Annotated in this window: 56 protein-coding genes (2 of these 56 cut by a window edge); 23 read left to right on the forward strand and 33 right to left on the reverse strand. The window is 72.2% G+C overall.

Annotated features, from left to right (window positions below):
• Together ACZ6IM_RS03480 and ACZ6IM_RS03485 are read right to left on the reverse strand one after the other, a co-directional pair.
• Positions 1–159, reverse strand: the 5' end (the start) of a protein-coding gene (locus tag ACZ6IM_RS03480; protein WP_469554038.1) for a tetratricopeptide repeat protein. 825 nt of this gene lie to the left of the window's left edge; 159 of the gene's 984 nt are visible here — the first part of the coding sequence; the start codon lies at positions 157–159; its stop codon lies beyond the left edge, outside the window.
• Between the two features lie 99 nt (positions 160–258).
• Complete coding sequence (locus tag ACZ6IM_RS03485) at positions 259–900, reverse strand: ATP-binding protein (protein WP_469554040.1); 642 nt, start codon at positions 898–900, stop codon at positions 259–261.
• On the opposite strand from ACZ6IM_RS03485, the gene ACZ6IM_RS03490 reads away from it, so the two are divergent.
• Both ACZ6IM_RS03490 and ACZ6IM_RS03495 read left to right on the forward strand, forming a co-directional pair.
• The gene (locus ACZ6IM_RS03490) at positions 838–1,380 is read left to right on the forward strand and encodes a GntR family transcriptional regulator (RefSeq protein WP_052842868.1); all 543 of its coding nucleotides are present in this window, start codon (positions 838–840) and stop codon (positions 1,378–1,380) included. The two genes, ACZ6IM_RS03485 and ACZ6IM_RS03490, sit on opposite strands and share 63 nt — an antisense overlap.
• The gene (locus tag ACZ6IM_RS03495) at positions 1,377–2,138 is read left to right on the forward strand and encodes a GntR family transcriptional regulator (protein ID WP_469554041.1); all 762 of its coding nucleotides are present in this window, start codon (positions 1,377–1,379) and stop codon (positions 2,136–2,138) included. The genes ACZ6IM_RS03490 and ACZ6IM_RS03495 overlap by 4 nt, the downstream gene beginning before the upstream one ends.
• 5 nt (positions 2,139–2,143) lie before the next feature.
• Here the strand turns inward: ACZ6IM_RS03495 and ACZ6IM_RS03500 are convergent, their stop codons facing one another.
• On the reverse strand, positions 2,144–2,599 hold the full coding sequence (locus tag ACZ6IM_RS03500) for a MarR family winged helix-turn-helix transcriptional regulator (RefSeq protein ID WP_469554043.1): 456 nt from the start codon (positions 2,597–2,599) through the stop codon (positions 2,144–2,146).
• 124 nt (positions 2,600–2,723) lie between these two features.
• Between ACZ6IM_RS03500 and ACZ6IM_RS03505 the strand changes: the two genes are divergently transcribed.
• The 3 genes from ACZ6IM_RS03505 (at position 2,724) to ACZ6IM_RS03515 (ending at position 5,256) form a co-directional block, all read left to right on the forward strand.
• The gene (locus ACZ6IM_RS03505; protein WP_052842865.1) at positions 2,724–3,746 is read left to right on the forward strand and encodes an NADP-dependent oxidoreductase; all 1,023 of its coding nucleotides are present in this window, start codon (positions 2,724–2,726) and stop codon (positions 3,744–3,746) included.
• Positions 3,747–3,861: 115 nt separating this feature from the next.
• Positions 3,862–4,281: an organic hydroperoxide resistance protein gene (locus tag ACZ6IM_RS03510; RefSeq protein ID WP_469554045.1), complete on the forward strand. Its 420-nt coding sequence runs from the start codon at positions 3,862–3,864 to the stop codon at positions 4,279–4,281.
• Positions 4,282–4,401: 120 nt separating this feature from the next.
• Complete coding sequence (locus ACZ6IM_RS03515; RefSeq protein WP_469554047.1) at positions 4,402–5,256, forward strand: EI24 domain-containing protein; 855 nt, start codon at positions 4,402–4,404, stop codon at positions 5,254–5,256.
• Here ACZ6IM_RS03515 and ACZ6IM_RS03520 read toward each other — a convergent pair.
• The 3 genes from ACZ6IM_RS03520 to ACZ6IM_RS03530 form a co-directional block, all read right to left on the reverse strand.
• Positions 5,228–6,511 carry a pyroglutamyl-peptidase I gene (locus tag ACZ6IM_RS03520; RefSeq protein WP_469554249.1) on the reverse strand — a complete coding sequence of 428 codons (1,284 nt, stop codon included), beginning with the start codon at positions 6,509–6,511 and terminating at the stop codon, positions 5,228–5,230. The genes ACZ6IM_RS03515 and ACZ6IM_RS03520 overlap by 29 nt on opposite strands.
• A 280-nt stretch (positions 6,512–6,791) precedes the next feature.
• On the reverse strand, positions 6,792–7,766 hold the full coding sequence (locus ACZ6IM_RS03525; RefSeq protein ID WP_052842861.1) for an aldose epimerase family protein: 975 nt from the start codon (positions 7,764–7,766) through the stop codon (positions 6,792–6,794).
• 38 nt (positions 7,767–7,804) lie between these two features.
• On the reverse strand, positions 7,805–8,722 hold the full coding sequence (locus tag ACZ6IM_RS03530) for an SGNH/GDSL hydrolase family protein (RefSeq protein WP_052842860.1): 918 nt from the start codon (positions 8,720–8,722) through the stop codon (positions 7,805–7,807).
• A gap of 258 nt (positions 8,723–8,980) precedes the next feature.
• Between ACZ6IM_RS03530 and ACZ6IM_RS03535 the strand changes: the two genes are divergently transcribed.
• Positions 8,981–9,475 carry a DUF3145 domain-containing protein gene (locus ACZ6IM_RS03535; protein WP_030181266.1) on the forward strand — a complete coding sequence of 165 codons (495 nt, stop codon included), beginning with the start codon at positions 8,981–8,983 and terminating at the stop codon, positions 9,473–9,475.
• Positions 9,476–9,549: 74 nt separating this feature from the next.
• Here ACZ6IM_RS03535 and ACZ6IM_RS03540 read toward each other — a convergent pair whose 3' ends face one another.
• From ACZ6IM_RS03540 to fasR, 5 genes are all read right to left on the reverse strand, one after another.
• Positions 9,550–10,839 (reverse strand): beta-ketoacyl-[acyl-carrier-protein] synthase family protein, encoded by a 1,290-nt coding sequence (locus ACZ6IM_RS03540; RefSeq protein ID WP_052842859.1) that lies wholly within the window; start codon positions 10,837–10,839, stop codon positions 9,550–9,552.
• 109 nt (positions 10,840–10,948) lie between these two features.
• Positions 10,949–11,197: an acyl carrier protein gene (locus ACZ6IM_RS03545; protein WP_052842858.1), complete on the reverse strand. Its 249-nt coding sequence runs from the start codon at positions 11,195–11,197 to the stop codon at positions 10,949–10,951.
• A 104-nt stretch (positions 11,198–11,301) separates the two neighbouring features.
• Positions 11,302–12,333 (reverse strand): ketoacyl-ACP synthase III, encoded by a 1,032-nt coding sequence (locus ACZ6IM_RS03550; RefSeq protein ID WP_052842857.1) that lies wholly within the window; start codon positions 12,331–12,333, stop codon positions 11,302–11,304.
• 16 nt (positions 12,334–12,349) lie between these two features.
• Entirely contained in the window at positions 12,350–13,276 is a 927-nt protein-coding gene (locus tag ACZ6IM_RS03555; protein WP_052842856.1) for an ACP S-malonyltransferase, read from the reverse strand.
• Positions 13,277–13,365: 89 nt separating this feature from the next.
• Positions 13,366–14,571 (reverse strand): fatty acid biosynthesis transcriptional regulator FasR, encoded by a 1,206-nt coding sequence (gene fasR / locus ACZ6IM_RS03560; RefSeq protein WP_052842855.1) that lies wholly within the window; start codon positions 14,569–14,571, stop codon positions 13,366–13,368.
• Between the two features lie 62 nt (positions 14,572–14,633).
• On the opposite strand from fasR, the gene ACZ6IM_RS03565 reads away from it, so the two are divergent.
• A complete protein-coding gene (locus tag ACZ6IM_RS03565) occupies positions 14,634–15,305 on the forward strand; it encodes a pirin family protein (RefSeq protein ID WP_052842884.1) in 672 nt (223 codons plus the stop codon).
• On the opposite strand, the gene ACZ6IM_RS03570 is transcribed toward ACZ6IM_RS03565, so the two are convergent.
• Both ACZ6IM_RS03570 and ACZ6IM_RS03575 read right to left on the reverse strand, forming a co-directional pair.
• Positions 15,280–16,107, reverse strand: coding sequence for a serine hydrolase domain-containing protein (locus ACZ6IM_RS03570; protein WP_052842854.1), 828 nt, complete (start codon positions 16,105–16,107; stop codon positions 15,280–15,282). The two genes, ACZ6IM_RS03565 and ACZ6IM_RS03570, sit on opposite strands and share 26 nt — an antisense overlap.
• 19 nt (positions 16,108–16,126) lie before the next feature.
• Positions 16,127–16,597, reverse strand: a complete 471-nt coding sequence (locus ACZ6IM_RS03575; protein ID WP_052842853.1) for a GNAT family N-acetyltransferase — start codon at positions 16,595–16,597, stop codon at positions 16,127–16,129.
• A gap of 96 nt (positions 16,598–16,693) precedes the next feature.
• On the opposite strand from ACZ6IM_RS03575, the gene ACZ6IM_RS03580 reads away from it, so the two are divergent.
• The gene (locus tag ACZ6IM_RS03580) at positions 16,694–17,179 is read left to right on the forward strand and encodes a MerR family transcriptional regulator (protein WP_052842852.1); all 486 of its coding nucleotides are present in this window, start codon (positions 16,694–16,696) and stop codon (positions 17,177–17,179) included.
• Positions 17,176–18,192 carry an aldo/keto reductase gene (locus tag ACZ6IM_RS03585; RefSeq protein WP_052842851.1) on the forward strand — a complete coding sequence of 339 codons (1,017 nt, stop codon included), beginning with the start codon at positions 17,176–17,178 and terminating at the stop codon, positions 18,190–18,192. The genes ACZ6IM_RS03580 and ACZ6IM_RS03585 overlap by 4 nt, the downstream gene beginning before the upstream one ends.
• Positions 18,193–18,242: 50 nt before the next feature.
• Here the strand turns inward: ACZ6IM_RS03585 and ACZ6IM_RS03590 are convergent, their stop codons facing one another.
• The 3 genes from ACZ6IM_RS03590 to ACZ6IM_RS03600 form a co-directional block, all read right to left on the reverse strand.
• Entirely contained in the window at positions 18,243–19,115 is an 873-nt protein-coding gene (locus ACZ6IM_RS03590) for a DUF4429 domain-containing protein (protein WP_052842850.1), read from the reverse strand.
• Positions 19,116–19,181: 66 nt separating this feature from the next.
• Positions 19,182–20,402 carry an alpha/beta hydrolase family protein gene (locus ACZ6IM_RS03595; RefSeq protein WP_469554053.1) on the reverse strand — a complete coding sequence of 407 codons (1,221 nt, stop codon included), beginning with the start codon at positions 20,400–20,402 and terminating at the stop codon, positions 19,182–19,184.
• A gap of 54 nt (positions 20,403–20,456) precedes the next feature.
• Positions 20,457–21,140, reverse strand: a complete 684-nt coding sequence (locus ACZ6IM_RS03600; protein WP_052842848.1) for a TetR family transcriptional regulator — start codon at positions 21,138–21,140, stop codon at positions 20,457–20,459.
• Positions 21,141–21,255: 115 nt separating this feature from the next.
• Here ACZ6IM_RS03600 and ACZ6IM_RS03605 point away from each other — a divergent pair, with 115 nt between their 5' ends.
• Entirely contained in the window at positions 21,256–22,866 is a 1,611-nt protein-coding gene (locus ACZ6IM_RS03605; protein ID WP_052842847.1) for an MFS transporter, read from the forward strand.
• Between the two features lie 255 nt (positions 22,867–23,121).
• A complete protein-coding gene (locus ACZ6IM_RS03610; RefSeq protein WP_052842846.1) occupies positions 23,122–23,727 on the forward strand; it encodes a response regulator transcription factor in 606 nt (201 codons plus the stop codon).
• 42 nt (positions 23,728–23,769) lie between these two features.
• On the opposite strand, the gene ACZ6IM_RS03615 is transcribed toward ACZ6IM_RS03610, so the two are convergent.
• The 3 genes from ACZ6IM_RS03615 to ACZ6IM_RS03625 all read right to left on the reverse strand — a co-directional run bounded on the left by ACZ6IM_RS03615 (position 23,770) and on the right by ACZ6IM_RS03625 (position 27,667).
• Positions 23,770–25,005 (reverse strand): histidine kinase, encoded by a 1,236-nt coding sequence (locus tag ACZ6IM_RS03615; RefSeq protein WP_052842845.1) that lies wholly within the window; start codon positions 25,003–25,005, stop codon positions 23,770–23,772.
• Between the two features lie 221 nt (positions 25,006–25,226).
• A complete protein-coding gene (locus tag ACZ6IM_RS03620; protein WP_469554057.1) occupies positions 25,227–27,401 on the reverse strand; it encodes a TOMM precursor leader peptide-binding protein in 2,175 nt (724 codons plus the stop codon).
• Positions 27,402–27,490: 89 nt separating this feature from the next.
• Positions 27,491–27,667 (reverse strand): hypothetical protein, encoded by a 177-nt coding sequence (locus ACZ6IM_RS03625; protein ID WP_469554059.1) that lies wholly within the window; start codon positions 27,665–27,667, stop codon positions 27,491–27,493.
• A gap of 265 nt (positions 27,668–27,932) precedes the next feature.
• Between ACZ6IM_RS03625 and ACZ6IM_RS03630 the strand changes: the two genes are divergently transcribed.
• Positions 27,933–28,751 carry an AfsR/SARP family transcriptional regulator gene (locus tag ACZ6IM_RS03630; protein ID WP_052842844.1) on the forward strand — a complete coding sequence of 273 codons (819 nt, stop codon included), beginning with the start codon at positions 27,933–27,935 and terminating at the stop codon, positions 28,749–28,751.
• 15 nt (positions 28,752–28,766) lie between these two features.
• On the opposite strand, the gene rfbH is transcribed toward ACZ6IM_RS03630, so the two are convergent.
• Entirely contained in the window at positions 28,767–30,071 is a 1,305-nt protein-coding gene (gene rfbH / locus ACZ6IM_RS03635) for a lipopolysaccharide biosynthesis protein RfbH (RefSeq protein ID WP_052842843.1), read from the reverse strand.
• Positions 30,072–30,234: 163 nt separating this feature from the next.
• Between rfbH and ACZ6IM_RS03640 the strand changes: the two genes are divergently transcribed.
• Positions 30,235–31,224 carry a Gfo/Idh/MocA family protein gene (locus ACZ6IM_RS03640; protein WP_469554061.1) on the forward strand — a complete coding sequence of 330 codons (990 nt, stop codon included), beginning with the start codon at positions 30,235–30,237 and terminating at the stop codon, positions 31,222–31,224.
• Positions 31,225–31,294: 70 nt separating this feature from the next.
• Here the strand turns inward: ACZ6IM_RS03640 and rfbB are convergent, their stop codons facing one another.
• The 5 genes from rfbB to ACZ6IM_RS03665 are packed head-to-tail and all read right to left on the reverse strand — an operon-like array spanning position 31,295 to position 36,235.
• A complete protein-coding gene (gene rfbB, locus ACZ6IM_RS03645; protein ID WP_052842841.1) occupies positions 31,295–32,287 on the reverse strand; it encodes a dTDP-glucose 4,6-dehydratase in 993 nt (330 codons plus the stop codon).
• Positions 32,275–33,612 (reverse strand): activator-dependent family glycosyltransferase, encoded by a 1,338-nt coding sequence (locus ACZ6IM_RS03650; protein WP_469554063.1) that lies wholly within the window; start codon positions 33,610–33,612, stop codon positions 32,275–32,277. The genes rfbB and ACZ6IM_RS03650 overlap by 13 nt, the downstream gene beginning before the upstream one ends.
• Before the next feature lie 9 nt (positions 33,613–33,621).
• Positions 33,622–34,959, reverse strand: coding sequence for a cytochrome P450 family protein (locus tag ACZ6IM_RS03655; RefSeq protein ID WP_469554064.1), 1,338 nt, complete (start codon positions 34,957–34,959; stop codon positions 33,622–33,624).
• A 22-nt stretch (positions 34,960–34,981) separates the two neighbouring features.
• On the reverse strand, positions 34,982–35,752 hold the full coding sequence (locus tag ACZ6IM_RS03660; RefSeq protein WP_469554066.1) for an SDR family NAD(P)-dependent oxidoreductase: 771 nt from the start codon (positions 35,750–35,752) through the stop codon (positions 34,982–34,984).
• Between the two features lie 48 nt (positions 35,753–35,800).
• Positions 35,801–36,235 (reverse strand): nuclear transport factor 2 family protein, encoded by a 435-nt coding sequence (locus ACZ6IM_RS03665; protein WP_469554067.1) that lies wholly within the window; start codon positions 36,233–36,235, stop codon positions 35,801–35,803.
• Positions 36,236–36,432: 197 nt separating this feature from the next.
• Between ACZ6IM_RS03665 and ACZ6IM_RS03670 the strand changes: the two genes are divergently transcribed.
• Both ACZ6IM_RS03670 and ACZ6IM_RS03675 read left to right on the forward strand, forming a co-directional pair.
• Positions 36,433–37,212 carry a cyclase family protein gene (locus tag ACZ6IM_RS03670; protein ID WP_052842838.1) on the forward strand — a complete coding sequence of 260 codons (780 nt, stop codon included), beginning with the start codon at positions 36,433–36,435 and terminating at the stop codon, positions 37,210–37,212.
• 93 nt (positions 37,213–37,305) lie between these two features.
• Positions 37,306–38,022 carry a class I SAM-dependent methyltransferase gene (locus ACZ6IM_RS03675; protein ID WP_469554251.1) on the forward strand — a complete coding sequence of 239 codons (717 nt, stop codon included), beginning with the start codon at positions 37,306–37,308 and terminating at the stop codon, positions 38,020–38,022.
• An 80-nt stretch (positions 38,023–38,102) separates the two neighbouring features.
• Here ACZ6IM_RS03675 and rfbA read toward each other — a convergent pair whose 3' ends face one another.
• Entirely contained in the window at positions 38,103–38,978 is an 876-nt protein-coding gene (rfbA, locus tag ACZ6IM_RS03680; protein WP_052842836.1) for a glucose-1-phosphate thymidylyltransferase RfbA, read from the reverse strand.
• 199 nt (positions 38,979–39,177) lie between these two features.
• Between rfbA and ACZ6IM_RS03685 the strand changes: the two genes are divergently transcribed.
• Positions 39,178–40,287, forward strand: a complete 1,110-nt coding sequence (locus ACZ6IM_RS03685) for a DegT/DnrJ/EryC1/StrS family aminotransferase (protein WP_469554069.1) — start codon at positions 39,178–39,180, stop codon at positions 40,285–40,287.
• An 89-nt stretch (positions 40,288–40,376) separates the two neighbouring features.
• Here the strand turns inward: ACZ6IM_RS03685 and ACZ6IM_RS03690 are convergent, their stop codons facing one another.
• The 6 genes from ACZ6IM_RS03690 to fabG form a co-directional block, all read right to left on the reverse strand.
• Positions 40,377–41,729 (reverse strand): NDP-hexose 2,3-dehydratase family protein, encoded by a 1,353-nt coding sequence (locus ACZ6IM_RS03690; protein ID WP_052842834.1) that lies wholly within the window; start codon positions 41,727–41,729, stop codon positions 40,377–40,379.
• Between the two features lie 79 nt (positions 41,730–41,808).
• Positions 41,809–42,756 carry an NAD-dependent epimerase/dehydratase family protein gene (locus ACZ6IM_RS03695; protein WP_469554071.1) on the reverse strand — a complete coding sequence of 316 codons (948 nt, stop codon included), beginning with the start codon at positions 42,754–42,756 and terminating at the stop codon, positions 41,809–41,811.
• Positions 42,744–43,361, reverse strand: coding sequence for a dTDP-4-dehydrorhamnose 3,5-epimerase family protein (locus ACZ6IM_RS03700; RefSeq protein ID WP_052842833.1), 618 nt, complete (start codon positions 43,359–43,361; stop codon positions 42,744–42,746). The genes ACZ6IM_RS03695 and ACZ6IM_RS03700 overlap by 13 nt, the downstream gene beginning before the upstream one ends.
• A complete protein-coding gene (locus tag ACZ6IM_RS03705; protein ID WP_052842832.1) occupies positions 43,362–44,684 on the reverse strand; it encodes an activator-dependent family glycosyltransferase in 1,323 nt (440 codons plus the stop codon).
• A gap of 86 nt (positions 44,685–44,770) precedes the next feature.
• The gene (locus tag ACZ6IM_RS03710) at positions 44,771–46,123 is read right to left on the reverse strand and encodes an SRPBCC family protein (RefSeq protein ID WP_052842831.1); all 1,353 of its coding nucleotides are present in this window, start codon (positions 46,121–46,123) and stop codon (positions 44,771–44,773) included.
• A gap of 47 nt (positions 46,124–46,170) precedes the next feature.
• Positions 46,171–46,956 (reverse strand): 3-oxoacyl-ACP reductase FabG, encoded by a 786-nt coding sequence (fabG, locus tag ACZ6IM_RS03715; protein WP_469554074.1) that lies wholly within the window; start codon positions 46,954–46,956, stop codon positions 46,171–46,173.
• A 238-nt stretch (positions 46,957–47,194) separates the two neighbouring features.
• On the opposite strand from fabG, the gene ACZ6IM_RS03720 reads away from it, so the two are divergent.
• The 6 genes from ACZ6IM_RS03720 (at position 47,195) to ACZ6IM_RS03745 (ending at position 52,560) form a co-directional block, all read left to right on the forward strand.
• Entirely contained in the window at positions 47,195–47,551 is a 357-nt protein-coding gene (locus ACZ6IM_RS03720) for an antibiotic biosynthesis monooxygenase family protein (protein ID WP_052842829.1), read from the forward strand.
• On the forward strand, positions 47,548–48,822 hold the full coding sequence (locus tag ACZ6IM_RS03725) for a beta-ketoacyl-[acyl-carrier-protein] synthase family protein (protein ID WP_052842828.1): 1,275 nt from the start codon (positions 47,548–47,550) through the stop codon (positions 48,820–48,822). The genes ACZ6IM_RS03720 and ACZ6IM_RS03725 overlap by 4 nt, the downstream gene beginning before the upstream one ends.
• Positions 48,819–50,057: a ketosynthase chain-length factor gene (locus ACZ6IM_RS03730; RefSeq protein ID WP_052842827.1), complete on the forward strand. Its 1,239-nt coding sequence runs from the start codon at positions 48,819–48,821 to the stop codon at positions 50,055–50,057. Before ACZ6IM_RS03725 ends, ACZ6IM_RS03730 begins: the two co-directional genes overlap by 4 nt.
• Positions 50,058–50,162: 105 nt before the next feature.
• Positions 50,163–50,441 (forward strand): acyl carrier protein, encoded by a 279-nt coding sequence (locus ACZ6IM_RS03735; RefSeq protein ID WP_052842826.1) that lies wholly within the window; start codon positions 50,163–50,165, stop codon positions 50,439–50,441.
• Complete coding sequence (locus ACZ6IM_RS03740) at positions 50,438–51,511, forward strand: ketoacyl-ACP synthase III family protein (protein WP_469554077.1); 1,074 nt, start codon at positions 50,438–50,440, stop codon at positions 51,509–51,511. The genes ACZ6IM_RS03735 and ACZ6IM_RS03740 overlap by 4 nt, the downstream gene beginning before the upstream one ends.
• The gene (locus ACZ6IM_RS03745; protein ID WP_469554078.1) at positions 51,508–52,560 is read left to right on the forward strand and encodes an acyltransferase domain-containing protein; all 1,053 of its coding nucleotides are present in this window, start codon (positions 51,508–51,510) and stop codon (positions 52,558–52,560) included. Before ACZ6IM_RS03740 ends, ACZ6IM_RS03745 begins: the two co-directional genes overlap by 4 nt.
• 84 nt (positions 52,561–52,644) lie before the next feature.
• On the opposite strand, the gene ACZ6IM_RS03750 is transcribed toward ACZ6IM_RS03745, so the two are convergent.
• A complete protein-coding gene (locus ACZ6IM_RS03750; RefSeq protein ID WP_052842824.1) occupies positions 52,645–53,505 on the reverse strand; it encodes a class I SAM-dependent methyltransferase in 861 nt (286 codons plus the stop codon).
• Between the two features lie 206 nt (positions 53,506–53,711).
• On the opposite strand from ACZ6IM_RS03750, the gene ACZ6IM_RS03755 reads away from it, so the two are divergent.
• Positions 53,712–54,054 carry the 5' portion of an ester cyclase gene (locus ACZ6IM_RS03755; RefSeq protein ID WP_030181370.1) on the forward strand. The gene runs 92 nt beyond the window's last position, so 343 of the gene's 435 nt are visible here — the first part of the coding sequence; the start codon lies at positions 53,712–53,714; its stop codon lies off the right edge, out of view.

Below are 54,054 nucleotides of genomic sequence, written 5' to 3' on the forward strand. Positions count from 1 at the left end.
GTCCGTCCACAACTCGGCGAGGGCCGCATAGGGATCCGGAGCCGCCGGTGTCGAGGCTATGGCTCCCGCCAGAAGCCTCACGGCGCCCACCTGGCTTCCGCCACAGTGCGCCATCACACCAGCGAGACTGACTCCCGCCGCCACCGATCGATTCGACATTCGCCAGAGAGTACTCACCGAGGTCGCCGGCGCCAGCACCGAGCCGCCCCGGTGTACCTCCGCGCTGGCGGACGGACCACAGGGAAGCGGGTCGGAGCGTCAGTAGGCGATCTTCCCTGCACCCTCGCTCGGCGACACGGTCTTGAAAGCCACCCATACGCTCTTGCCGACGACCTCCTGGGTGACCCCCATGTCGTCGGCAACCTCACTGGCAAGTTGTAAGCCGCGCCCAGAACATGCCTCCGGGTCGGCCTCCCGGAGGTCGATGTCGAACTGCCGGTCGCCGCTGTCCCGCACCGCGAGGCGGATCACCGAGCCGTCGAGCGTGAGACTCACGCAGTACTCCCTGCCGGGCGGCGCTCCGTGGAGGAGCGCGTTGGTGGCCAACTCCGAGACGCAGAGCGTTATGTCGTCCAGCCGATCGGTGTGACCCCAGCCCGTCAAGACCTGACGAACGAAGGCACGGGCGTCGCGTACTGAGGCGCGCGAGCGTGGGAAACGACGGTGTCGCGATAGGGACACGAGGGGCCACCTCACGGAGTTGGGGCGTCCGACGATGAGCGACCTAGCCGCTTTTCGTGAAAAGTGGCTAGGTGGCAGGATGGTGAGAAACACACGGGCGAAGTCGCCTAACGTTGACCCCCGATGGGCGTAAGCGTCGGCCGCGAGGAGGGCCTCATGAGTGCGAGCAGTTGGGTCAGCACGTCTCTTCCGTATCTGACGCCGCAGGAGAAGGGGCACGGCGACGCCTGGGCCGCGGAGGCCGAGGCGCAGGGCCGCCGGGGAACCCAGCGCGTCCTGCATGCCGGCGAGGTGCCCGCGCCCGCCGAGGTGGCGAAACTGCTCGGCACCGCCGAAGGAGAACCGGTCGTCGTGCGTCGGCGCCTGATCCTGCTCGACGAGATGCCGAACGAGCTGACCGACACGTACTACCCGCTGGCCGTCGCCCAGGGAACCGCCCTGGCGCGTACGGCCAAGATCCGTGGTGGCGCCGTCTCGTTGCTCGCCGAACTCGGCCACATCGGCGTCCTGGTGCGCGAGGACGTGACGGCCGCGATGCCGGACGAGAGGGAGCGCCGGGCCCTGGAGACCGCACCCGACGAGCCGGTGCTGCGGCTCACGCGAGTGACGCTCGACCGCGAGGACCACCCGATCCAGGTGGATCGTATGGTGATGCCTGCCCTGCGGCAGAGGCTGCGCTACGAGATCGAGATCGGATGACCGTGCCCCAGTCGGAAACGGAAGGCGTTGACCGCCGCTCCCTCCATGAGCGCATCGCCGCCGACCTGCGCGACGACGTCATGAGTGGCGAACTGACGCCAGGCGCGAGCCTCCCGTCCACGGCACGGCTCAAGGAGCGCTTCGACGCGTCGAACGCCACGGTGCAGAAGGCGTTGCAGCTCCTCAAGGAGGAGGGTCTCGTCGTCGGCAGGGCGGGAGCCTCCGTCACCGTCCGCGAGCACCGGCAGCGTACGGTCTCACCGGCCGCACTCACGACAGCGGACCGCTGGCTCACGGAGGCCGCCAAGCACGGCGCCCGAGCCCGCAGCGTCCTCCGCGATGTCGCGGAGGTCCGCCCACCCGCCGACGTGCGTTTCGCCTTCGGCCTCCCCGCGGACGGCACGGCACTGCTGCGCAGTCAGATCCTCCTGATCGACGACGAGCCCGCCGAACTTGTCGACTGCTACTACCCGCTGGATATCGCCCGGGACACGGCACTCATGGAGCGACGTCGGGTCAAAGGAGGCGCATCCACGCTGCTGACGACACTGGGCCACCCCGCGCGCCGCAGCGTGGACCGGGTCTCCGCGCGGATTCCGACGCAGGAGCAGTACCAGGCACTCCACCTCACCAGCAGTACGCCGGTCCTGCGCACCCTCAGGGTCGTCCACGGCGAGGGGGACGGCCCGGTCGAGGTCACCGTCATGGTGAAGGCCGGGCACCTCTACGAGTTGCAGTACGAGTTCGACATGAGGTGAGGGGGTCACCCCTCCGGTGAGTCCTCTCCGACCATCAGGCGCAGCGCGTCCCGCAGGGCCAGCCGTTCCGGCTCCGACAGGCCCGCCAGCGGCTCCCGTGCGAATCGCAGGGACTCCCGCAGCCCCCGGGCCACCCGGCGGCCCTCCTCCGTCGCCGCCGCGACCTTCACCCGCCGGTCGCCGGGGTCGGGTCGGCGCTCGACCAGGCCCCGTGCCTCCAGTCGGTCCACGATCCCCGTGACGTTCGACGGCTCGCACTTCAGCTTCTGGGCCAGCTTCCGCATCGGCAGCGGCTCCAGCGAGAGCAGGCTCAGGAGCTTGGCCTGCGCCCCGGTCAGGGCGCGCTCCGCCGCCGCCTCCTCGTAGTCCGCGTGGAAGCGGGCGACGACCTCGCCGATCAGCTCGACGACTTCGAGGGTGAGAGCGTCGGGTCGGCGGGTCGTGTCGCGTGGTGTGGCCATGCGATCCAGGGTACCCAGTTGTTTGACAACCTGAAATGTTCAGCCGCATGGTTGTTTCAGAGCATGAAACATCCTCGGCAGCACATCCCGAGCAAGCCCGAGCAAGCCCCAGGAAAGATGCCCCATGACCGACTCCCCCGCCCTCCCCGCCGTCAACCGCGAATGGCACCTGGTCACCCGCCCGGTCGGCTGGCCCAAGCCCGAGGACTTCGCGCTCGTCGAGGCGGAGGTCCCCACCCCGGGTGACGGGCAGGTGCTGGTGCGCAACCTGTACGTCTCCGTAGACCCCTACATGCGCGGGCGCATGAGCGCCGCCAAGTCCTACGCCGCCCCCTACGAGCTGGGCAAGCCCATGCTGGGCGGCGCGGTCGGCGAGGTCGTCGCCTCGAACGCCGAGGGCGTCGCCGTCGGCGACCACGTCCTGCACTTCTTCGGCTGGCGCGAGTACGCCGCCGTGGACGCGAAGAGCGCCGTCAAGGTGGACCCGGACGCGGCGCCGCTGTCGACGTACCTGGGCGTGCTCGGCATGACGGGGCTCACCGCCTACGCCGGGCTGCTGCGCACGGCCGCCTTCAAGGAGGGCGACTCCGTCTTCGTCTCGGGCGCCGCGGGTGCCGTCGGCAGCCAGGTGGGGCAGATCGCCAAGCTCAAGGGCGCCTCGCGCGTCATCGGCTCGGCCGGCACGGACGAGAAGGTCAAGCTGCTCCTCGACGAGTACGGCTTCGACGCCGCCTTCAACTACAAGAACGGCCCGGTGAGCGAGCAGCTGCGCGCCGCCGCCCCGGACGGCGTCGACGTCTACTTCGACAACGTCGGCGGCGACCACCTGGAGGCCGCCATCGGCTCCCTCAACCTGAACGGCCGCATCGCCATCTGCGGCGCGATCTCCGTCTACAACAACACCGAGCCCGCGCCCGGCCCCAAGAACCTCGCCCGTCTCATCCAGACCCGGGGCCGCATCGAGGGCTTCCTGGTCGGCGACCACTACGACCTCCAGCCGAAGTTCGTCGAGGAGGTCGGCCCCTGGGTCCGCAACGGCGAGCTGAAGTACCGCGAGACGGTCGTCGAGGGCATCGAGAACAACCTGGAGGCGTTCCTCGGGGTCCTGCGCGGCGACAACACCGGAAAGATGATCGTCAAGCTCTGACCTCCGGCGGAGGAGGCGCGGACTTCACTGGACTTCCGGCATGCGGTAGCGTCATTCCGAAATCCGTCGTGATCGTGGGCGCGAGTCACGGCGGACCGAGGAGGAAGACACCCGTATGCCCATCCAGCAGTCCGAAGTCCTCTACACCGCCGTCGCCACCGCCGAGAACGGCCGCGACGGACGGGTGGCCACCGATGACGGCAAGCTCGACGTCGTCGTGAACCCGCCCAAGGAGATGGGCGGCAACGGCGCCGGCACCAACCCGGAGCAGCTGTTCGCCGCCGGGTACAGCGCCTGCTTCCAGGGCGCGCTCGGCGTCGTGGCCCGCCAGGAGGGCGCCGACATCTCCGGGTCCACCGTCACCGCGAAGGTCGGGATCGGCAAGAACGACGACGGCTTCGGGATCATCGTCGAGATCTCCGCCGAGATCCCGTCGGTCGACGCCGCCACCGCGCGGTCGCTGGTGGAGAAGGCCCACCAGGTCTGCCCGTACTCGAAGGTGACCCGCGGCAACATCACCGTCACGCTCGTCTGACCGGACACGGGACCCGGACCCGGACACGGGACCCGGACACGGGACCCGGACCCGGGCACGGACCGGGACCCGGATCAGGACCGGGAACGGGCCGGCGCGCCGACCGGTAGAGTGCCGCCCATGCGTGATCTTGGGGCGGGGTTCGGCCATCTGCTGAAGGGCCAGCGCTGGGTGGCCCGGCACGGCAGGAGCTACGGCTTCGGGCTCGTACCGGGCCTGATCACCCTGGTCCTGTACGTGGGCGTGCTGGTCGCGCTCGCGCTGTGGGGCGGGGACTTCGTCGGCTGGGCGACCCCCTTCGCCGACGACTGGTCGAGCCCCTGGCTCGGACTCTTCCGCGGCTTCCTCACCGCCGTGCTGTTCGCCCTCGCCCTGCTCCTGGCCGTACTCACCTTCACCGCGGTCACCCTGCTGGTGGGCCAGCCCTTCTACGAGGCCCTCTCCGAGCGGGTCGACCGGGACGTCTCCCCGGACGGCACCGCTCCCGAGTCCGGCCTGCCGCTCTGGCGCGAGCTGTGGATCTCCGGCCGCGACAGCCTGCGGATCCTTCTCCGCGCCGCCGTCTGGGGCGTGCTCCTCTTCGCGCTCGGCTTCATCCCGGTCGTCGGCCAGACCGTGGTCCCGGTGATCGGCTTCTTCGTCACCGGCTTCTTCCTCACCGAGGAACTGGCCGCCGTCGCCCTCCAGCGGCGCGGGGTCGAGCTGCGCGAACGCCTCGCCCTGCTGCGCTCCCGCAGGATGCTCGTCTGGGGCTTCGGCACCCCGCTGGGCGTGTCCTTCCTGGTGCCGTTCGTCGCCGTGTTCCTGATGCCGGGCGCGGTCGCGGGCGCCACGCTCCTCGCCCGGGAACTGCTGGGCGAGGAGACCCGCGACGGCGCCGACGGCCAGTCCCAAGGCGGCCAGTCGGACGACGGCCGGCCCGAAGACGGCCCGGCCGACCCGGCGGTCAGCCCCGGCCAGGCCCCGAGGCACTGACCGCCACGCCCACGATCGCCCGCGTCTGCGCCACGATGTCCAGCCGGTTGCGCACGAACCCCGCGTCGGTGACCGCCCCCGTCGCCGGATCGGTGTTCTGGGCCCCGAACTGCAGCACCGGCGTGTGCACGTGCCCGCCCGGCAGCGTGCCGTGCAGCCCGAGCCGGTCACGCAGCAGCGTCGCGCGGTAGGCGATCTCGTTGGAGAGGTAGTTCCCGCCGCCACCCTCCCGGGCCGTCGACCCGGGCGTGGGCCCGTGCGGCCGTACGACCGCCTCGGTGCCCCCGGCGGGGATCTCCGTCACGCTCGTGTTGTCGTACACGGGGAAGCGGCCGGTGTCCGCGGCCGTGATCGCCGCGTACGGCAGGGTGGTCGTCGTCCACTGCGGCTGCGAGGCCGGGTCGGTCACGGGGACCGTCTCCGTGCGGGAGACGTTGTCGTTGTCCGGGAAGCCGCCCCGCCAGGCCCCGTTGGTCCGCTCCACGTCGAACCGCCCGACCCGGCCCTGGCTCACGGTGGTGAACAGGTCCACCCGCGGCAGATACGGCCGCAGCGCCCGCTCCACCGCCCCCTCGGCGAAGTCCCGCCAGCGCACCGGGAACACGGCCGTCTCCACCCGCGCGGGGCCGTCCGGGGTGTCGATCACCGTGCCGTCCAGGGCGAGCGCGACGGCGCCGGACGGGTTGGAGATCCGGATGTCCCGGTCCAGCGTGAAGGGGTCGAAGCCGGTGAGCAGCACCCGCTTCACCCCCTTGCCGTGCCCGCCACGAGGCAGCCGGAGGTCGGCCTGCCCGCGCGAGGTGCGCTCCAGCTCCGTCAGCAGCGCGGCCCGCTGCCGCTCGCCCAGCCCGAACCCGGGCTCCCAGGTGCGCAGCTCCCGCGTCATCGCGAGCCGCGCCCAGTACAGCGGCCGGTCGTCGTCGCGGCTGAGGTCCCCGCGGGCCGGCCCGCGCCCCTGCACCCGGTCCACCGCCCGCCGCCACAGCGCCGCGCCCTCGCGCGCCACGACGGCACGCGTCTGGCGGTAGGAGTCCGCCCGCGCGAGTCCCCGGGCGAACGCCGGTGCCACCGAGGCGAATCCGGAGCGCCGCAGGATCTCCCGGGGCACGTCCCCGTCGAGCCGCCGCTCCTCCACGGTCGGTGCGGGGGCCGCGCTGCCCGCGCGGGGTGCCGCCGTCGCCGTCGTGGGGGCGGCGAGCGGGGTGGCGAGTCCCGCCACCAGGGCCAGTCCGAGTACGCCGATCCGAACACGTATGGGTCTCAAGGGAGTCCAGGTCCTTCCGTCGCCGTGGGGTGCTGCCGGAACGGCGGCAGTATCGCGTGACGGAAGGGGTGCGCGCCATGGCGCCTGGCCGACCGACTCGTGGCCGTTTGTGAAGGGTTCGTACGAACTCCTGATCGGGCACCCGATCACGGACCGCCGGATCACCGCGGCGATTACCGTCTGATCCGGGACGCCCGCGAGCGCGTCCCCCGTGAACAGCCCCGGTCCGGGACCTGACGGCCGGGCCGGGGCTCAGTCCCTCGGACGGGGCCTACCGGCGTACCGAGAAGCCGTACACCGTCTCCGAGCGGAACACCTCGCCCGGCCGCAGCACCGTGCTCGGGAATCCGGGCCGGTTCGGGGAGTCGGGGAAGTGCTGGGTCTCCAGCGCGATCCCGTCCCCGGGGGCGAAGGGCTCGCCCAGGTGGTCGGCGGTGTACAGCTGAAGGCCCGGCTCGGTCGTCGCCACCGTGAGCACCCGCCCCGACGCCGGGTCGTACAGCTCGGCGACCTCCTCGGCGGTGGCGGTCACGCCCTTGTCCAGGACGAAGTTGTGGTCGTAGCCCGAGCCGACCTTGCGCGCCCGCCGGAAGTCGAAGCGCGTGTCCGCCACGTCGTCGAGGCCGCCCGTCGGGATCAGGTCGGCGTCGACCGGGGTGATCCGGGAGGCGGCCAGCCGCAGTTCGTGCCCGCCCGCGTGCCCGGAGCCGCTCAGGTTGAAGTAGCTGTGGTTCGTCGGGTTCAGCACCGTCGGCGCGTCCGTGACCGCCTCGTACGCGATCCGCAGCGCGCCCGACCCGTCCAGCGTGTACGTCGCCGACATCTCCAGGCGCCCCGGGAAGCCCTCCTCGCCGTGCGGGGAGACCCGGCTCAGCCGGACGCCGTCCGCGACCGGCTGAGCCTCCCACACGCGCTTGTCGAAGCCGCGCCCGCCGCCGTGCAGCACGTTCGGTCCCTCATTGGGCGCCAGCGCGTACGTCCGCCCGTCCAGCGGGAAGCGCCCGCCCGCGATCCGGTTGGCGTACCGCCCGACCAGCGCGCCGAAGTACGGCTCCGGGTGCGCCACATAGCCGTCCAGGTCCGCGAACCCCAGGACGACGTCGGCGGTGTTCCCGTCCCGGTCCGGAACCTCGGCCGACTGCACGATCCCGCCGTACGACAGGACCCGTACCCGTACGCCGGCCCGCTCCAGCGTCCAGCGGTGTACCGGGGTGCCGTCGGAAAGTGTGCCGAAGAGTTCGCTCATGTGCGGAACTCTAGGACACGCCCAGGTCAGCGGCCGGGTCAGGGACTCTTCGCGGTGACCGCGCGGTAGGCGATCTCCGCCAGCCGCGCCTGGCCGTCCACACTCGGGTGGAACCAGTCCCAGTGGCTCAACTGGTCCGTGCCGAACCGGAACGCGTGCACCGCGCCGTCGTCGGTTCGGCACCGCCGGTCCTTCGCGCAGACCTCGCGCAGCACCTCGTTGTAGTCCGCCACGCGGTCCCGCACCGTGTTGCGTCGCAGGGTCGCCGCCGAGTCCAGGGAGTCCGCGTCGCCCAGCATCGACGGGCACAGGCCCAGCTTCCACACCTGCTTGCCCAGCGCGTTGGTACGCCCCTGGGACCACAGCCGCTTGAGGTCCGGGATGCTCGACACGTACACCTGCGCCTTGGGAAGCTTCTTGCGCAGGGTGGCCATCGCCTCCTCGAACTGCGCCCGGAAGTCCGCCACCGGCGTCATCGCCGAGGTCGTGGACCGGCACGCGTCGTTCGCCCCGGCCATCACCGCCACCAGCTCCGGCTCGCGTCGCGCCGCCCGCGTCACCTGGGCGGTCAGATCCGCCATCCGGGCCCCGGTGACCGCGTAGTTCCAGCTGTGCTCGGCCGCGTCCGCCTTCCCCAGCAGCCGTACGGCGAGCGAGTCGACCTTCGCGCTGCTGCCGGTGGCCCACGACACCTCCGGGCAGTCCGACAGCACCGCGCAGGCGTCGAAGCCCCGCGTGATGGAGTCGCCCACGGCGGCGACCGACGCCGGGCTGGTGTCCCAGGCAGGGGCCGTCTTCGTCCGCTTCGACGCGCTGGCGGACGGAGCGGGGGAGTCGCCGCCCACGGCGTCGCAGCCCGCCGCGCCCGCGCCCAGGACGGCGGCGGTCAGGACGGCGAGCGCGGCACGCGCCCGGCGACGGCCGTACCGCGTCCGCTGGTCCGTCCCTCGACCCATACCGGTCCCACCCCTCGCCTCGTGCCTCCACCGTGCTCAACCCATGACACCGCGCGAGGGTTCCCGAAGGCGGCGATGCAACGGCTCACACCCGTACAAGCGTCCTGCCGGGTGAATGGCGGAGGTTTGTCGGCGGCGGGACCGACGGTACGTCACACTCCTTGCCCCGCCGCACGGTAGCCTCGCCATGAACGTGGCCCAACCGGTCACGGCCGTTCCGCCCCGTTCCGAGATGTCCCGCTCAGCCCGGAGGTTCCGGTGACGACACGTGGAGTCCTGTACGTGCACTCCGCGCCGCGCGCGCTCTGCCCGCACGTCGAGTGGGCCATCGCCGGGGTGCTCGGCACGCGCGTCGGCCTGGACTGGATCCGGCAGCCCGCCGCACCCGGCACCTGGCGCTCGGAGTTCTCCTGGCAGGGCCAGGCCGGCATCGCCTCCAAGCTCGCCTCCGCACTGCGCGGCTGGCAGCTGCTGCGCTTCGAGGTCACCGCGGAACCCTCCGCGAACGCCGAGGGGGAGCGCTACAGCTGCACCCCCGACCTCGGCATCTTCCACGCCGTCACCGGCATCCACGGCGACATCATGATCCCCGAGGACCGGCTGCGCGCCGCCCTCGTCCGCTCCCAGCGCGGCGAGACGGACCTGGAGTCGGACCTCGCCAAGCTCCTCGGCAAGCCCTGGGACGACGAGCTGGAGCCCTTCCGCCACGCAGGCGAGGGCGCCCCGGTCCGCTGGCTGCACCAGGTGGTGTGACGCCGCCCGTCCCGCGCACGCGTGAAGGGCCCCCACCGACCGGTGGGGGCCCTTCACGTACGTACGGCGGTCGCTCAGACCGACCGGAACGCGAGCACCACGTTGTGGCCGCCGAAGCCGAACGAGTCGTTCAGCGCGGCGATCCGGCCCTCGACGGGCAGCTTCCGGGCCTCGCCGCGGACGATGTCCGCGTTGGCCTCGGCCTCCGGGTCGAGGTTCTCGACGTTGATGGTCGGCGGTGCCACCCGGTGGTACAGCGCGAGCACGGTCGCCACGGACTCCACGCCGCCCGCGCCACCGAGGAGGTGACCGGTCATCGACTTGGTGGCGGAGACCGCCATGTGGTCGACGTCGTCGCCGAGGACCTTGCGCAGCGCCTTCAGCTCGGCGATGTCACCGGCCGGCGTCGAGGTGGCGTGCGCGTTGACGTGCACGATCTCGGCCGGGTCCAGGTCGGCCCGGTCCAGCAGGTTCTGCAGCGCGGCGGAGATGCCGCGGCCCTCCGGCTCCGGCTGCACGATGTCGTGGCTGTCGGCGGAGATGCCCTGGCCGACCGCCTCCGCGTAGACGCGGGCGCCGCGCGCGGCGGCGTGCTCGGCGGACTCCAGGACCAGGACGCCGGCGCCCTCGCCGAGGACGAAGCCGTCACGGGCCGTGTCGAAGGGGCGCGAGGCGCCCTGCGGGTCGTCGTTGTTCTTGGACATCGCCATCATGTTGCCGAACGCGGCGATGGGCAGCGGGTGGATCGCTGCCTCCGTGCCACCCGCGACGACGACGTCGGCGCGGCCGGTGCGGATCATCTCGATGGCGTAGCCGATGGCCTCGGCGCCCGAGGCGCAGGCCGAGACCGGCGTGTGCACGCCCGCGCGGGCGCCCACGGCCAGGCCCACGTTGGCCGAGGGGCCGTTCGGCATCAGCATGGGGACGGTGTGCGGGGAGACGCGGCGGACGCCCTTCTCCTTCAGCACGTCGTACTGGTCGAGCAGCGTGGTCACGCCGCCGATGCCGGAGGCGATGACGGCACCGAGCCGGTCGGGGTCGACGTGGGCAGCGCCGTCCTCGGCGGGGCTCTCGCCCGCCTTGCCGACGTACCCGGCGTCCTTCCAGGCCTCCTGCGCGGCGATCAGCGCGAACTGCGCCGAGCGGTCGAGGCGGCGGGCCTGCGGCCGAGGGATGACCTCGGAGGGGTCGACGGCGGCCGGTGCGGCGATGCGGACCGCCTGGTCGGCGGCCCACTCCTGCTCCAGGGGCCTGGCTCCGGACCTGCCGGCGACCATGCCCTCCCAGGTCGAGGCTGCGTCGCCACCCAGCGGTGTGGTTGCGCCGATACCGGTGACGACCACGGTGCGATTGGTCGAGCTCACGGGAATTCTTTCTCCAACGGGATACGGATTCGTACGGCGCCACCGCCGGGTGGCGGGGCAGTCTGCCCGGATCTGCCCGATACCCGGGGTATGCCCGAGTATCGGCGGATCAGGCCTGGTGGTCGAGGATGTACTTCGTCGCGTCGCCGACGGTCTTGAGGTTCTTGACGTCCTCGTCCGGGATCTTGACGTCGAAGCGCTCTTCGGCGGCGACGACGACCTCGACCATGGACAGCGAGTCGACGTCCAGGTCGTCGGTGAAGGACTTGTCCAGCTGGACGTCCTCAACCGGGATGCCGGCGATCTCGTTCACGATCTCCGCGAGACCGGCGACGATCTCTTCCTGAGTGGCGGCCATGATGGCGCTCCTTCTTTGTTGTCCAGAGGGTGTGGCGGCCCGCCGCGTCGCGGCAGGTGGTGCTGTGCTCTCCGTTCCGGACCGGGTGATCCGGCACGGAGTGCCTAGGGGAGGGTAACGACCGTCGCGGCGTAGACGAGACCCGCCCCGAAGCCGATGACGAGCGCGGTGTCGCCGCTCTTCGCGTCGCCGGTCGCCAGGAGCCGCTCCATCGCGAGCGGAATCGAGGCGGCCGAGGTGTTGCCGGTGGTGCGGATGTCACGGGCGACCGTGACGTGCTCCGGCAGCTTCAGTGTCTTCACCATCGAGTCGATGATCCGCACGTTGGCCTGGTGCGGGATGAAGACGTCCAGGTCGTCCGGGCTGATCCCGGCCGCGTCCAGCGCCTGCTGCGCGACCTTCGCCATCTCGAACACGGCCCAGCGGAACACCGCCTGGCCCTCCTGCGTGATCGCAGGAAACTTGACGTTGCCCTCGGAGTCGAGGGGAAGATCGGAGACGTCGCCGATCCGGAAGCGGTCCCAGGGGACCGTCTGCTTGATCGTTTCGGCCTTGTCGCCCTCCGAGCCCCAGACCGTCGGGCCGATCGCCGGCTCCTGGGACGGGCCGACCACGACCGCGCCGGCGCCGTCACCGAACAGGAAGGCCGTGGCCCGGTCCTCCAGGTCGGTCAGGTCGGAGAGCCGCTCCACGCCGATGACCAGCACGTACTCGGCCGATCCCTCGACGATCATGCCCTTGGCCAGGGTCAGCCCGTAGCCGAAGCCCGCGCAGCCCGCCGAGATGTCGAAGGCCGCGGCCTTGTCGGTGCCGAGCCGGTCGGCGATCTCGGTGGCGATGGCCGGGGTCTGGCTGAAGTGCGACACGGTCGAGACGACCACGGCACCGATCCGCGAGGCGTCGATCCCGGCGTCCGCGAGCGCCTTGCCGGACGCCTCCACGGACATCGCGGCGACGGTCTCCTCGGGTCCGGCCCAGTGCCGGGTCTCGATGCCGGAGCGCGAGCGGATCCACTCGTCGGACGAGTCGATCTTCTCGAGGATCACCTCGTTCGGCACCACCCGGGTCGGACGGTATCCGCCGACGCCGAGGATGCGCGCGTACGGGGCGCCCTTGCTGGGCTTGATCTTCGACATGCTCTCGCGCTCCTTGTCAGGCCTGGGTGTGCTCGGCGACGAGCTCGCGGGCCGCGTCGAGGTTGTCGGGGGTCTTCAGGGCCAGCGTCTTCACGCCGGGCAGCGCACGCTTGGCCAGCCCGGTGAGCGTGCCGCCCGGACACACCTCGATGATCGCGGTGACGCCCAGCTCCTTGAACGTCTCCATGCACAGGTCCCAGCGCACCGGGTTGGCGACCTGGCCGACGAGCCGGTCCAGCACCTCGGTGCCGTCGGCGACGGCCCGGCCGTCCTTGTTGGAGACGTACGTCACCTTCGGGTCGGCCGGCGTCAGGGCCTTCGCGGCCTCGGCGAGCTTGTCCACCGCGGGCGCCATGTGACGGGTGTGGAAGGCGCCGGCCACCTTCAGCGGGACGACCTTGCGGACGCCCTCGGGCTTGTCCTCGTTCAGCGCGGCGAGCTGCTCCATGGTGCCGGCCGCCACGATCTGACCGGCGCCGTTCACGTTCGCCGGGGTCAGGCCGAGCCTCTCCAGGTGCGCGACGCTCACCTCGGGGTCGCCGCCGAGCAGCGCCGACATGCCGGTCTCGGTCACCGCGGCGGCCTCGGCCATGGCCAGGCCGCGACGGCGTACGAGGGTCAGCGCGGCGGTGTCGTCGAGGACGCCCGCGAAGACGGCGGCGGTGATCTCGCCGACGCTGTGGCCCGCGACCGCGCCGGGCGCGAACCCCGGAATGTCACCGAGTGCCGCGGCGGAGAGGATTCCGGCGGCGACCAGCAGCGGCTGGGCCACGGACGTGTCTCGGATCTCGTCCGCGTCGGCCTTGGTGCCGAAGTGGGCGAGATCGAGTCCGATGGCGTCGGACCACGCGGCGACGCGGTCCGCGGCGCCGGGAAGGGCGAGCCAGTCAGTCAGGAAGCCGGGCGTCTGGGCGCCCTGGCCGGGAGCGACGAGTACGAGCACTCTCACACTCTCTCTTGAGGACGGCCACGACCGCCCGTGGGGACAGGGACGAAGAACAGGAGCGGGTTTTGTGGACCCTGTACAAAATCCTAGAGCTGCGGATCTCCGTCGGCCAGACGCCCCAGGATGAGCGCGATCCGCAGTGTGAACGCAGACCGTACATCAGAGGGCGACCATCCGGTGACGTCAGTCACACGTCGGAGCCGGTAGCGCACGGTGTTCGGGTGAACGAAGAGCATCCGGGCGGCGCCCTCCAGACTGCTCGCCTGTTCGAGATAGACGCTGAGCGTCTCCAGCAGCGCAGCCCCCGCCTCCTCCAGTGGTCTGTAGATCTCCTCCACCAGTTGCTCACGGGCCGAGGGGTCGGAGGCGATCGCGCGCTCCGGCAGCAGATCGTCGGCGAGCACCGGGCGCGGCGCGTCCTGCCAGGCGGTGCACGCCTTGAGCCCGGCCGCGGCGGCCTGCGCGGACCGGGTCGCGGCCAGCAGGTCCGGCACCACGGGCCCGGCGACCACCGGACCCTGCGCGAACGGCCCGATCAGCGACTTCGCCACCGCCAGCGGGTCGTTGCGGCCCCCGGCGATCACCACCAGACGGTCCCCGAGCACCCCGGTCAGCACCTGGAGCTTGGCGTGCCGGGCCGCGCGCCGGATGGCCTCCACGGTCAGCTCGGAGTCCCCGTCGGGAGCGGTGCCCAGCACGACGCACACGTGCTCCGGCGAGTTCCACCCCAGGGCGGCGGCCCGCGACACGGCACCCTCGTCGGCCTCGCCGCTGAGCACGGCGTTCACCACCAGCGACTCCAGGCGCGCGTCCCAGGCACCGCGTGCCTCGGCGGCCTGCGCGTACACCTGGGCGGTCGCGAAGGCGATCTCCCGGGCGTACACGAGCAGCGCCTCGCGCAGCACCGACTCGTCACCGGGGGCGGCGACCTCGTCGATCGCGGACTCCATCACCTCGATGGTGGTCCGCACCATCTCCACGGTCTGCCGCAGCGTGATCGCCCGGGTCAGCTCGCGCGGCGCGGTGCCGAACACGTCGGTGGAGATGGCCTGGGGCGCGTCCGGCCGCCGGAACCACTCGGTGAACGCGGCGATGCCGGCCTGGGCGACCAGCCCGATCCAGGAACGGTTCTCCGGTGGCATCGCCCGGTACCACGGCAGCGTCTCGTCCATCCGCGCGATGGCCTGCGCGGCGAGCGATCCGGAGGACTGCTCCAGCCGCTTCAGCGTCGCGGTATGCGGGTGGGCGGGCTGGGCGGGGGCGTCGGGCTTACCGGTTTCGGGTTCGGGCACGGGGACAAGACTGCCTTATCGGGCCGGGCGGGTGTGCCGCCGGGGCTACGGTGAACGACGTGATGGACGTACGCCGCGCCGACGAGCGCTATCCGGGCGGTGATCCGGCAGCCGGGATCATCTCCCGCCATGCCTTCTCCTTCGGTCCCCACTACGACCCCGACAACCTCCGCTTCGGGGCACTGCTGGCCTGCAACGAGGAGCGCCTCGCACCCGGCGCGGGCTTCGACGAGCACCCCCACAGCCACACCGAGATCGTCACCTGGGTGGTGGAAGGCGAGCTGACCCACCGCGACAGCGCGGGCCACGAGACGGTGGTCCGCGCCGGTGACCTGCAACGCCTCAGCTCGGCGGGCGGCGTCCGCCACGTAGAACGCAACGACGCCGCCGTCCCCCTGACCTTCGTCCAGATGTGGCTGGCCCCGCGCGACCCCGGCGGCGACCCCGCCTACGAGATCGTCCGCGGCATCGCCGACTCCACCCCGTACGCCGTCCCCGAGGCCGCCGCGATGCTCCACGTGCGCCGCCTGGTCGCGGGGGAGCGGACGGCGGTGCCGGACGGGGCGTACGTGTACGTCCACGTGGTGCGGGGCGCGGTACGCCTCGGTGACGAGGAACTGGGCGCGGGCGACGCGGCCCGCGTCACGGACGCCGAGGGAGTGGACGCGGTGGCGGTGACGCGGGCTGAGGTGCTGCTGTGGGAGATGGCTAGGACCGGGTCCGTGCCTCGGTGAGTACCGCGTCCGTGAACGGCGGCCACGCCTCGACCGCCCAGGGGCCGAAGGCGCGGTCGGTGAGGGCGACGCAGGCGAGCCCGGCGTCCGGGTCGGTCCACAGGAACGTGCCGGACTGGCCGAAGTGGCCGAAGGTGCGCGGGGAGGAGGCGGAGCCCGTCCAGTGCGGGGACTTGCCGTCGCGGATCTCGAAGCCCAGGCCCCAGTCGTTGGGGTTCTGGTGGCCGTAGCCCGGCAGTACGCCCTTGGTGCCCGGGTACTGGACCGTCATCGCCTCGGCGACCGTGCGCGGGTCCAGCAGCCGGGGCGCCTGCACCTCGGCGGCGAAGCGGAGCAGGTCCTCGACCGTGGAGACGCCGTCCTTCGCCGGGGAGCCCTCCAGCGAGGTGGACGTCATGCCCAGCGGTTCCAGCACCGCCTGCCGCGCGTACTCGGCGAACGGCATGTCCGCCGCCTTCGCGATGTGGTCGCCGAGCTGCTCGAAACCGGCGTTGGAGTACAGCCGGCGCTCCCCGGGCGCGGAGGTCACCCGGTGCTCGTCGAAGGCCAGCCCCGAGGTGTGCGCGAGCAGGTGGCGGACGGTCGCCCCGGGCGGCCCGGCGGGCTCGTCCAGCTCGATGGCGCCCTCCTCGTACGCCACGAGCGCCGCGTAGGCCGCCAGCGGCTTGGTGACCGAGGCGAGCGGGAAGCGGTGCGCGACAGGGCCGTGGGTGCCGAGGACCGTGCCGTCGGCCCGTACGACGCCCGCCGCCGCGGTGGGGACCGGCCAGTTCTCGATCGACGCGAGGCTGTTCAAGGACATGGCGTCGAGCCTAGGCGGCTCAGAGGCGCAGCCGCATCGAGGGGGTCGTGTCTCGCGTGAAGCCCATCGACGCGTACAGGGGCTCGGCGTCCGGGGAGGCCGTGAGCATGACGTGTCCGGCGCCCCGCTCGCGGAACCACTGCAGCAGCTCGTCCATGCACGCTCGCGCGTACCCGCGGCGCCGGGCGTCCGGGTCGGTGGCGACGCTGAAGACGTATCCGATCAGGCCGTTCGCCGGCCGGCCCGGCCCGCCGATCCGGTACTCCAGGGTCCCCACCACCAGTGCCGCCAGCGCGCCCGGCCGCTCCGGACAGTCGACGACGAACGCCGCGAAACTCCCGTCCGGATCGGCCAGTCTCGCCCGCAGGCCGGGCAGCGACCCCGCCTGCCAGTCGGTGGAGGCGTCGGACGTGACGGAACGGATCATCACCTGCCGGAGGCGGAGCACTTCTCCCGCGTCCTCGGGCACGGCACGGCGTACGAGACTCATGCCCGCACGCTAGTGACCCGCCGGGTCGCGTGTCCCGTGGATTTCCCGCCGCACGCGCTTGCTTGGAGTGCACTCCAAGGTCATAGCGTGGGGCACATGACGGTGATGCAGACCACGGCCGGGACCCTCGCGCCGAACGCCACCAGAACGGACATCTGCTCCGCCCCGCCCCGGCGCCACCCGCGTCCCGACGGGCAGGACCGCTACACCATCAGCGAGGTCGTCGCCTTCACCGGCCTGACCGCCCACACGCTGCGCTGGTACGAGCGGATCGGCCTGATGTCCCACATCGACCGCTCGCACACGGGGCAGCGCCGCTACAGCAACCGCGACCTGGACTGGCTCGACTTCGTCGGCAAACTGCGGCTGACCGGCATGCCGGTCGCCGACATGGTCCGGTACGCGGAGCTGGTGCGCGAGGGCGAGAGCACCTACCCCGACCGGCGGGAGCTGCTGGAGTCCACCCGCCGCGACGTGCTGGCGCGGATCGCCGAACTACAGGACACCCTCGCCGTACTCGACCGGAAGATCAGTTTCTACGGGGACGCCGGACGTGCCCGGGACATGGAGAAGAACCGATGACCGACAGCAGCATGCCGAAGGCCCGGCTGGGCGCGGGCGGCCCGGAGGTGGGTGTCCAGGGCCTCGGCTGCATGGGCATGAGCTTCGCATACGGGCCCTCGGACGCCGAGGCGTCCCGCGCGACCCTGGAACGGGCGCTGGAACTGGGCGTCACCCTCTACGACACGGCCGACGCCTACGGGGCGGGCGAGAACGAGCGGTTCCTGGCGCCGTTCTTCAAGGCCCACCGCGAGGAGGTCGTCGTCGCGACCAAGTTCGCGCTGTCGATCCCGCCGGACGACCCGACCAGGCGGATCATCCGCAACGACGCTCCGTACATCCGCGAGGCGGTCGAGGCGAGCCTGCGCCGGCTGGACCTGGACGTGATCGACCTCTACTACATGCACCGGCGCGACGTGAACGTGCCGATCGAGGAGACCGTCGGCGTCATGGCCGACCTGGTCCGCGAGGGCAAGGTCAAGCACCTCGGGCTGAGCGAGGTGACGGGGGACGAGCTGCGGGCGGCGCAGACGGTGCATCCGATCGCCGCCCTGCAGTCGGAGTGGTCGCTGTTCAGCCGGGACATCGAGGCGGGCGTGGTGCCGGCCGCCCGCGAGCTGGGCGTCGCCCTCGTCCCGTACTCGCCGCTCGGCCGGGGCTTCCTCACCGGCTCCTTCGCCAACGCCGACCAGGACCTCACGGAGGGCGACTTCCGCCGTCAGCAGCCCCGCTTCACCGGCGACAACGCGGCGGCCAACGCGGCCCTCCTCGCCCCGGTCCGCGCGCTGGCCGAGGCCCACGACGCCACCCCCGGCCAGATCGCCCTGGCCTGGGTCCAGCAGCGGGCCCAGGTCCACGGCCTGCCGGTGATCCCGATCCCGGGCACCCGGAAGCCGACGCGGGTGGAGGAGAACACGGCGGCGACCCGCATCGTCCTGTCGGACGACGAGCTGTCCCTGCTGGAGCCGATCGCGGAGAAGGTGGCGGGCGACCGCTACGCGGACATGACGTTCACCTCCGCAGGACGGGAGTAGGACGGGAGTAGGAAGGGAGCGGGAAGGGGCGCCGGTCCGGCCGCGGGGAGCTAGAGCTGCGCCAGCAGCTCCGCCTTCTTCGAGGAGAACTCCTCGTCCGTCACCAGCCCCTGCTGATGCAGCTCCCCCAGGTGCCGGATCCGCTCGGCGATGTCGGCGGGGTCCCGCCGGGGCGCCGGCACGGCCACCGGCACGGGCGCCACGGCGGCCCGCTCCCGGACCGCCGCCAGCACCGCCGCGGCGAACGGCAGCGACTCGTGCACCGGCCCGTACCCGAGCCCGAAGACGACCGCCGCCGGATCCTGGTCGGCCTGGGGGGCGGCCGGTGCGGCGGCGGCCGATGCGTCGGCGTCGCGCGGCAGCAGCCGCAGGTACCCCTCGAACATCTCGGGGGAGCGCCACTCCACCCCGCCCAGGTCGGAGACCGGGAAGTTCTGGTCGCCGGCCTTCCACTTCGCCGAGGACGCGCCCGTCCAGGACCAGCGGAAGGACACCGCCCTGCCGTCGAAGGACGCCTTCCCGTCGTACGCCTTGAACTGCAGCGGTGCCTCGGGCGGGGCCACCAGGTAGCGCTCGGTCTTGCCGGACTCGGTCAGCAGCGCCCGCAGCTCGTCGGCGTAGTACTCCGCGAGCGTCTCCCGTTCGGCGGGCAGCACCAGCCGGTAGGGGTCGCCGCTCTCCTTCAGCTGTCCGGCCGCCGCCTCGATCAGCGGATCGGCGCCCGCGCGCGGCTCGACGCGCAGCACGACGGTGCCGCGCTTGCCGGGCGTGAGCGTCACGCCCTCGATCGCCTCCAGGGGCACACGGCGTTCCCCCAGGGCCTGGAACAGCTTGGGTGTTCGAATCCCCCGTTCGTAGCGGATGAGCACGGAGTCGGACTCGAACTCCCAGGCGGCATGAAATCCGGCCAGTACGTCACCCATGCGGCTCATCGTATGCGGCACGAGCCTCTCCGTCCCCTCCCCGTGCAAACCGGAGTTTCTGCGCCTCTACGCGCGTCCGGCCGCCGTCGTCGCGGACAAACCCGCCCGGCATGTGTCGTCTTCACCGGCGCAGGCGACCGTGCGGTACGCGCCAACCCCGATCCCCGCGAAGTTCCGCAGGCTGTCCGTCCCGGGCACGAAGTAGCCGCCGTGCCCCCGGGCGTCCCGCGCGGACAGCACCCGCGCCCCGAAGCCGGCGGACACCGGATCGGCGCCGTGCCCGAGACCGCCGACCTCCATGTACGGCACGTCCTGGATCCAGTCGTCGGCGTCCCGCATCGCCCACACCCGGGCGGAGGTGTCCAGGTGGGAGGCGTTCTCGGCACGCATGCCGGGACTGCCCGCCACCGCTATGTCGCTCACCCGGCCGGGCAGCCGGCCGGCGGCGAGGCCGCACACCACCGAGCCGTAGCTGTGGCAGAAGAGGGAGACCGGGGACCGGCCGGGCAGCGCCCGCAGCAGCGCGTTCAGCCGCACGGCCCCGTGCTCGGCGCGGTTCGCGGTGGCCGCCTCCATGCCCAGACCGCTGGGGGAGGTGTAGTCGGCCCAGGCGATCACGGCCGTGTCGGTGCCGGGGCCGGCCGCGCGCTCGGCCGCGTACAGCGACTCGGCCATGCCGGCCGGCGCCGCGTACTTCTTGCGGTCGGTGCGCTGGAACGTGAGCAGTTCGGTGTCCACGCCCGGGACGACGACGGACACGCGGTCGGCGCGGTTCAGGTCCCCGAACACCTCGGCGACCCTGCCGGAGCCCGCCGGGTCGAAGGCGAGGATGTGCCGCCCCGGGTCGAGCAGCGACTCGTAGTTGCGCATCCGCCGTCCGGCCTCGCGCTGCCCGGCCGGGGACAGGCGCTTGTCGTGCATGCGGGCGCTCTCCACCGACCGCGCCTGCTGCAGCGCGGAGCGGTTGGCGAGGTAGCGCAGCTGGATCGGGGCGCCGTTCATGTTGCCGACGGCCAGCGGGTACCGGTGGGCCAGGCTCGTGCGCTGCCACGCGGTGAGCGAGGCGAAGAAGCGGGCCAGCCGGGCGGGAGCCGCCTGGGCGTCGGGCAGCCGCCGTCCGTCGATCCGGCCGTGCTCCCAGGCCGTGACCGACGCTTCGAGAGCTGTGGGGCCCCGCTGGTTGCGCAGGGCGGTCCAGCCGGTGGTCGCCAGCATCACGAACACCACGGCCAGGGCGAGCAGTGCGCGCCAGACGTTCAGCTGCGGGGAGGTGTCGAAGGAAGTCACTGGGAGGACACACTAGGAGAACGGGACGGTCTCGCGTGAATCCAGTGACACGGATCACGTTTCAGTGCGGCGCCAGTTCCCGGTGAGCGCGGGCGCCACCTGGTCGAGATAGGCGGCGGTCAGGTCCCGCAGGGCCGCCAGGCCGGCGTCGTCGCGCGCCGACCAGATCCGTTCGGTCACCCGCATCACCGCACCGAAGACGGCCACGACCACCCGGGGCCGCGGATCCGTCTCCAGGTCGAGGCCCTCGCGGCCGGCGACCACGCGGGCGATCTCCTCCTCCAGCTCCGTCGCCCGCCGCAGATGGGCGGCGAGCAGTGCGGGTGTCGACTCGATCACCCGGTAGAAGCGCATGTGCAGCTCCAGCGGGACCAACTGCTCGACGGCCTCGCCGATGGTGTTCCAGCTCTCCGCGAGCGCCATGCGCAGCGCGTCCAGGGGTGCCTCCTCGGGCGGGCGCGCGTGCACGGCCTCGACGAAGCGGGACTCCGCGAGCCGCGACACGAAGAACGCCGCGTCCTCCTTGGAGGCGAAGTAGCGGAAGAAGGTCCGCTGCGAGACGTCGGCGGCCTCGGCGATGTCGTCGACGGTCGTCTCCTCGTAACCGCGCTCGGTGAACAGTTCGAGGGCGGAGCGCAGCAGCAGGTCCCGGGTGCGCTGCTTCTTGAGTTCACGCAGGCCGGGACGGGAGGCCGCGGGTGCGGTCTCCGGCAGCGCCGACGGGCCGGCCACCTTCAAAAGTCGTCTCCTTCGTACGGTTTCCCCTGTTCAGGCTATATGGGGGAAGTCCTGTCAGTTACTGACTCGTGAATTGGTTTGTCAACTGTCAGCGGCTGTCATTAGCCTCAGCGGTATGACTAGTCAGACCACGCTCGACAAGCCGGGACCGGGGGACGGAACCCCGGCGGGTTCAGCGCCCGCCAAGGGGTGGCGCGGCCATCCCTGGGTCACCCTCGTCACCGTCGCGGTCGGGGTCATGATGGTGGCCCTGGACGGCACCATCGTGGCGATCGCCAACCCGGCCATCGGCAAGGACCTGGGCGCCAGCTGGTCCGAGCTGCAGTGGATCACCAACGCCTACTTCCTCGCGCTCGCGGTCTCCCTGATCACCGCGGGCAAGCTCGGCGACCGCTTCGGTCACCGGCAGACCTTCCTCATCGGTGTGGCGGGCTTCGCCGCTTCCTCCGGCGCCATCGGACTGTCCGACAGCATCGCCATGGTCATCGTCTTCCGGGTCTTCCAGGGCCTGTTCGGCGCGCTGCTGATGCCGGCCGCGCTCGGTCTGCTGCGGGCCACCTTCCCGGCCGAGAAGCTCAACATGGCCATCGGCATCTGGGGCATGGTCATCGGTGCCTCCACCGCGGGCGGCCCGATCCTGGGCGGGGTGCTGGTCGAGCACGTCAGCTGGCAGTCGGTCTTCTTCATCAACGTGCCGGTCGGCGTTCTCGCCGTGGTGCTCGGCGTGCTGATCCTGCTGGACCACCGGGCCGAGAACGCCCCGCGCTCCTTCGACGTCGTCGGCATCGTGCTGCTGTCGGCGTCGATGTTCGCTCTCGTCTGGGCGCTCATCAAGGCCCCCGAGTGGGGCTGGGGTTCCGGTCAGACCTGGCTGTTCATCGCCGGGTCGGTGGTGGGCTTCGTCGTGTTCTCCGTCTGGGAGACCAAGGTGAGGGAACCGCTGATCCCGCTGGCGATGTTCCGCTCGGTGCCGCTGTCGGCCGGTGTGGTCCTGATGGTCCTGATGGCCATCGCCTTCATGGGCGGCCTGTTCTTCGTCACCTTCTACCTGCAGAACGTGCACGGCATGAGCCCGATCGACGCCGGCCTGCACCTGCTGCCGCTCACGGCCATGATGATCGTCGCCTCGCCGCTGGCCGGGGCGATGATCACCAAGGTCGGCCCCCGCATCCCGCTCGCGGGGGGCATGGCCTGCACCGCGATCGCCATGTACGGCATGTCCACCCTGGAGACGGACACCGGCAGCCTGGCGATGTCCGTCTGGTTCGCGCTGCTCGGTCTCGGCCTCGCCCCGGTCATGGTGGGCGCCACGGAGGTCATCGTGGGCAACGCGCCGATGGAGCTGTCCGGCGTCGCTGGTGGCCTCCAGCAGGCGGCGATGCAGATCGGCGGCAGCCTCGGTACGGCGGTGCTGGGCGCCGTGATGGCCTCCAAGGTCGACAACGACCTGGCGGGCAACTGGGCCGACGCGGGCCTGCCCGAACTCACCCCGGACCAGCAGGAGCTGACGGGTCAGGCCGTGCAGCAGGGCGTCGCGCCGGTGCCCCCGGGCACCCCCGCGCAGGTCGCCGAGAAGATCACGGACGTCGCCCACGACACCTTCATCTCCGGCATGAGCCTCGCCTCGCTCGTGGCCGCCGGGGTCGCGGTCGTGGCGGTGTTCGTCGCCTTCCTCACCAAGCGCGGCGAGAACGCGGAGGCGGGCGCGGGCGTGGGGCACATCTGACGGGCCCGGCCCTGCCCGTGGGGTGAACGGACGCGGCGCGCCGCCGGGGCGGCGTGCCGCGTCCGCCCATGTCACGGGCGGTTCTTCACCCTGCGCGGCGCTGAATCCACGTCAACTTTTTGGCGTAATGGCAGTGGTAGGTTGAAGCCCAGCTGTCGGAAGCCGTCGGCGCAGGCGAACGCTTCGCGTGCGGAGTGCGCAGGCGCCCCTTTCCCTGACCAGGAAGGTTGACGGCAACCATGGGGTAGGGGGGGCATGATACGGATCCTCATCGCCGAGGACATGGCGATATTACGGGGTGCGCTGGCCGAACTCCTGAGTCTGGAAGCCGACATGAAAGTGGTCGCCGAAGTCGGCCGCGGCGACGAGGTCGTCCCGAAGGCGCGCGCCCTCCAGCCGGACGTGGCCGTGCTCGACATAGGTCTTCCCGGCATGGACGGTATCGCAGCCGCCGCCGAGCTGAGTACCGTCGTCCCCGACTGCCGGATCCTCATCCTCACGGGCCTCGGCACCCCCCACACCCTGCGCCGGGCACTGGCCAGCCAAGTGACGGGATTCATGCGCAAGGACGTCGCCCCGTCCCAACTCGCCGCGTCGATCCGGGCGGTGGCCGCCGGCGAGCGGGCCATCGACTCCCAACTGGCCGTCGCGGCACTGGAGGCGACGACCCAGCCGCTGGCACCGCGGGAACTGGAGGTCCTCCGGCTCGCCGCCGTGGGCGAGGACGTCGCGGCCATCGCACGCCGCCTGTTCCTCTCCAGGGGTACGGTGCGCAACTACCTGAGCAGCGCGGTGGTCAAGCTGGGCGCCCGCAACCGCATGGACGCGGTACGGATCGCGCGCGAGGAAGGCTGGATCTGACCGGTGCCGGGGGCGTCCCGCACGCCACCCGGGCCCGCGCGTTCAGGCCACGGACGCGGAGTTGTTCACTCCGGTGGGGGTGGGCCGCAGGGCGGGCCGGAAGACGCTGTCCGCCGGGGCGTCGCCCGCCACCGGCACCGGCACCACCGCCGTCAGCCGGAACCACTTCTCGTCCCTGATCTCCGTGCACAGCTTCCCGTGCACCGCCTCGACGCGTTCCCGCAGGTTCGCCAGGCCGCTTCCCCCCGGCGCGGCGGGCCGGTCCACGACTCCGTCGTTGCTCAGCTCCAGGACGACGGTGTCCCCCTCGTGTGCCAGCTCCACCACACAGGTGCTGACCCTGCTGTGCCGCAGCAGATTCGTGACCCCCTCCCGCAGCACGGTCGCCAGGGTCGTCTCGACGGCCTGCGGCAGCACGCCGACGCTGCCCCGGAACGTGGTGTGCACGCCCATGTCCTCCAGGGTGGCGCGGACGGTGTCGATCTCGGTGGCCAGGGACAGGGCCCGGTAGGCCTGGGAAGCCGCCCGGACGTCGTCGAAGGCGTGCTGGACGGATTCCAGGATCTCCGTGAGCACCTGGTGCCGGCGGACGTGCTGGAACGGCGGCAGTCGCCGCGCCAGTTCGCACTTGTACGCGATGGTGGTCAGATTGATGCCCAGCAGGTCGTGCAGGTCGCGGGAGAAACGGAGCCGTTCCGCCTCCAGGACCATCCGGGTCAGCTCGCCGCGGGTGTGGTGCGCCTCCCGGACGAGCCGGGTCAGCTCCGAGAGCCCGAACACCACCAGGCCGGTCAGCGCCGTCGCGACGGTCCCGTACACGAGGGAACCGCGGCCCACGCCGGTCCGCAGGACGAGCAGGCCCGCCGATGCCACGACCGTCACGAAGGCCGCCCATCGCCAGGGGGAGGGCAGGACGAGCAGGGCGGAACCCGCGAGGAAGCCGGGCGTGGCGAGCCAGGCCTCGGTGTAGACGAGGAACGGGAGGTAGGTGAGGAGGACCTGCGATCCGAAGGTCAGGCGCCGTCTGCGCGCGGCCCAGGGCGACAGGTGGGGGAAGGAGTGGGTCAGCTGCAGCCCGTAGACGAGCAGCAGCGAGGCGATGCCCGCGGCCAGGCCCACGGGCGAGGGACGGGCCTCCAGCAGGTAGATGACGCCGATGGCGAAGAAGGCCACCAGGACGGCGACGGTGATGGTGGTGGCGGCGCCTGCGGCGAGGTGCCTGCTGCTCGCGTCCTCCCGGTCGGCACGCGCACCGTCGTGCGGGGCAGAACCGCTCATCTCTTGTCCTTCCGGATGAACCGTACGAATCGATGAGTCATGTCGTGCCGCGGCCCGCGCTCTCGGTCAAACCGGGAGAGCGTGACACACGATCGATCCTAATCAATCAAAACCACTCGGAAGGGGGCTTCCTGGCGTGGCGGGTACGTGCAACATCCCTTTTTGTCATCGGAGTTGACAACGCGGTCGGCCCCGGCGGCGGTGCGTGGGCACGCTTCGCGTCACAGATGGAGCGGCAGCGGATTGAGTTCGGCGAAGTCCCGCGGCCGGGCCAGCCGGCCGAGCGCGACCGGTACGTCGAACAGGCGCCCCGGGCCGAATCCCGCCCAGTGGGGACGCAGTCCGGGCACGAGCACCTTGGCGACGGGCAGCTGGACGTCGGGGCGTGTCTGGTCGAGCACGAGCACTTCGAGACCGTGCCGGTCCAGCAGCGCGACCAGCGACTCGGCCTGGGCCGCGGCGTCGGCGGGCGGACGCGGCGCCCTCGGAGGACGGGCGGGCCGGCGTGCGGCCGGCAACAGGTGGGGCTGGTTGGCCGTGGTGGCGTGCCGGAACCAGCGCAGCGCCTCCTCGTCCGTGCCGGTGTAGGCCGTTTCCCCAGTGGCCGGACCGTCCACCAGCGGCGGCAGCATCTGGTTGAGCTCGGTCAGCGCACGCAGCAGCGCGACGCGGGGATCGAAGTGCGCGCCGAACCCGAGCACGATGTCCTCGGCGGGCGTCGCGGTCCGCGCGGAGACGGCGGCGACCACGGGAATCCCCAGGTCGGACGTGAGGTCGAGCGCCCACACCGACCGGCCCAGGTCCTTGAGGGCGGCCCGCGTCCCGGCGATCCACGGGTCCCGCCGGTCGAGCTCCACACCGGGCTGCCGGGTCCGGTTGTACCACCACAGGGCGACCGCGTCCCGCTCCACCAGTTCGAGGCAGCCGTGCACGACGGCGTCCTCCAGACTGGTCCCGGCGGCGGCCCCGTTGGAGGTGGCCCGGCAGTAACCGGCGTCCGCGTCCGGGGCGTTGTAGTAGAGCAGGCTCGTCGGCGCCAGCCGCTGCCGTCGCCCGGTCAGGGACCATACGGGGGTCCAGTCGATCTCGGCGTCCTCGTCGAAGGGCTCGGTCACCTGGTGGAAGGGGCCGTGCGCGGCGTTCCACGCCGCCCGGTCCTCGAACTGGCGCCGGTCGAAGAGCTGGACGGTGTCCGGGTGGACGGCCCGCGGTGCCAGCTCGCGGTAACTACCGCGCAGGCGTGGCTCGTCGCCCTGGAAATGGCCGCTGTACCGCTCCAGGGCCTCGCCCAGCGCGCTCGCCCGCGCGTGGGTCTCGGTGACGCCCTTGCCCGAGCCGGGGGTGCGCAACGGGGTGCGCAGCGCCGGCGGCGGCAGCGCGGGGTCCCACGGCGGCCGGGCACTCGCGTGGAAGCAGTTGAGGAACCGCGGCCCCCTCGGGTCCCGCCGGATCTCACCGACCACCCCGGTGACGGGGTCCACGAGGTGGCCGTAGCGCTCCAGCATCCGGCCGGGATCGAGGGTCCGGTACCCGCCGCCGGTGTCGTGGACCGGCCGGTGGGACAGCACGACCGGGGCCGACACCCGCTTGCGCACCAGCCCGGGGTCACCGCAGCGGGCACACTGCGGACGGCGCCGCACGGGATGACGGCTGCTCTCCAGCGTGCGGGTGTCCAGCCGCCACAGCTCGCCCTGGCCGGGGTCCCGGTACCCGGCGAGCCACTTCCCGGCCTCCAGCAGCGCCAGGTGGAGGGCGGCCGTACGCCCCGCGGGCAGGTAGGCGGGCCGGTGCGAGGCGGGCCCGCCGAGCCCGAGACGGTGCCGCACATGGGCCTCGCCGCGCCGGCGCAGCCGGAGCCGGTCCGCGAGGCAGCTCCAGCAGGGGCCGTCGCCGGGGGTGAGGAACGGGCCGATCCACAGATGTGTGCCGCTGGCCCGCACCGGCAGCCAGCCGCGGCCCTCGGCACGGTGCTCCGCGTCCAGGGCGCCGAGCCGCGGATCGAGGTAGTCGTGGCACAGGACCAGCGTCAGACCGGCACGTCCGCCGTCCTCGGGCGCCGGATGCAACCCTGCCGCGGACACCGCCCCGCGCAACGCGCCCGGATCCTCGGCGGTGAGGTCGACCGAGGCCAGCAGCGGGGAGGCGGCTGCTCCGGGCCGCGCGGCCAGACCGGTCAGCGACCAGTAGGCGCGTTCCGGTGCGGTCGGCCCGTCCGCCTCGAAGGCGTGCAGCAGCCCCGCCTGAAGGAGCCTGTCGACCAGCCGGCCGGTGACGTCGGCCGGGAGCGCGGGAGCCGCCTCGGCGATGATCGTGGGCAGGTCCCGGGTGCCGTCGAGCAACGGGGCCAGCAGAGCCACCTGGTGCCCGTCGAGCGTGGTCACCCGGTCTTCCGCCATGAGGAAGACCGGCTCCCCCGGAGCGGAGTCCACCCGCAGATGCGGTGCGAATCCCAGCCGGGGGAGCCCGCCCTCCGCCGGACGGCGCTTCAGAACCGGGTGCCGCCGTCCGCGGACGACCCGGTGCCGGACGCGGGCGTCCAGCAGATGCAGATGCGGCTGTCGGTGAGCGCTTCGGGCTCGTGGCCGAACTCCGTGATCACCAGATCGTCCGCGACCCCTGCGGTCACCACGTCGGCCTCGGGCCGGGAAGTGGTCCGTGACATGTGTGTCTCCTGTCGCTTTCGAAGGCCGTGACGGCGTGCCGAACCCCCGCCCGTGGCCGTTGCGGTCGACATCATTCTGTCGACCCGGGCCGGTGGACAGCAGTGCATTTCGCACAGGGGACATGTGAGGAACCCACCTCTTGCCCCTAAGCTCCTCATACGCCTGGTCGGGCCCGTCGCACTGGTTCGGACCGGAAGCGGTCGGCGAGACTCCCACAGCAGGAAGTTCTCGGGGTGCCGTGCCGACCACATGGGGGACCGCAATATGGACATCTGGTTACTGGGACCGCTCACGGCCGAGGTGCGTGGCCGGTCGATCGTCCCGTCGGCGGCCAAGCCGCGCCAGATCCTCGCGCTGCTCGCCATCCACGCGAACCGCGTGGTGCCGGTGGGGACGCTGATGGAGGAGATCTGGGGCAGCGAGCCGCCGCAGAGCGCGCTGGCCACCTTGCACACGTACATCCTCCAACTGCGCCGGCAGCTCACCGCCGCCTACGGCGCGGACGCCGGAGTGTCCGCCAAGGACGTCCTCGTCACCCAGTACGGCGGCTACTGCTGGCGGGCGCCCGAGGACGCCGTCGACGTACCGCGCTACGAGCGGCTGGTTGCCGCGGGCCGGGCGGCCGTCGGCGAGGACCGGCAGGAGAGGGCGTCGGCGCACTTCAGGGAGGCGCTGGCGCTGTGGCGCGGATCGGCCCTGGTCGACGTGCGCATCGGGCCGGTACTGAGCATCGAGGTGGCCCGGCTGGAGGAGAGCAGGCTCGGCGTGCTGGAGCGGTGCGTGGAGGCGGACCTGCGACTGGGACGTCACGCCGAAGTGCTGTCCGAGCTGATCGAGCTGACCGGGCGTCACCCGCTGCACGAGGGACTGCACGCCCAGTGCATGGCGGCACTGTACCGGGCGGGCCGGTCCTGGCAGGCGCTGGACGTCTACCAGCGGCTGCGCCGCCGGCTGGCCGAGGAACTGGGCCTGTCGCCGTCCCCGCGCCTGCAGCGGATGCAGCAGGCGGTGCTCGCGGCCGAGCCATGGCTGGACGCGCCGGAGCGCGGGGACGACCTGCTGCTCGACCGGATGATCGGCTGACCGGGCCCGGGCGGCTCAGCCGTTCTTGGCGACGAACTCCACGACGGACTCGACCATGTAGTCGGTCATCTCCTCGGTGATGCCCGGATACACGCCGATCCAGAAGCTCTGCTCGGTGATGACGTCCGAGTTGCGCAGGTCGCCCGCCACCCGGTGCCGGCTGCCGAGATAGGCCGGATGCCGGGTGAGGTTGCCGCCGAACAGCCGTCGTGTGCCGATGCGCCGGTCCTCCAGGAAGGCGATCAGGTCGCGGCGGGTGTAGGTGGCGTCGGGCAGCACGGTGATCACGAACCCGAACCAGCTCGGGTCGCTGCCCGGCGTCGCGCTGGGCAGCAGCAGCCCCGGCACGTCCGCCAGCCCGTCGCGCAGCCGCTGCCAGTTGCGCCGCCGGGCCGCACCGAACTCCTCCAGCTTGTCCAACTGGGTCAGTGCCAGGGCGCCCTGGAGATCGGTCGCCTTCAGGTTGTAGCCGATGTGCGAGAAGATGTACTTGTGGTCGTAGCCCTTGGGCAGGTCACCGAGCTGGTAGTCGAAGCGCTTCAGGCAGGTGTTGTCCTCGCCCGGCTCGCACCAGCAGTCACGGCCCCAGTCGCGGAACGACTCGACGATCCGGGCGAGTTCGAGGTTCCTGGTGAGGACGCAGCCGCCCTCGCCCGTCGTGATGTGGTGGGCCGGATAGAAGCTGACGGTGGCCAGGTCGCCGAACGTGCCCGTCTTGCGCCCCCGGTAGGTCGAGTCCACCGCGTCGCAGTTGTCCTCGACGAAGAACAGGTCGTGGTCGGTGGCCAGTTGCTGGATCTCCGCCGCCTCGTACGGATTGCCGAGGGTGTGCGCGATCATGATGGCCCGGGTGCGGTCCGAGATCGCCGCCGCGACGCGCTCCGCGGTCGTGTTGTACGTGCCGAGCTCCAGGTCCACGAAGACCGGGGTGAGCCCGTTCTGGAAGATCGGGTTGACCGTCGTGGGGAAACCGCCGGCCACGGTGATCACCTCGTCCCCCGGGCGCAGCCGCTGGTCCCCGAGCCGGTCGGAGGTCAGGGCCGACAGCGCCAGCAGGTTGGCCGAGGAGCCGGAGTTCACCAGGTGCGCCTTGCGCACTCCGATGTGGCGGGCGAACCTGCTCTCGAAACGCCGGGAGTGCGCTCCGGCCGCGATCCTCAGGTCCAGGGCCGCCGCCACCAGCGCGACCCGGTCCTCCTCGTCCAGGACCGCTCCCGAGGAGAGGATCGGCGTCACTCCCGGCTCGAAGTGTCCCGGCCGCTGCTGCCTGTGGTACTCGCGGACCTGCTCCAGGATCAGGGCCTTGGTGTCCGACGTCATAGCCGTCCCTCCCGTCAGGAATGCCTCGGGGCCATGCTCGCGCCGACCGGTCGAAGAGCTGTGGAGTCCCCGCTGAAAAGGCCTGCTCCAGCGGGCTTCCAGGGGCCTTCGACCCGGCCCGGCTAGCTTGTGTCCGCGATGTATCCGACAGGTGAGGTGGCAGATGTCCGAGGACACTCCGCGACCGGTGCTTCGTATGGGAGTCCTGGGCTGCGCCGACATCGCGGTGCGCCGGATCCTGCCCGCGCTCGCGGAGCACCGGTCGGTGCGGCTGGTGGCCGTGGCCAGCCGGGACGGGGCGCGCGGCGAACGCCTCGCGAGGCGCTTCGGCTGCGCGGCGGTGACCGGCTACCAGGCGCTGCTGGACCGGGACGACATCGACGCGGTGTACGTGCCGTTGCCTCCGGGCATGCACCACGAATGGGTCGCGCGGGCGCTGACCGCCGGCAAGCACGTCCTGGTGGAGAAGCCGCTGAGCACCACGTACGCGCAGAGCGCCGAGCTGGTCGAGACGGCCGCCCGGCTCGATCTGGCGCTCACCGAGAACTTCATGTTCCTGCACCACTCGCAGCACGCGGCGGTACGGGGGATGCTCGGCGAGATCGGTGAACTCCGCGTCTTCTCCAGCTCCTTCGGGGTGCCGCCCCCCGACCCGGCGTCCTTCCGGCACAGTGCGTCGCTCGGCGGCGGTGCCCTGCTGGACGTGGGCGTCTACCCCCTGCGCGCGGCCCAGCTGCACCTCGACGGGGAGCTGGACGTCCTCGGGGCCTGTCTGCGCGTCGACGAGCGCACCGGGGTCGACGTCGCGGGCAGCGTGCTGTTGTCCACGGCGACCGGGGTCACCGCCCAGCTCGACTTCGGGTTCCAGCACTCCTACCGTTCCACCTACGCCCTGTGGGGCAGCCGGGGGAGGCTCAGCGTGCCGCGGGCCTTCACGCCGCCCCGCGAGCACCGCCCGGTCGTCCGCATCGAACAGCAGGACCGGCTCACCGAGCTGACGCTGCCGGCGGACCACCAGGTGGGCAACGCCCTCGACGCGTTCGCGGCGGCGGTCCTGTCCGGAGCCGACCGGTCCGGCCTGAGGGAGGCCCTGCTGCGCCAGGCACTCCTGGTGGAACAGGTGCGCAAGGCCGCCCGGGTCGTCGCCCGCTGAGACGAGCCGCGTCCGGCGAAGAGCCGGCCTCCTGACGGGGGCCGGCTCTCCTGTGTCCTGTGCCCGATCCCTAGGAGGGACCGTCCGCGGCACCCCGGGGCGGGCCCGCCGCCGCGTGCGGGAGGGTGCGCGCGCGGTACCAGTCGACGACCTCGCGCAGTCCGTCGTCCAGGGACAGCCGGGGCCGGTAGCCCAGTTCCCGGCGGATCTTGGAGTCGTCGACCGCGTACCGCAGGTCGTGCCCCTTGCGGTCCGGCACGCGGCGCACCCGCGACCAGTCGGCGCCGCACAGTTCGAGGAGCCTTGAGGTCATGTCGCGGTTCGTCAGGTGGGTGCCGCCGCCGATGTTGTAGACCTCGCCGGGCCGCCCGCCGGTCAGCACCGCGTGGACGCCCCGGCAGTGGTCTTCCACGTGCAGCCACTCCCGGACGTTGCCGCCGTCCCCGTACAGCGGGACGGTCCGCCCTGCCAGCAGCTCGGTGACGAACAGGGGGATGAGCTTCTCCGGGTGCTGGCGGGGGCCGTAGTTGTTGGCACACCGCGTGATGCGCACGTCCAGCCCGTGCGTGCGCCAGTAGGACCGGGCGACGAGGTCGCTGCCCGCCTTCGACGCCGCGTAGGGCGAGTTGGGCAGCAGCGGCTCGTCCTCGGTCCAGGTGCCCTCGGCGATGGACCCGTAGACCTCGTCCGTCGAGACGTGCACGAAGGTGGCCACGCCGCAGGACAGGCTCGCCTCCAGCAGCGCCTGGGTCCCCAGCACATTGGTGCGGACGAATTCCGCCGCCCCCGTCAGGGAGCGGTCGACGTGGGTCTCGGCCGCGAAGTGCACCACCGCGTCGTGGCCGGGGAACACCTTCAGGAGGGCGTCGAGGTCGCAGATGTCCAGCTGCCGGAAGTCCAGCCGGGGATCCGTCAGGGGCAGGTTGTCCGTGCTCCCCGCGTAGGTGAGCAGGTCGACGACCGTCACCCGGTCCGGCCGGGGACCGGGCAGGTCGCCGGCGAGCAGGGAACGCACGTAGTGGGAGCCGATGAATCCGGCTCCGCCGGTGATCAGGAGGCGCACGGCGCGGACCCGCCCTCCGGGTGACGACGGTGTCCGTGGGCGCGGTGCTGGGCGGTCAGCCGCTCCAGTACCGGCACCACCTCGGCCGGGGTCCGCTCGGACTCGGCCTCCGCCCGCAGCCGCGCGGCGGCAGCGGTGAACGAGGGCTCCTCGAGGATCCGCACGAGCCGGCTCCGCAGCCCCTCGACCGTCACCTCGTGCGAGGGGAGGTGGAGACCGGCGCCCAGCTCCTGCTGGCGGCGCGCCCGTTCGATCGCGTCCCAGATCCAGCCCATGGCGATCTGCGGAACGCCCTCGGCCAGCGCCGTCGACCAGGTGCCGGCGCCGCCGTGGTGAACGATGGCCGCACAGCTCGGCAGCAGGGCGTGCAGCGGCACGTGGTCCACCAGGCGCACGTTGTCCGGGACATGGGTCAGCAGCCTCCGCTCCTCGGCGCCGAGAGTGGCCACCACCTCGATGTCGAGGCCGTCGATCGCCTTGAGGACGAGGTCGACCGGGACGGCGTTGGGGAACTCGGAGGTCCGGGCCGTCAGCCCCAGGGTGACGCACACGCGGGGATGCTTCGGCGGGGTGCGGAGCCAGTCGGGCACCACGGCGGGCCCGGGGCCGTTGTAGGGGACGTAGCGCATGCCCACGGCGGGACCGTCCGAGGGCGGGCGGAAGCTGCGCGGCACCTGGTCGACCGACCACTGTCCCGTCACCGCCCGCTCGTCGAAGGCGACGCCGTGGCGGCCGAGCGTCCACTGGAGCCACTGGCCCAGGCAGTCGTCGGGGTGCGCCCCGCCCGGCCCGTCGGCCGGGTTCGCCGCGGCGGGGCCGAGCTGGGCGAGGAAGGCCCGGCGCATGGACAGGAAGAGGTCGGGGAAGGAGAGCACCCGCGCGTGGGCCGCGCCGGTCGCCATCGCGGCGACCGCGCCCGCGAACGTGAAGGGCTCCCACAGGACGAGGTCCGGCTGCCACTCGCGGGCGAAGGCGACGAGGTCGTCGACCATCGGATCGTCGTTGACGAGGGCGAAGAACGTGGCGGTCATCATCGCGTCCCAGCCCTTGAGGAAGGCGGGCGTGAGCCGGCCGGGGTCGTCGGGGTCCAGCGACTGGTTGGCGTGGTGGGACAGCACCGAGCCGCCCACCCCCTTGACCATGTCGTCGAGGCGCGGGTCGGTGCCCACCGGGACGGCGGTCAGCCCGGCCGCCGTGATGCTCCCGGTCAGCGCCGGCTGGCTCGCCACCCGCACCTCGTGCCCGGCGCACCGCAGCGCCCAGGCGAGCGGAACGGAGCCGTTGAAGTGCGCGTCCATCGCGAAGGACGTCAGCAGAACACGCATGGTCACCCCTTACGCGGAAGTGGTCGCCGTGGTCAGGGTCCACCGCAGCACGCCGCCCAGGACGGGGGAGCGCATCCGGCGCCGTACACCGTCCGCCGGGGCGAGACGAGGGTGGCGTTCGCGCAGGGCGTGCACCGCGCTCTCGGCCTGGAGCCGGGCGAACGCCCCGAAGAGCGAGGTGTGCGGGCCGGACAGCGCCAACTGCCCCTGGGCCAGGGGACGGGTGATGTCGAAGTGGTCCGGGGCGAGGAACACCTCGGGGTCCCGGTTGGCCGCGCCGACGTGGACGACCACCTGGGAACCGGCGGGGACGTCCTGGCCGGCGAGCGTGAGGTCCTCGGCGGCGATCCGGCTCTCCAGCCGGACCGGCGGCGCGTGGCGCAGTGCCTCCTCCACCGCTGAGGACGCCAGGTCCGGGCTCTCGCCGAGCAGCGCCCACTGCACCGGGTGGGCGAGCAGCGCCTCCACCGCGTTGTTGATGAGCCCGGCGGTGAACTCGACGCCCACCACGGCGGCCAGCACACCGACGGCGAGCGCGTCCTCGGCGCCGGAGCCGGACGGGTCGGCGCCGAGGACGGTGCCGAGCAGGTCGTCACCCGGCTCGGCCCGTCGCGCCGCGACCAGTGCGCCGACGAGGCCGCGCACGTCCTCCACGGCCTCGGCGAGCCGACGGGTGACGGCGAGCGGCTGGGGACACAGCACCGCGTCGAGCGCGACCGCCAGGTCCGCGCAGGCGCGCGCGAAACGGCCCTGCTCGGCCTCCGGGACCCCGAGCAGGGCGGCGGCGGCCTCGACGGCCACCGGACGGGAGTAGTCCGCCATGAGGTCGAACGAGGCGCCCAGTCCGTCGGCCCGCTTGCCGTGCAGCCGTTCGGCACCCGCCCGGTGCCCGTCCGTCGCCGCGTCGCCCAGCACCGGCGCCGCGGCCCGCCGCCAACGGGCGTGGTCGGCACCCGGGGCGTGCAGGAAGGCCCGGTCCAGCGGGGTGATGTGGCACAGCAGGGGATTGCTCCAGGCGTCCGAGAAGACGTGCCGTTGCGAACCCGGCAGATCGGCGTGGCGCAGACTCAGCCGGGGATCGGCCAGCACCTCGGCGGACACCGCGTGCCGGCCGGTGACGAAGGCTCCCGTGGCGCTGCGCCACAGCGGCGTCTCGGACTCCCGTACGCGCCGGGCCAGCGCCACGGGGTCGTCGCTCTCCGCGCGCAGCGTCAGGGCGTACGGGTCGCCGCTGGTGCCGTAGATCCAGTGGAATCCGCGGGCGGTCAGCAGATGGCGGCCCAGCTCGCTGTCGGTCTGCCGGACCTCCTCGGGGGTGGTGGTCACGTCGGTCTCCGTGTGTGTCACGGCGGGCTCCTTCGGTGCCGGTTCAGGTGAGGGACAGGCCGCCGTCGACCGCGAGCACCGCTCCGGTCGCGTAGGCGGCGCGCGGGTCGGTGAGTTGGACGGCCCACCAGGCGATGTCGTCGGGGCTGCCGACCCGGCCGGCCGGGACCCGCGCGGCGATCTGCCCCAGGAAGCCGGCGTACGCCTCCCGCGACATGCCGGACCGTTCACCGATACCGGTGTCGATCACGCCCGGCGCCAGTCCGAGGACCCGGATGCCGCGCGGGGCGAGTTCCACGGCCCAGGTCCGGGTGAGGAAGTCGAGGCCCGCCTTCGCGGCGCCGTAGACCCCGTTCTCCGGCCAGGCCCGGCGGCCCAGCGCGCCGGCCGAGCCGATGTTCAGCACGGTGCCGCCGCCGTCGGCCGCCAGGGCGTCCAGGGCCTGCCGGGTGAGCAGCAGCGGGGCCAGGAGGTTGCCTTCGAGCTGTTCGCGGGCGGTTTCCGGCTCGGTCCGGTCGAGCGCGGCGAACCCGCCGGTGGCCGCGTTGTTGACCAGTACGTCGATCCGTCCGAAGGCCTCCAGTGCGGCGTCGGTGACGGCCCGGGGCGTGTCGGGAGAGGTGAGGTCGGCGGTCAGGACGCTGATGCCGGGGTGCCCCTCGGCGGTTCCGGCCAGGGTCGCGGGGGTGCGTCCCACGACCAGCACGCGGTCGCCCCGCTCGGCGAACGCGCGCGCCGTGGCCCGCCCGATGCCCGTTCCGCCGCCCGTGACGATCACGCCACGGGGCGCCGCGGGGCCCTGGGCCGCGCTCACGTCCGGGTCCGTGGCGGGACGGACCGCACGGTGGACGGCCGGCCGCCGCTACGGCTGGTCGTCACGCGTCACCACCCGCTCCCTCACCAGGAGTTCGCCCGCCTCGCTCGCCAGGACGTCGTGGCAGGTGCAGACCAGGTGCAGCCGCGCGGGTCCGCCGCGCGGCACGGTGATGATGGTGACCTGGCTCTCGGCCGTCAGCGAGCCGTCGTCCGCCGGGGTGACGGTGAGCATGCCGACCCAGTGGCGCTGCGTCTCGCCCCGGGCGGCGATGTCCGCGGCTGACTGCCGGGCCCCCGCGGCCAGGGCCGGACGGCCGCGTACCGGCTGAGGACGCGAGGGCGGCGCGAAGGAGCCGTCCTCGGTGAAGGTGCCGGCCCAGGCGTCGGCCTCTCCCGTGTCCAGGAGCCGCATCTGCCGTGCGTAGAAGTGCTGTACCTCGGCGTAGACGTCCGCCGGGGCCGTCGGGGCCTGTGCTGTCATGCCGTGTTCCTTCCGCCGTTCCCGTGGGCCGGGGCGGAGGCGGTTCCCGGCCCCGGTGACGTCATGACGGTCGCAGCAGGGGCTCCAGGATCGGTCGAGCCGGAGCACGGGCGGCCGTTCAGTCGCGCTCCAACGCTTCTCTAGCCGTCCTGGCGAGCATGGGCTGGCTCGCAACCAACCATCGCCGGGAGGCACGTGTGCGCATCATCGACCTGTCCTCGCCCGTCGACGCGGCGGGTTTCGAACCCGATCCCGTGGTGCACGAGGTCCTCGGGCCCAAGGAGGCCGCCGTGCACATGAGCGAGGAGATGCGCGACCACTTCGGCATCGAGTTCGACCCGGCCGAGCTTCCGGAGGGCGAATTCCTCTCGCTGGACCGGCTCCAGCTGACCACCCACACCGGAACACACGTCGACGCGCCCTCGCACTACGGCACCCGCGCCTCCTACCGGGAGGGTCCGCCGCGGCACATCGACGAACTGCCGCTCGACTGGTTCTTCCGGCCCGCCGTGGTGCTGGACCTGAGCGACCGGGGCACCGGCGCGGTCGGCGCCGACGTGATCGAGCGGGAGCTGGAGCGGGTCGGCCACACGCTCTCGCCCATGGACATCGTGCTGCTGCGGACCGGCGCCGACGCGTGGGCGGGGACGCAGAAGTACTTCACGGACTTCACCGGGCTCGACGCTTCGGCCGTGCACCTGCTGCTGGACCGGGGCGTCCGCGTCATCGGCACCGACGCGTTCAGCCTGGACGCGCCCTTCGGCGACATCATCGCCCGCTACCGGGCGACCGGTGACCGGTCGGTGCTGTGGCCGGCCCACATGATCGGCCGGGACCGCGAGTACTGCCAGATCGAACGGCTGGCCGGGCTCGACCGGTTGCCCGTCGCCCACGGGTTCCGCCTCGCCTGCTTCCCGGTGCGCATAGCGGGGGCGGGGGCCGGCTGGGCGAGGGCGGTGGCACTGCTCGACGAGTGAGGCGCACGAGAGGCGAAGGACATGCGGGACGGGCGCCGGGTACGGCACCCGCCGGACCACCCGCCCACGGGGACGACAGCGGAGGAGACGCACATGTACGGCCGGGAACTCGCGGACGTGTACGAGGAGATCTACCGCAGCCGCGGAAAGGACTGGGGCCAGGAGGCGGCGGACGTCGCCCGGGTCATCACCGAACGGAACCCGGGAGCCGACTCGCTGCTCGACGTCGCCTGCGGCACGGGCGCCCATCTCAGCGTGTTCAGCGAGTTGTTCGACGTCGCCGAGGGGCTGGAGATCGCGGAGCCGATGCGCCGGCTCGCCGAGCAGCGGCTGCCCGGCACCACCGTGCACGCGGGCGACATGCGCGACTTCTCCCTCGGCCGCACCTACACCGCGGTGAGCTGCATGTTCTGTGCCATCGGATATCTGGAGACGGTGGCCGACATGCGGTCCGCCATCAGGTCGATGACGGACCACCTGGAGCCCGGCGGTGTCCTGGTCGTCGAACCCTGGTGGTTCCCGGAGAACTTCATCGAGGGCTACGTCGCGGGTGACCTGGCCCGTGCGGAGCACCGCACCGTCGCGCGGATCTCGCACACCACCCGCAAGGGCCGGGCCACCCGCATGGAGGTCCGCTTCACCGTGGGCGACGCCGCCGGCATCCAGCAGTTCACCGAGATCGACGTACTGACCCTGTTCACCAAAGAGGAGTACCTCTCCGCTTTCGCCGACGCAGGCTGCTCCGTGGAATTCCTGGACGGTGGTCCCACCGGCCGGGGCCTCTTCGTCGGTGTGCGGTCCCACCGGTAGAACCGGTAGAACCGGTAGAACCGGTAGAACCGGTAGAACCGGTGGGACCGACGGAAGCAGACCCCGGGGCGGAAAGGCGGTCAGTTCGACATGTCGCGGGCCACGGACATCACGTACTGGCCGTAGTCCGACTGTGCCATCTTCTCGCCCAGCCGAAGGCACCGCTGTGGGTCGATGAATCCCATCCGCAGGGCGACTTCCTCCACGCAGGCAATGCGCACGCCCTGCCGTTCTTCGAGGGTCCTCACGTACTGGGTGGCCTGGAGCAGTGATTGCGGGGTGCCGGCGTCCAGCCAGGCGAAACCGCGGCCGAGGTCCACCAGGCGGGCCCGGCCGCGGGCCAGGTAATTCCGGTTGACGTCGGTTATCTCCAGTTCTCCGCGTGCCGAGGGACGCAGGTTCTTGGCGATGTCCACCACTTCGTTGTCGTACAGGTAGAGCCCGGTGACGGCGAGGTCGGAGCGGGGCCGGGCCGGCTTCTCCTCCAGGGAGACGAGCCGTCCCGCCGCGTCGGTCTCGCCCACCCCGTAGCGCTCCGGGTCCTCGACCGGGTAGCCGAACAGCACGCAGCCCTGGACGTCGCGGACGTTGCGCTGGAGCAGGTCGTAGAAGTGGTAGCCGTGGAAGATGTTGTCCCCGAGAACCAGCGCCACGTCGTCGTCGCCCACGTGGTCGGCGCCGATGACGAAGGCCTCGGCCAGCCCGGCGGGCCGGCTCTGCACCGCGTAGTCGATGCTCAGGCCGAGGTGGGAGCCGTCGCCCAGGAGCCTGCGGAACGAGTCCAGGTCGCGCTCGGTGCAGATGAGCAGGATTTCCCTGATGTCCGCGAGCATCAGCACCGAGAGCGGATAGTAGATCATCGGCTTGTCGCCGACCGGGAGGAGCTGTTTCGAGACGGAGACGGTTATTGGATGGAGCCTTGTTCCCGAACCGCCGGCGAGAATAATCCCCTTCATGGGTATGCCCCTGTCCTCGATTTCTGTACATGCTAACGACAGGATTTGTCCGGCAGCAAGGACGGCAATTCCGGATCCAGCGTAAATCGACTGGGAATAGAGGAATGCCGGGGGTTGTGAAGCGTCTTGGCAGTGTGATGTGCTGCCAGGGGACCGTGACATCCTGCGGCAGGCATCGGTAATGGGAGGGAAAGAAGCAATGACCACTCTCGTATGGGACTATCTACAGGAATACGAGAACGAACGTGCCGATATTCTGGACGCCGTGGAGACGGTCTTCAGCTCGGGCCGGCTCGTCCTCGGCGACAGCGTGCGCGGCTTCGAGCAGGAGTTCGCCGCCTACCACGGCGCCGGGCACTGCGTCGGCGTCGACAACGGCACCAACGCCATCAAACTGGCCCTCCAGTCGCTCGGCGTCGGTCCCGGGGACGAGGTCGTCACCGTGTCCAACACCGCGGCACCCACCGTGGTGGCCATCGACTCGGTCGGCGCCACCCCGGTCTTCGTCGACGTGGACCCGGACACCTACCTCATGGACACCGACCAGGTGGCCGCCGCCCTGACGCCCCGGACCCGGTGCCTGCTCCCGGTCCACCTCTACGGGCAGTGCGTCGACCTGGCGCCGCTGGAGCGGCTCGCCGCCGAACACGGCCTGCTCGTCGTCGAGGACTGCGCACAGGCCCACGGGGCCCGCCGCGACGGCCGGCTCGCCGGCACCACGGGCGACGCCGCGGCGTTCTCCTTCTACCCGACGAAGGTGCTCGGCGCCTACGGCGACGGCGGCGCCGTACTGACCTCCCGGGACGACGCCCACCGCGCGCTGCGCCGGCTGCGCTACTACGGCATGGAGGAGCGCTACTACGTCGTGGGCACCCCGGGCCACAACTCCCGCCTCGACGAGGTGCAGGCGGAGATCCTGCGGCGCAAGCTGCGCCGCCTGGACGACTACGTGGCCGGACGGCGGGCCGTCGCCCGGCGCTACGAGCAGGGGCTCGCCGGCACGGACCTCGTGCTGCCCCGCACCGCGGCGGGCAACGAGCACGTGTACTACGTCTACACGGTGCGCCACCCCCGGCGCGACGACATCATCGAGGCACTCAGGAAGTACGACATCGAGCTGAACATCAGCTACCCCTGGCCGGTGCACACCATGACCGGGTTCGCCCACCTCGGCTACCGCCAGGGCTCGCTGCCCGTCACCGAGGAACTGGCCGGCCAGATCTTCTCGCTGCCCATGTACCCGGCCCTCGCCCCCGACGTCCAGGACAAGGTGATCAGCGTGCTGCGCGACGTGCTGGCCGGTCTCTGAGCCGGTGCGGCGCTCCTGGCACGGCACGCCTCGCACACCGAAGGCCCGGCGGAGGGGTCCGGCCGGGCCTTCGGCGTCGTGCACGCGGGTCAGCCGGTGAGGGGGGCCGCCTCGACGCCGCGCAGACACGCCACCAGGCTCCGTGCCTGCACGTTCAGGTAGTGGCTGTGCCTCAGCAGCTCGGTCAGCTGATGCATGGTCAGCCAGCGGTAGTCGGGGTGGCCGGGGTCCTCGGGCACGTCGCTGTCCACGATCAGGTAGCGGTTGCGGGCGTGGAAGAAGCGGCCGCCCTCCTCGGAGAGCACGGCCTCGTAGCGGATGCGGTCGGCTGCGGCCGACAGCACCTCGTCCAGATGGCGCGGTCTGGCCCCGGGCGGCAGCCATCCGTAGCTGTCCGGCACGCACTGCACGGTCGGCGCCAGCTCGACGACGTCCGCGTAGCCCGGTTCGGTGCGGGCGTGCATCAGCACGTGCGGCACTCCGTTGAACTCGCGGTGCAGGAAGGCGATGACCCCGGTGCCGCGCGGCTCGATCATCGGCTGGTGCCACGTGGCGACCTCCCGCCCGGCGGCGGTCACGCGGACCCCGATGACGTCGAAGAAGCCGCCGCTCTCGTGCGAGTAGCCCATCTCGGTGTGCTGCCACTCGTCCAGCGCGTTGAGCGCGATCCGCTCGGTGTGCACGGTGGCCAGGGAACGGGTCCCGGCGATCCAGCTCAGCACGTCGGTCATGCGGTGCAGGGCGCCGTCCGGACGGGACGTGTGCGGCAGGCAGGCCAGTACGGTCCGCGCGTCCATGTTGATGACGTCGTCCCGCGCCAGCAGCCGGTACACCTGCCCGAGCGTGAACCAGCGGAAGCCCTCCAGGACCTCCACCTCGCCGGCCGTCTCCACCACCATGTTGCGGTTGCGCTTGCGGAAGAACCAGGCGCCCTGCTCCGACTGCCGTACGTCCGCGATCACCCGGTGCCGTGCGGTGTCCCGGAAGTAGTCGAGGTACGGCACGGGCTTGCCCTTGTGGACGCCGGTGTAGTTGCTCCGGGTCGCCTGCACGGTGGGGGAGAGCTGCAGGCCGCCCGGGTTGCCCGGTTCCGCCTTGGCCTGCATCAGCAGGTGCGGCACCCCGTCGAACTCCTTGACCAGGATGCCCAGGATGCCGACCTCGGGCTGGTCGATGATGGGCTGGTCCCACCAGGGCACGCTGTTGCCCGGGATCTGCACCCGCAGGCCGTGCACCGTGAAGAACTTGCCGCTCCGATGGCGCAGATCACCGGTCACCGGTGTCTGGTACCACTGGTCGAGGGCGGCCAGCGGGATGCGCTCGGCCGTCGTGTAGATCTGCTCTCCGTACCGCGCGAACCAGTCGTCGAACCCCGCCAGGTCGGTCTGCGGGCTCGCCAGCGCGGCCGCCGACCTCGCGATACGAGCCGTCACATCGGCCATCTGCGCTCCTCAGCACTCGTGTGCACGCCTCTGGTCTCCCTCGTGGTGGACGGGGCGCGGGCCGGCCCGCCCGGGTGGCTCATCCGGCAGGTGTCTCCCACGTCGCCCGCATGGTCTCGGCCAGCGGGACGCGCGGCTTCCAGCCGAGCAGTTCGCCGGCCAGGCGGATGTCGGCCAGGGTCCAGCCGCCGCCCTTGCTGGAGACCGGCCCGTCCTCGACCCGGAGCCGCCCGGGCGGCAGCCCCGACGCGGAGACCAGCAGATCCACCAGTTCCCGCATGGAGGTGGCCTGCCCGCGGCCGATGTTGACGACCCGCCCGGTCACCGGCGACGCGACGGCGAGGACCACGGCCTCGGCCAGGTCGCGCACGTCGACGAAGTCCCGGCGCGCGTCCGCGACCCGCAGCACCACCGGCCGGTCCGCGTCCGCGGCCCGCAGCCGTTCGACCACCGAACCGAGGAAGCTCGCCCGGGTCGTGTGCGGTCCGCACACGTTGACCGCGCGCAGCACCAGCGCCTCCAGCCGGCCGGCCCGGGCGGCGTCGAGCACCAGCTGGGAGCCGGACAGCTTGGTCCGGGCGTAGCTCGTGGCCGGCCGCGGGACGAACTCCTCGCCGACCGCGGTGGGTTCGGGGACGGGCCCGTACTCGTGGATGGATCCCACGTGGACGAGACGGGGCCGCCCGGCCGTCAGCTCCAGGGCCGACAACAGACGCTCGACCAGGGTGATGTGCGCGTAGCGCATCTCCTGCTCGGTCGTGCCCCAGCCGCCCGTCACATTGACCACCGCGCCCACCCGGTGCCGGGTCAGCAGGCCGGCGAGGTCGGCGGGCGGCACGGCCGCCACGTCCAGGTCGGCGAAGACCCGTCCGGCCACCGCCGGCGCGCGGTGCCGGGCGACGGCCAGCACCTCGTACCCCTCGCGCTCCAGCGCGTCGCCGACGCAGCGGCCGACGCAGCCGGTGGCACCCAGCACCGCGACCCGGGTTCCCGCGGACGCCGCGCGGTCACCGATCAGGGCCGCCACAGTGCGGCCTCGATGTCACGGCACTTGTCGTACTCGGGCAGTCCGCCCTCCGCCCGCACCTGCGCGAGCAGGGGCGCCGCCGTGTCCCGGGCGGACAGCAGGGGCTCCACGTCGGCCGGGATCGGCAGGCCGAGCGCGGGATCGAGCGGTGACAGCGAGAGCTCGTTGTGCGCCTCGTAACTCCCGGAGAGCATGTACGACATCACCGTGTCGTCCTCCAGGGCGACGAAGGCGTGCCCGACCCCGACCGGGAAGTACATCGCGCCGAACCCCTCCGGGTCGAGCACGGTGGAGTCCCAGCGGCCGAAGGTGGGCGAGCCGACCCGGATGTCCACGACGATGTCGATGGCACGGCCCCGGGCGCAGTACACGTACTTCGCCACACCCGGCGGGGTGACGGTGTAGTGGATGCCCCGTACCGTGCCCCGGCGCGACTTGCTGTGGTTGGACTGCGCCACCCGGAACAGCGGGTGCCCGAGGGCCTCGACGAACGCGGGTTCCTGGTAGGGCGAGGTGAACAGACCGCGCTCGTCCTCGAAGACGGGCGGGGTGAAGGCGTACGCGCCGGACACGGCGAGTTCGCGGAACCTCACGGCGGCAGCCATCTACCGCTCCTCTCGGAGAGTGCCGTCGGAGCCACGGGCCGCGCGGTGCTCGGCGACCAGCTTCTCCAGCAGCGGGACGATGTCGTTGGGGCTCGGCGTGCCGACCATCTCCCGGCGGATCCGCGCGCAGTTCTCGGCGAACGACGGCTCGTCCAGCAGGCGCAGCACGTGGTCGCGCAGCTCCTGCGCGGTGTAGTGGTCCGGGTCCTGCACGTACAGCCCCGCGCCGGACTTCTCCAGCTGCTTGGCCTTGTGGATGGTGTCCCAGACCATGTCGGGCACGATCAGCTGCGGGACGCCGTGCGCCAGCGCGGTCTGGAAGGTGCCCGAGCCGCCGTGGTGCACCACCGCGTCGCAGGTCGGCAGCAGCGCGTTGAGCGGCACGAAGTCCACGGCCCTGACGTTGTCGGGCAGTTCCAGCCCGGCGAGCTGCTTGGCGTTGAGCGTCGCCACCACCTCGACGTCCAGCTCGGCCAGCGCCGACACCAGCTCGCCGATCGAGGCCCGGTCGCCGTCCAGCACCTCGCGGTGGGCCACGCCCAGCGTCAGGCAGACCCGCCGCTTCTTCGGCGGCTCGTGCAGCCAGTCCGGTACGACGGCCTGCCCGTTGTAGGGGATGTAGCGCAGCGGCACGAACGGCTGCCTGACCGGGAAGCGCATCGACGGCGGTACCGGGTCGATGGTCCACTGCCCGACCGCCACCTCCTCCTGGAACTCGGCTCCGTAGCGGCCGAGCGTCCAGGTCAGCCACTCGCGCAGCGGATCGTCCCGCTGCTCGGGCAGCCGTTCCGCCTGGAGGTCCAGGAAGGTCTCGCGCATCCGCCCCAGCAGGTCGAGCCCGAACAGCAGCCGGGCGTGAGCGGCGCCGGTCACCTGTGCGGCCACCGGTCCGGCGAAGGACAGCGTGTCCCACACCACCAGGTCGGGCTGCCACTCGCGGCTGAACGCGACCAGGTCGTCGATCATGCGCTCGGGGCAGGAGTTCTGGAAGGCCATCGCCGTCATCGCGGTGAACACGCCGAGCACGTGGTCCCACGTCAGCATCTCGGGACGGGTCTCCGTCATGTCCATCCCGGCTTCCGCCTGGCTCTCCATGATCTCGGCGTCCTCGCCCAGGCCCTCGTTCACCCGCTGCATCTGCTCCTCCAGCAGCAGCGGCTCACCGACGCAGACGGCGGTCAGACCGGTACGGGTGATGTCCTCCGCCAGGTCGGGCTGGCTGGCGACACGCACCTCGTGGCCGGCGGTCTGGAGGGCCCAGGCCAGCGGCACCTGGGCATGCATGTGGGACTTCGCGGCGAACGTGGTGAACAGGACCTTCATCTATCTCCCCTTTGTCGCGAGTGGTGGGCCGGCCCCGCGGGGCCCGTGCGGTCCCCGACTGCGGGCACGGCCCGGCGCGGTGGGCCTCACTGCCCGTCGTGGCCGACGTACCGGTGGCGCACCAGCCAGCTGTCGCCGTCGGCGACGAGGACGTCCCGGCACGACGTGCTCAGCCGGAGCACGGGCGCGGCACCCGCCGACGTCGACAGGACCAGGGCGTCGTAGGCGGTGCGCACCGAACCGTCCGGGAACCGCCAGGCGGCCGGCAGGCCCAGCCAGTGCCGGCGCACCGTGCCGGGGGGTGCCGCGGGCCGCTCGCGCACCGCCGCGGCGATCGACGTCCGCCCCCGCACCGGCTCGGTGAACGAACTCTGGCCGAAGACCCCGTCGTCGGTGAACGTGCCGGCCCAGGCGTCCCCGTCGCCCTCGTCGAGGAGCCGCATCTGCCGGGCGTAGAATTGCTGGAGGGAGGCGTACTCGGCCGCGGCGACCGGCTCGGCGCGGCCCAGCCGCTCCGCGAACTCCTTGGCGTGCCGCATGGTGATCGTGCTGTTGCCGCCGAGCGCGTCGCGGATGAAGGCGCGGGCGTCGGCGACCGTCGCGGAGGGACCGAGCACCTTGGTGACGGCCGCCGCGTTGACCACCACCGTGTGCCGGGAGACGGCCACGCTGCCGGACGGGGTCTCGCGCACCGTCCACTCGCCGGTGTGCACGGACATCAGGGCCGGCGTCTGCGACTGCTTGTACGTGATGCGACCGTCGGGCAGGCAGATCCGCACGGAGGCCGTGGTGTGCGTCGAGCCGTCGGGGGTGCGCGTGTCCATCTCCAGGTGCTGGACGTCCGGTGTGTCCTCCTTCAGCAGCACCCGGGCCACGTGCGGGAGCCGCTCCTGCCACCGTCCCGCGTCGTGCAGGAAGTTCCGTACCTCCTCGGCCGGTGCGTCGACGTGCACGGTGTCCTCGAAGGTGTAGGGCTCGGTGTCGCCGCCCACGCGCAGGGCCGCGGACTCCAGCGCGGCCAGCTCGGCGCCGCTGTTGCGCTCGATCGCCTCCAGGATCCAGGCGACGTTGCGCTCCAGGCCGTCGACGGCACGGAAGTCGTGCAGCAGCCGGACCCGGGAGCCGCCGTCCGGCAGCGCCTGAACGATCCACTCCCCGCCCATCGCGGCCACCGGGGCCTGGGAGACCTCCTGGCGGAACCGGATCCGCAGCCCCTCGCGGTCCAGCACCCGGCGTGAGGTCCAGGACTTCACCTCGCCGTTGGCGGTGGCCCAGATCCGCAGCCGCTCCTCACCGCCCGACCGCTCCAGGTACTCCACGTGCAAGGTCGGCGGAAAGACGTGCGGCCAGTCCTCGGCCCGTTCCACCAGGGCGAAGACGGTCTCCGGCGCGGCGGCCACCGTGATCGTGTGCTCGGTGGTGTGCAGCTCGTGCGTCATCCTGATCCCCTCTGTCCGGCCGCGGCCGCGCACGGCCGGGCCCGCTGTCAGTAGTTGCCGAGCCCGCCGCAGACGTTCATGGCCTGGGCCGTGATCGACGCGGCGGTGGGGGACAGGAGGTAGCCGACGAGTCCGGCGACCTCGTCCGGCGTGGAATAGCGTCCGAGGGGGATCTTCGCCTCGAACCTCTCCAGCACCTCCTCCTCGCTGATGTCCCAGGCGCCGGCGTATCCCTGGCGCACGCGCTCGGCCATCGGCGTCTCGACGTACCCCGGGCAGACGGCGTTGACGGTGATGCCCGTCTTCGCCAGCTCCAGGCCGAGCGCCTTGGTGAAGCCGATGACGCCGTGCTTCGACGCCGAGTACGGCGCCCCCAGGGCCACGCCCTGCTTGCCGCCCGTCGAGGCGATGTTGACGATGCGTCCGGCGCCGCGCTCCAGCATTCCGCCGGTCGTCAGCACCTCACGGGTCACCCGGAAGACGCTGTTGAGGTTGGTGTCGATCACATCGAGCCACAGCTCGTCCGTGATGTGCGCGCTCTGGCCTCCGCCGCTGCGGCCCGCGTTGTTGACCAGTACGTCCACCGGACCGAACCGCTCCCTGGCCGCCTTCACGAAGGCGCCCACCTGCTGGGTGTCGCGCACGTCGCAGGAGACCCCGTCGACGTCCGAACCGGCCTCGCGCAGCTCCTTGACGGTGTGGGCGACCCGGTCGCCGTCACGGGCGCAGATGAAGACCCGCGCGCCCTCCCCGGCCAGGCCGCGCGCCACGGCCAGGCCGATTCCGCTGGTGGCACCAGTGACGACGGCGACGCGCTCTGCTGCGGGCGACATGGCGGCTCCTCGGCTATTCCTGCGGTGGGGTGTCGGACGACTGCGAGGGTTTCAGCGGCCGCTCGAAATGCGCTCGACCCCCGGCCCGGCTCGCGCTCCAGCGGCCTTCCACCCGCATGCGAGACCCGGCGCGCAGCGTGGAACGACACGAACGGCCGCGCGATGTCAAGCGGTGCCGAGGCACCCGAAAGGGTCAATCGAGATGCCGGGCGACACCGGGCCACGAGGGAGGCCATTGATGACGGAGCACGAGTCAGACGCCAGGGAGGACGGCGCCGTGACCTTCGTGAACACCTTCACGGTGCATGCCGACACCGAGGTGTTCGAGGAGGAGTTCGCGCGGACGTCCGAGTTCATGGCGAGGCAGCCGGGCTTCGTCCGGCACACCCTGTGCCGGCACGCGGAGCGGCCCGGTCAGTACGTCAACGTGGCCGAGTGGAAGGACGTCGCCTCCTTCCGGGCGGCCGTCTCGCACCCCGACTTCACGCCCCACGCCGGCGCCCTGCGCGCACTGAGCGAGAGCCGTCCGGAACTGTACCTGGACCGTCTGCGGCGCGACGGCGGGGCGACGGCCCGGGCCGAGGCGGGGATATGACGGGCCGCCGCCGGGTGGTCGTCACCGGGCTCGGCGTGATCGCCCCGGGCGGCATCGGTACGAAGGCGTTCTGGGAGCGCATCGTCTCCGGCGTGTCCGCGACCCGGACCATCACGGCCTTCGACCCGGCACCCTTCCGCTCGCGGATGGCCGCCGAGTGCGACTTCGACGGGCTCCGCTGGGGACTGTCGGCGCGCGACACCGCCCGCCTGGACCGCGCCACCCAGTTCGCGCTGGTCGCCGCCCGCGAGGCGGTCGCGGACAGCGGTGTCGAGATCGACGAACGCAACGCGCACCGTACCGGTGTCAGCCTCGGCTCCGCGGTGGGCTGCACCCAGAAGCTGGAGGAGGAGTACGTCGCGCGCAGCGACGGCGGGCGGCAGTGGCTCGTCGACCACGCGGCGGGCACCCCGTACCTGTACGACTACTTCGTGCCCAGCTCCATGGCGGCGGAAGTGGCCTGGGAGGCCGGCGCCGAGGGGCCGGTGGCGCTCGTCTCCGCGGGCTGCACCTCCGGCCTCGATTCCCTGGGGCACGCGGTCGGACTCATCCGGGAGGGCAGCGCCGACGTCATGATCGCCGGTGGCAGCGACGCCCCCATCGCGCCGATCACGGTGGCCTGCTTCGACGCCATCAAGGCGACCTCGCCGCTCAACGACACGCCGGACCACGCCTCCCGGCCCTTCGACCGGACCCGCAGCGGGTTCGTCCTCGGCGAGGGCGCGGCCGTCCTCGTCCTGGAGGAGCGGGAGTCGGCCCTGCGGCGAGGGGCGCAGGTCTACGCCGAGATCGCCGGCTTCGCCGCCCGCGCCAACGCCCACCACATGACCGGCCTGCGCCCCGACGGCCTGGAGATGGCCGCCGCGATCACGGGCGCGCTCGACGACGCCGAGACCGGACCGGAGGCCGTCGGCTACGTCAACGCGCACGGCACGGCCACCCGGCAGAACGACATCCACGAGACGGCCGCGATCAAGCACAGCCTGGGCGAGCACGCCCACCGGGTCCCGGTCAGCTCCATCAAGGCGGTCATCGGGCACTCGCTCGGCGCCGTCGGCTCCATCGAAGCCGCCGCCTCCGCCCTGGTGATCCGGCACGGTGTGGTGCCGCCCACGGCCGGACTCCACGAACCCGATCCGCAACTCGACCTCGACTACGTGCCGTTGACCGCGCGTGACCAGCGCACCGACACCGTACTCACGGTGGGCAGCGGCTTCGGCGGCTTCCAGAGCGCGATGGTCCTCACCGCCTCGGAAGGGAGGCGGCCATGACCGCCCCGGCCCCCACCCCGTCGGCCGTCGTCACCGGAGTCGGGGTGCTCGCGCCCAACGGCGTCGGGACGGGGGAGTACTGGCAGGCGACGCTGCGCGGCGAGAGCGGCATCGGCCGCATCACCCGCTTCGACCCCTCCTCCTACCCCTCCCGGCTGGCCGGCGAGGTCACCGGCTTCTCCGTGCGCGACCACGTCCCCAGCAGGCTCGTCCCGCAGACCGACCGCACCACGCAGTTCGCCCTGACGGGTTCCGACTGGGCACTCGCGGACTCCGGACTGGACGCCGGCAGCCTGACCGCGGACGAGCGCGGGGTGGTCACCGCCAGTGCCTCCGGCGGATTCGAGTTCGGCCAGCGCGAGCTGGGCCACCTGTGGGGCAAGGACCCCAAGCACGTCAGCGCGTACATGTCCTTCGCGTGGTTCTACGCGGTCAACTCCGGCCAGATCTCCATCCGGCACGACCTGCGCGGCCCGACAGGAGTCCTCGTCACCGACCAGGCGGGCGGCCTCGACGCCGTCGCCCAGGCCCGGCGCCGCATCCGCGGCGGCACCCCGGTCATGCTGACCGGCGGCATGGACGCCTCGCTGTGCCCGTACGGCCTCGCGGCGCAGATCTCCGCCGGGGTGCTCAGCGAGAGCGACGACCCGGCCCGCGCCTACCGGCCGTTCGACGCCGCCGCCGACGGTCACGTGCCGGGCGAGGGCGGCGCGATCCTGACCCTGGAGGAAGGGCGGCGGGCCCGGGAACGCGGGGCACGCGTCTACGGCGAGATCGCCGGATACGCCGCCACCTTCGACCCCAGGCCCGGCTCGGGCCGGCCCTCCAACCTGGAACGGGCGGTCCGGGACGCGCTCGCCGACGCGGGGCTGCGCCCCGGGGACATCGCCTTCGTCCTCGCGGACGGCGCCGGCGAGCCGGAGGCCGACCGTGTCGAGGCGCAGGCCCTGAGCGCGGTCTTCGGGCCGGGCGGCGTGCCGGTCTCGGTCCCCAAGACCATGACAGGGCGCCTCTACTCGGGCGCCGCGCCGCTCGACCTCGTCACCGCCCTGCTCGCCCTGCGCGACGGTGTCGTCCCGCCGACCGTCCACGTCGACACGCCCGCCGCCGGCTACGACCTCGACCTCGTGACCGGCCGCCCCCGGCCCGTCGACGGGGACGCCGCCCTCGTCCTGGCCCGGGGCCGCGGAGGCTTCAACAGCGCGATGGTCGTACGGCGTCCACCGCGGGCGTAGACCGCGACCGCGGCGGCCGGCCGGGCGGCCCGTCCCCCCGTCCGTCGCTCCGGGCCCCACGAACCTCGCCGTCACCGTAGGAACCTCACAGCCATTGGAGACGTCATGTCCGCTTTCACCCTTGAGGACCTGTTCACGATCATGCGGGAGTGCGCGGGCGAGGAGGAGTCCGTCGACCTTGCCGACACCGCCGCCGGGCAGGAGTTCGCCGAGCTGGGCTACGACTCGCTGGCCCTGATGGAGGCGCTCAGCAGGGTCGAGCGCGCCCACGGCGTCGAGCTGCCCGAGGAGACGCTGGGCGAGGCGCTGACGCCCGCCGCGTTCGTCGACGCCGTCAACGCCGCACTCGCCGCCCGCACTCCCGCGGTGGAGGCCGCCGGATGACCGAGGCGGTCCCGGCGCCGGACATCCTGATCGCGGGGTGCGCGGCCTGGCTGCCGCCCCGCACCCCGGCCGCGGACGCCGTCGCGGCCGGGCAGTGCGACGAGGCGCTGGTCACGACCACCGGCATGGTGTCCGTGGCCGTCGCCGAGGACGAGCCGGCGCCCGAGATGGCGGCCCGGGCCGCCCGCAGCGCCCTCGAACGCGCGAGGCTCGACGACGTGTCGCTCATTCTGCACGCGAGCTTCTTCTACCAGGGACACGACCTCTGGGCGCCCGCCTCCTACGTGCAGCGGGCCGCCGTCGGCAACCAGTGCCCCGCGATCGAGGTCGGCCAGGTCTCCAACGGCGGCATGGCCGCGCTCGGCCTCGCGGTGGACCACCTGCGGGGCGGCCCGGCGGCCGGCGAGGAGGACCGGCGCGTCCTGGTGACGACCGGCGACGCCTTCCGTCCCCCGGGCTTCGACCGCTGGCGCAGCGACTCGGGCACCTTCTACGGCGACGGGGGCACCGCCCTCGTGCTCTCCTCGCGCGAGGGATTCGCCCGCGTCCGTTCCATCGCCACCGTCTCCGCTCCGGAGCTGGAGGCGATGCACCGCGGCGACGACCCCTTCGGCAGCGCCCCGTTCAGCCACCGGCCGGTGGTCGACCTGGACGCCTGCAAGAAGGACTTCCTGGCCACCCGCCGGGTGACCCAGGTGATCGCGGCGAGCGGAGCCGCGCAGGACGCCGCCGTCAAAAGGGCCCTGGCCGCGGCCGGGGTCACGCTCGCCGACGTCGACCGCTTCGTCCTTCCCCATCTGGGCCGCAAACGACTGCGGGCCGGGTACCTGACCCGCTTCGGCATCGCGGAGGAACGCACCACCTGGGAGTGGAGCCGCACCGTCGGGCACCTCGGCGCCGGCGACCAGATCGCCGGCTTCGACCACCTGGTCTCCTCCACCGGCCTGAACTCCGGAGACCTGGTCGTCTGGATGAGCGTGGGCGCCGGATTCACCTACTCCTGCGCGGTCGTCGAGATCCTCGACAGACCCGGCTGGGTGAGCCCCGGGGCCGTCGGAGCCGCCGTATGACCCCCGCCGGGACCCGGCCCGCGGGGCCGCCGCTGCCCGTCGCGCTGCTGCTGCCCGGCCAGGGGTCCCAGCACGTGCGGATGGCCGCGGGGCTCTACGGGCACGAGCCGGCCTTCAGCGCGGCGATGGACGAGTTCTTCGACGCGGCGGGGGCGGAGGGCGCCGCGCTGCGCCGGGACTGGCTGGCCGAGCGTCCCGGCACGGACATGGACCACGTCACCCGGTCCCAGCCGCTGCTCTTCGCCGTCGGTCACGCACTGGGCCGGACGGCACTGGACCGCGGACTGCGTCCGGCGGCGCTGCTGGGACACAGCATCGGGGAGATGGCCGCGGCCACCCTGGCCGGGGTGTTCCGGCCCCGGGACGCGGCCGGCCTGGTCCTGGACCGGGTGCGCCGGCTGGCCGGAGCCCCGCCGGGCGGCATGCTGGCGGTGGCCGCGTCCACGGCGGAGGTGGCGCCGTACCTGAGCGGGCAGGTCGTCGTCGGCGCGGTCAACGCCCCGCGCCAGACCGTGCTCGCGGGACCCGACGAGCCGCTGGACGAGGCCGGACGCGCGCTGCGGGAGGCGGGGTTCGTCTGCCGCCGGGTGCCGTCGCTCAGCCCCTTTCACAGCCCCGTACTCGAACCGGCCTGCCGCGGCGCGGCCGAACGCTTCGCCGCGGTGGAACGGCACACTCCGTCCGTGCCTGTTCTCTCCGCCTACACCGCGGCCCCGCTCGGCAGGTCCGACATCGACGATCCCGGCTTCTGGGCGCGGCAGCCCGTGGCCCCGGTGCTCTTCTGGCCCGCGCTCGAGGCGCTGCTGGCGGGCGGGGACCACCTGCTGGTGGAGGTGGGGCCGGGCCAGGGGCTGTCCGCGGTGGCCCGTCGTCACCCGGCCGTCCGGCGGGGTACCAGTGCCGTGGTGTCGCTGCTGCCGGCCCGGCCGGGGGCGCCGGAGGCGGACCGTGCCGCCCTGGACGCCGGGCTGCGCCGCCTGGAGGCGGCCGGACACCCGGTGGTCCGTGGGTCCGGGCACTCCGGTACCCCGGAGCACTCCGCCGTCTGACCCGCACGGCGCGGCTACGGCTCGTCCCCGCCCTTCGACGGGCGGGGACGAGCCGTACCAGCGCCGTGCGGCGGGGCGGCGCCGTCAGGCGCCGACCGAGGCGGTGACATAGCGCACGGGTGTGTCGATCACCAGCGGACCGTCGCCGTCGCGCATCGCGTCGAGCGAGGTGATCAGCCGTTCGCGCAACTGCTGCCGCTTGTCGTCCGCGAGGTGGGTCCAGAGCAGTCGCATCCCCTGGGTGTGGGACCAGTCGACCCACGCCAGGCCCGACTCGGCGACCAGACGGACGGGTTCGTCGACGACCGACACGTCCCGGAAGCCGGCCCCCTCCAGGGTGCGGGCGAGATCGGCCGGGTCGGCGAGCCAGCTGTTGAAGCGCTGCTGGAGGCGTTCGGGCTGCCACGCCGGGGGCAGGTCGAGCAGCAGCTCACGGGGGATCAGCTCGGTGAAGACCGGAGGCAGGAAGGGGAAGGTCTCGTCGCTGAAGACCGGGCTGGTGAAGGCGATCCGGCCGCCGGGCGACAGCAGCGGGGCGTAACGGGCGAGGGCCGCGGGGGCGTCGGGCAGGAAGATCACGCTGTAGCTGCCCAGGACCACGTCGAAGGAGCCCGGCGCGAAGTCCGGGTGCTCCCCGTCCATCACGCGCAGCTCCACCGTGGTCGCGCGCCGCAGCGCCGCCTCCTTGGCGGCCTCCTCGATCATCGCCTCGGCGACGTCGATGCCCACCACGAGACCCTCCGGCCCCACGCGTTCGGCGGCCGGGAAGACACAGGCCCCGCGCCCGCAGCCGACGTCGAGGACCCGCTCGCCCGGCCGGGGAGCCGCGTGTTCCACCAGGCGCCGGCCCATCGGAGTGAAGAACTCGACGCCGAGCCGGTCGTAGGACGCCGCGGCGCTGTTGAAGGCAGCCGTCACTTCGGATTTGTACGTGGAGGTGTCCACTGGCTCTCCCGCTCTGTCGGTGGACCCACCACCTTCCACGTCATGTCTCGGGCTCGGATCGAGGGCTCTTGGAGCCCCGCTGGAATGTGGCTGGACAAAAAGCAAAGAAATATGCGGGAGGCCGGTCGGGTCTTGCACCCTGCGGGGTTCTTTCCTAAGACTTGCGAACGGCAGGCACCACCGCATCAATTCGAAAGGGAGAAAAGGTGAGCGATCAGATAGCGGCCGTCCGGCGCATGGTGGAGGCGTACAATACCGGGAAAACGGACGACGTGGCCGAGTACATCCATCCGGAATACATGAATCCGGGCACCCTTGAATTCACCTCGCTGCTGGGCCCCGAGCTTTTCGCGGTCAATGTCGCGTGGGTCAAGAGGACGTTCTCCGAGGACGCGCGCCTGGAGGAGGTGGCCATCGAGGAGAACGGCGACTGGGTCCGTGCCCGGCTGGTGCTCTACGGGCGGCACGTCGGCGAGATGGTCGGCATGCAGCCCACCGGGCGCCTGTTCTCCGGCGAGCAGATCCATCTCCTCCACTTCGTCGACGGCA

The sequence above is a fragment of the Streptomyces sp. NPDC042336 genome (genome assembly GCF_055581985.1).

What these genes read in the sequence shown, in the direction of transcription:
- ACZ6IM_RS03720 (WP_052842829.1), top strand. Translation starts at nt 47,195, where the DNA reads ATGACGGAGCACGAGTCAGACGCCAGGGAGGACGGCGCCGTGACCTTC.
- ACZ6IM_RS03570 (WP_052842854.1), bottom strand. Translation starts at nt 16,107, where the DNA reads ATGTCCTTGAACAGCCTCGCGTCGATCGAGAACTGGCCGGTCCCCACC.
- ACZ6IM_RS03640 (WP_469554061.1), top strand. Translation starts at nt 30,235, where the DNA reads ATGTCCGAGGACACTCCGCGACCGGTGCTTCGTATGGGAGTCCTGGGC.
- ACZ6IM_RS03650 (WP_469554063.1), bottom strand. Translation starts at nt 33,612, where the DNA reads ATGCGTGTTCTGCTGACGTCCTTCGCGATGGACGCGCACTTCAACGGC.
- rfbH (WP_052842843.1), bottom strand. Translation starts at nt 30,071, where the DNA reads ATGACGTCGGACACCAAGGCCCTGATCCTGGAGCAGGTCCGCGAGTAC.
- ACZ6IM_RS03510 (WP_469554045.1), top strand. Translation starts at nt 3,862, where the DNA reads ATGCCCATCCAGCAGTCCGAAGTCCTCTACACCGCCGTCGCCACCGCC.
- ACZ6IM_RS03675 (WP_469554251.1), top strand. Translation starts at nt 37,306, where the DNA reads ATGTACGGCCGGGAACTCGCGGACGTGTACGAGGAGATCTACCGCAGC.
- ACZ6IM_RS03725 (WP_052842828.1), top strand. Translation starts at nt 47,548, where the DNA reads ATGACGGGCCGCCGCCGGGTGGTCGTCACCGGGCTCGGCGTGATCGCC.
- ACZ6IM_RS03575 (WP_052842853.1), bottom strand. Translation starts at nt 16,597, where the DNA reads ATGAGTCTCGTACGCCGTGCCGTGCCCGAGGACGCGGGAGAAGTGCTC.
- ACZ6IM_RS03580 (WP_052842852.1), top strand. Translation starts at nt 16,694, where the DNA reads ATGACGGTGATGCAGACCACGGCCGGGACCCTCGCGCCGAACGCCACC.
- ACZ6IM_RS03630 (WP_052842844.1), top strand. Translation starts at nt 27,933, where the DNA reads ATGGACATCTGGTTACTGGGACCGCTCACGGCCGAGGTGCGTGGCCGG.
- rfbA (WP_052842836.1), bottom strand. Translation starts at nt 38,978, where the DNA reads ATGAAGGGGATTATTCTCGCCGGCGGTTCGGGAACAAGGCTCCATCCA.
- ACZ6IM_RS03705 (WP_052842832.1), bottom strand. Translation starts at nt 44,684, where the DNA reads ATGAAGGTCCTGTTCACCACGTTCGCCGCGAAGTCCCACATGCATGCC.
- ACZ6IM_RS03550 (WP_052842857.1), bottom strand. Translation starts at nt 12,333, where the DNA reads ATGTCGAAGATCAAGCCCAGCAAGGGCGCCCCGTACGCGCGCATCCTC.
- ACZ6IM_RS03495 (WP_469554041.1), top strand. Translation starts at nt 1,377, where the DNA reads ATGACCGTGCCCCAGTCGGAAACGGAAGGCGTTGACCGCCGCTCCCTC.
- ACZ6IM_RS03605 (WP_052842847.1), top strand. Translation starts at nt 21,256, where the DNA reads ATGACTAGTCAGACCACGCTCGACAAGCCGGGACCGGGGGACGGAACC.
- ACZ6IM_RS03745 (WP_469554078.1), top strand. Translation starts at nt 51,508, where the DNA reads ATGACCCCCGCCGGGACCCGGCCCGCGGGGCCGCCGCTGCCCGTCGCG.
- ACZ6IM_RS03685 (WP_469554069.1), top strand. Translation starts at nt 39,178, where the DNA reads ATGACCACTCTCGTATGGGACTATCTACAGGAATACGAGAACGAACGT.
- ACZ6IM_RS03585 (WP_052842851.1), top strand. Translation starts at nt 17,176, where the DNA reads ATGACCGACAGCAGCATGCCGAAGGCCCGGCTGGGCGCGGGCGGCCCG.
- ACZ6IM_RS03615 (WP_052842845.1), bottom strand. Translation starts at nt 25,005, where the DNA reads ATGAGCGGTTCTGCCCCGCACGACGGTGCGCGTGCCGACCGGGAGGAC.
- ACZ6IM_RS03565 (WP_052842884.1), top strand. Translation starts at nt 14,634, where the DNA reads ATGGACGTACGCCGCGCCGACGAGCGCTATCCGGGCGGTGATCCGGCA.
- ACZ6IM_RS03730 (WP_052842827.1), top strand. Translation starts at nt 48,819, where the DNA reads ATGACCGCCCCGGCCCCCACCCCGTCGGCCGTCGTCACCGGAGTCGGG.
- ACZ6IM_RS03665 (WP_469554067.1), bottom strand. Translation starts at nt 36,235, where the DNA reads ATGACAGCACAGGCCCCGACGGCCCCGGCGGACGTCTACGCCGAGGTA.
- ACZ6IM_RS03735 (WP_052842826.1), top strand. Translation starts at nt 50,163, where the DNA reads ATGTCCGCTTTCACCCTTGAGGACCTGTTCACGATCATGCGGGAGTGC.
- ACZ6IM_RS03530 (WP_052842860.1), bottom strand. Translation starts at nt 8,722, where the DNA reads ATGGGTCGAGGGACGGACCAGCGGACGCGGTACGGCCGTCGCCGGGCG.
- ACZ6IM_RS03625 (WP_469554059.1), bottom strand. Translation starts at nt 27,667, where the DNA reads ATGTCACGGACCACTTCCCGGCCCGAGGCCGACGTGGTGACCGCAGGG.
- ACZ6IM_RS03505 (WP_052842865.1), top strand. Translation starts at nt 2,724, where the DNA reads ATGACCGACTCCCCCGCCCTCCCCGCCGTCAACCGCGAATGGCACCTG.
- ACZ6IM_RS03545 (WP_052842858.1), bottom strand. Translation starts at nt 11,197, where the DNA reads ATGGCCGCCACTCAGGAAGAGATCGTCGCCGGTCTCGCGGAGATCGTG.
- ACZ6IM_RS03700 (WP_052842833.1), bottom strand. Translation starts at nt 43,361, where the DNA reads ATGGCTGCCGCCGTGAGGTTCCGCGAACTCGCCGTGTCCGGCGCGTAC.
- ACZ6IM_RS03620 (WP_469554057.1), bottom strand. Translation starts at nt 27,401, where the DNA reads ATGGCGGAAGACCGGGTGACCACGCTCGACGGGCACCAGGTGGCTCTG.
- ACZ6IM_RS03525 (WP_052842861.1), bottom strand. Translation starts at nt 7,766, where the DNA reads ATGAGCGAACTCTTCGGCACACTTTCCGACGGCACCCCGGTACACCGC.
- ACZ6IM_RS03515 (WP_469554047.1), top strand. Translation starts at nt 4,402, where the DNA reads ATGCGTGATCTTGGGGCGGGGTTCGGCCATCTGCTGAAGGGCCAGCGC.
- ACZ6IM_RS03740 (WP_469554077.1), top strand. Translation starts at nt 50,438, where the DNA reads ATGACCGAGGCGGTCCCGGCGCCGGACATCCTGATCGCGGGGTGCGCG.
- ACZ6IM_RS03690 (WP_052842834.1), bottom strand. Translation starts at nt 41,729, where the DNA reads ATGGCCGATGTGACGGCTCGTATCGCGAGGTCGGCGGCCGCGCTGGCG.
- fabG (WP_469554074.1), bottom strand. Translation starts at nt 46,956, where the DNA reads ATGTCGCCCGCAGCAGAGCGCGTCGCCGTCGTCACTGGTGCCACCAGC.
- ACZ6IM_RS03500 (WP_469554043.1), bottom strand. Translation starts at nt 2,599, where the DNA reads ATGGCCACACCACGCGACACGACCCGCCGACCCGACGCTCTCACCCTC.
- ACZ6IM_RS03710 (WP_052842831.1), bottom strand. Translation starts at nt 46,123, where the DNA reads ATGACGCACGAGCTGCACACCACCGAGCACACGATCACGGTGGCCGCC.
- ACZ6IM_RS03590 (WP_052842850.1), bottom strand. Translation starts at nt 19,115, where the DNA reads ATGGGTGACGTACTGGCCGGATTTCATGCCGCCTGGGAGTTCGAGTCC.
- ACZ6IM_RS03490 (WP_052842868.1), top strand. Translation starts at nt 838, where the DNA reads ATGAGTGCGAGCAGTTGGGTCAGCACGTCTCTTCCGTATCTGACGCCG.
- ACZ6IM_RS03610 (WP_052842846.1), top strand. Translation starts at nt 23,122, where the DNA reads ATGATACGGATCCTCATCGCCGAGGACATGGCGATATTACGGGGTGCG.